This window comes from uncultured Dietzia sp. (assembly GCF_937873725.1).
GTDB lineage: Bacteria > Actinomycetota > Actinomycetes > Mycobacteriales > Mycobacteriaceae > Dietzia.
Genome location: NZ_CALMYY010000071.1, coordinates 1 through 53,546 on the forward strand (window position 1 = coordinate 1; position 53,546 = coordinate 53,546).

Annotated in this window: 53 protein-coding genes, 5 tRNA genes and 1 pseudogene; 39 read left to right on the forward strand and 20 right to left on the reverse strand. The window is 72.1% G+C overall.

Annotated features, from left to right (window positions below):
- The 3 genes from Q0444_RS06970 to Q0444_RS06980 all read right to left on the reverse strand — a co-directional run.
- On the reverse strand, positions 1–578 hold a 578-nt coding region (locus tag Q0444_RS06970; protein ID WP_299022484.1), incomplete at its 3' end, for a trehalose-6-phosphate synthase.
- Between the two features lie 33 nt (positions 579–611).
- On the reverse strand, positions 612–800 hold the full coding sequence (locus tag Q0444_RS06975) for a hypothetical protein (protein WP_299022486.1): 189 nt from the start codon (positions 798–800) through the stop codon (positions 612–614).
- A gap of 102 nt (positions 801–902) precedes the next feature.
- Positions 903–2,285, reverse strand: a complete 1,383-nt coding sequence (locus tag Q0444_RS06980) for a threonine/serine exporter ThrE family protein (RefSeq protein ID WP_291082030.1) — start codon at positions 2,283–2,285, stop codon at positions 903–905.
- Positions 2,286–2,361: 76 nt separating this feature from the next.
- Here Q0444_RS06980 and Q0444_RS06985 point away from each other — a divergent pair.
- Positions 2,362–2,434: transfer RNA gene (locus tag Q0444_RS06985), tRNA-Thr, on the forward strand.
- Positions 2,435–2,469: 35 nt separating this feature from the next.
- Here Q0444_RS06985 and Q0444_RS06990 read toward each other — a convergent pair.
- Positions 2,470–2,742 carry a hypothetical protein gene (locus tag Q0444_RS06990; protein WP_291082032.1) on the reverse strand — a complete coding sequence of 91 codons (273 nt, stop codon included), beginning with the start codon at positions 2,740–2,742 and terminating at the stop codon, positions 2,470–2,472.
- A gap of 99 nt (positions 2,743–2,841) precedes the next feature.
- Between Q0444_RS06990 and Q0444_RS06995 the strand changes: the two genes are divergently transcribed.
- Together Q0444_RS06995 and Q0444_RS07000 are read left to right on the forward strand one after the other, a co-directional pair.
- Positions 2,842–3,219, forward strand: coding sequence for a nuclear transport factor 2 family protein (locus Q0444_RS06995; RefSeq protein ID WP_291082034.1), 378 nt, complete (start codon positions 2,842–2,844; stop codon positions 3,217–3,219).
- 15 nt (positions 3,220–3,234) lie between these two features.
- Positions 3,235–3,627 carry a nuclear transport factor 2 family protein gene (locus Q0444_RS07000; protein WP_291082036.1) on the forward strand — a complete coding sequence of 131 codons (393 nt, stop codon included), beginning with the start codon at positions 3,235–3,237 and terminating at the stop codon, positions 3,625–3,627.
- Positions 3,628–3,657: 30 nt separating this feature from the next.
- On the opposite strand, the gene Q0444_RS07005 is transcribed toward Q0444_RS07000, so the two are convergent.
- The gene (locus tag Q0444_RS07005) at positions 3,658–4,086 is read right to left on the reverse strand and encodes an HIT family protein (RefSeq protein WP_291082038.1); all 429 of its coding nucleotides are present in this window, start codon (positions 4,084–4,086) and stop codon (positions 3,658–3,660) included.
- 127 nt (positions 4,087–4,213) lie between these two features.
- On the opposite strand from Q0444_RS07005, the gene Q0444_RS07010 reads away from it, so the two are divergent.
- Positions 4,214–4,924 carry a TetR/AcrR family transcriptional regulator gene (locus tag Q0444_RS07010; RefSeq protein ID WP_291082040.1) on the forward strand — a complete coding sequence of 237 codons (711 nt, stop codon included), beginning with the start codon at positions 4,214–4,216 and terminating at the stop codon, positions 4,922–4,924.
- 66 nt (positions 4,925–4,990) lie between these two features.
- On the forward strand, positions 4,991–6,247 hold the full coding sequence (gene purD / locus Q0444_RS07015) for a phosphoribosylamine--glycine ligase (RefSeq protein WP_291082042.1): 1,257 nt from the start codon (positions 4,991–4,993) through the stop codon (positions 6,245–6,247).
- 148 nt (positions 6,248–6,395) lie between these two features.
- Here the strand turns inward: purD and idi are convergent, their stop codons facing one another.
- Together idi and Q0444_RS07025 are read right to left on the reverse strand one after the other, a co-directional pair.
- On the reverse strand, positions 6,396–6,971 hold the full coding sequence (gene idi, locus Q0444_RS07020; protein ID WP_291082044.1) for an isopentenyl-diphosphate Delta-isomerase: 576 nt from the start codon (positions 6,969–6,971) through the stop codon (positions 6,396–6,398).
- 58 nt (positions 6,972–7,029) lie between these two features.
- A complete protein-coding gene (locus Q0444_RS07025; RefSeq protein WP_291082046.1) occupies positions 7,030–8,181 on the reverse strand; it encodes an acyl-CoA dehydrogenase family protein in 1,152 nt (383 codons plus the stop codon).
- Positions 8,182–8,322: 141 nt separating this feature from the next.
- On the opposite strand from Q0444_RS07025, the gene Q0444_RS07030 reads away from it, so the two are divergent.
- The 12 genes from Q0444_RS07030 to purQ all read left to right on the forward strand — a co-directional run bounded on the left by Q0444_RS07030 (position 8,323) and on the right by purQ (position 20,963).
- A complete protein-coding gene (locus Q0444_RS07030) occupies positions 8,323–9,960 on the forward strand; it encodes an AMP-binding protein (RefSeq protein ID WP_291082048.1) in 1,638 nt (545 codons plus the stop codon).
- 53 nt (positions 9,961–10,013) lie between these two features.
- Entirely contained in the window at positions 10,014–11,495 is a 1,482-nt protein-coding gene (locus Q0444_RS07035; RefSeq protein WP_291082050.1) for a family 43 glycosylhydrolase, read from the forward strand.
- Positions 11,496–11,542: 47 nt separating this feature from the next.
- Positions 11,543–12,736: a pyridoxal phosphate-dependent aminotransferase gene (locus Q0444_RS07040; protein WP_291082052.1), complete on the forward strand. Its 1,194-nt coding sequence runs from the start codon at positions 11,543–11,545 to the stop codon at positions 12,734–12,736.
- A 9-nt stretch (positions 12,737–12,745) separates the two neighbouring features.
- Complete coding sequence (locus tag Q0444_RS07045) at positions 12,746–12,889, forward strand: hypothetical protein (RefSeq protein ID WP_291082054.1); 144 nt, start codon at positions 12,746–12,748, stop codon at positions 12,887–12,889.
- 22 nt (positions 12,890–12,911) lie between these two features.
- Positions 12,912–14,357: an adenylosuccinate lyase gene (gene purB, locus Q0444_RS07050; protein ID WP_291082056.1), complete on the forward strand. Its 1,446-nt coding sequence runs from the start codon at positions 12,912–12,914 to the stop codon at positions 14,355–14,357.
- A gap of 33 nt (positions 14,358–14,390) precedes the next feature.
- Positions 14,391–15,254: an alpha/beta hydrolase gene (locus Q0444_RS07055; RefSeq protein WP_299022500.1), complete on the forward strand. Its 864-nt coding sequence runs from the start codon at positions 14,391–14,393 to the stop codon at positions 15,252–15,254.
- A 48-nt stretch (positions 15,255–15,302) separates the two neighbouring features.
- Positions 15,303–16,196: a phosphoribosylaminoimidazolesuccinocarboxamide synthase gene (locus Q0444_RS07060; protein ID WP_299022502.1), complete on the forward strand. Its 894-nt coding sequence runs from the start codon at positions 15,303–15,305 to the stop codon at positions 16,194–16,196.
- The gene (locus tag Q0444_RS07065) at positions 16,193–18,394 is read left to right on the forward strand and encodes a S9 family peptidase (protein WP_299022504.1); all 2,202 of its coding nucleotides are present in this window, start codon (positions 16,193–16,195) and stop codon (positions 18,392–18,394) included. Before Q0444_RS07060 ends, Q0444_RS07065 begins: the two co-directional genes overlap by 4 nt.
- Positions 18,395–18,622: 228 nt before the next feature.
- Positions 18,623–19,114, forward strand: coding sequence for a glutathione peroxidase (locus Q0444_RS07070; protein ID WP_299022507.1), 492 nt, complete (start codon positions 18,623–18,625; stop codon positions 19,112–19,114).
- 90 nt (positions 19,115–19,204) lie between these two features.
- Positions 19,205–19,909, forward strand: coding sequence for a DUF2334 domain-containing protein (locus tag Q0444_RS07075; protein ID WP_291084166.1), 705 nt, complete (start codon positions 19,205–19,207; stop codon positions 19,907–19,909).
- 125 nt (positions 19,910–20,034) lie between these two features.
- Entirely contained in the window at positions 20,035–20,289 is a 255-nt protein-coding gene (gene purS / locus Q0444_RS07080) for a phosphoribosylformylglycinamidine synthase subunit PurS (RefSeq protein WP_291084169.1), read from the forward strand.
- Positions 20,286–20,963 (forward strand): phosphoribosylformylglycinamidine synthase subunit PurQ, encoded by a 678-nt coding sequence (gene purQ, locus Q0444_RS07085; RefSeq protein ID WP_299022538.1) that lies wholly within the window; start codon positions 20,286–20,288, stop codon positions 20,961–20,963. The genes purS and purQ overlap by 4 nt, the downstream gene beginning before the upstream one ends.
- Before the next feature lie 82 nt (positions 20,964–21,045).
- Here the strand turns inward: purQ and Q0444_RS07090 are convergent, their stop codons facing one another.
- The 3 genes from Q0444_RS07090 to Q0444_RS07100 all read right to left on the reverse strand — a co-directional run bounded on the left by Q0444_RS07090 (position 21,046) and on the right by Q0444_RS07100 (position 21,873).
- Complete coding sequence (locus Q0444_RS07090; RefSeq protein ID WP_291084175.1) at positions 21,046–21,243, reverse strand: hypothetical protein; 198 nt, start codon at positions 21,241–21,243, stop codon at positions 21,046–21,048.
- A gap of 187 nt (positions 21,244–21,430) precedes the next feature.
- Positions 21,431–21,637 (reverse strand): hypothetical protein, encoded by a 207-nt coding sequence (locus Q0444_RS07095; protein ID WP_299022544.1) that lies wholly within the window; start codon positions 21,635–21,637, stop codon positions 21,431–21,433.
- Between the two features lie 50 nt (positions 21,638–21,687).
- Entirely contained in the window at positions 21,688–21,873 is a 186-nt protein-coding gene (locus tag Q0444_RS07100) for a hypothetical protein (protein ID WP_291084177.1), read from the reverse strand.
- 276 nt (positions 21,874–22,149) lie between these two features.
- Here Q0444_RS07100 and Q0444_RS07105 point away from each other — a divergent pair, with 276 nt between their 5' ends.
- From Q0444_RS07105 to Q0444_RS07115, 3 genes are read left to right on the forward strand one after another with little or no spacing between them, the layout of a single operon-like run.
- Positions 22,150–23,361, forward strand: a complete 1,212-nt coding sequence (locus Q0444_RS07105; RefSeq protein WP_299022547.1) for a trans-acting enoyl reductase family protein — start codon at positions 22,150–22,152, stop codon at positions 23,359–23,361.
- 53 nt (positions 23,362–23,414) lie between these two features.
- Positions 23,415–25,715, forward strand: a complete 2,301-nt coding sequence (gene purL, locus Q0444_RS07110) for a phosphoribosylformylglycinamidine synthase subunit PurL (protein ID WP_299022549.1) — start codon at positions 23,415–23,417, stop codon at positions 25,713–25,715.
- Between the two features lie 41 nt (positions 25,716–25,756).
- Entirely contained in the window at positions 25,757–26,425 is a 669-nt protein-coding gene (locus tag Q0444_RS07115; protein ID WP_291080315.1) for a YoaK family protein, read from the forward strand.
- A 9-nt stretch (positions 26,426–26,434) separates the two neighbouring features.
- Here the strand turns inward: Q0444_RS07115 and Q0444_RS07120 are convergent, their stop codons facing one another.
- On the reverse strand, positions 26,435–27,571 hold the full coding sequence (locus tag Q0444_RS07120; protein ID WP_291080313.1) for a hypothetical protein: 1,137 nt from the start codon (positions 27,569–27,571) through the stop codon (positions 26,435–26,437).
- A 60-nt stretch (positions 27,572–27,631) separates the two neighbouring features.
- Between Q0444_RS07120 and Q0444_RS07125 the strand changes: the two genes are divergently transcribed.
- From Q0444_RS07125 to purM, 4 genes are all read left to right on the forward strand, one after another.
- On the forward strand, positions 27,632–29,134 hold the full coding sequence (locus Q0444_RS07125) for an LssY C-terminal domain-containing protein (protein ID WP_291080311.1): 1,503 nt from the start codon (positions 27,632–27,634) through the stop codon (positions 29,132–29,134).
- Positions 29,131–29,514 carry a sterol carrier family protein gene (locus Q0444_RS07130; protein WP_291080309.1) on the forward strand — a complete coding sequence of 128 codons (384 nt, stop codon included), beginning with the start codon at positions 29,131–29,133 and terminating at the stop codon, positions 29,512–29,514. Before Q0444_RS07125 ends, Q0444_RS07130 begins: the two co-directional genes overlap by 4 nt.
- 140 nt (positions 29,515–29,654) lie before the next feature.
- Entirely contained in the window at positions 29,655–31,304 is a 1,650-nt protein-coding gene (gene purF, locus Q0444_RS07135) for an amidophosphoribosyltransferase (protein WP_299022553.1), read from the forward strand.
- Between the two features lie 39 nt (positions 31,305–31,343).
- Positions 31,344–32,429, forward strand: a complete 1,086-nt coding sequence (purM, locus tag Q0444_RS07140) for a phosphoribosylformylglycinamidine cyclo-ligase (RefSeq protein ID WP_299022555.1) — start codon at positions 31,344–31,346, stop codon at positions 32,427–32,429.
- Positions 32,430–32,508: 79 nt separating this feature from the next.
- Here purM and Q0444_RS07145 read toward each other — a convergent pair whose 3' ends face one another.
- Both Q0444_RS07145 and Q0444_RS07150 read right to left on the reverse strand, forming a co-directional pair.
- On the reverse strand, positions 32,509–32,697 hold the full coding sequence (locus tag Q0444_RS07145; RefSeq protein WP_291080303.1) for a DUF3073 domain-containing protein: 189 nt from the start codon (positions 32,695–32,697) through the stop codon (positions 32,509–32,511).
- A gap of 133 nt (positions 32,698–32,830) precedes the next feature.
- Positions 32,831–33,994, reverse strand: coding sequence for a folate-binding protein YgfZ (locus Q0444_RS07150; protein ID WP_291080301.1), 1,164 nt, complete (start codon positions 33,992–33,994; stop codon positions 32,831–32,833).
- A gap of 38 nt (positions 33,995–34,032) precedes the next feature.
- Here Q0444_RS07150 and Q0444_RS07155 point away from each other — a divergent pair, with 38 nt between their 5' ends.
- The 5 genes from Q0444_RS07155 (at position 34,033) to cydC (ending at position 41,070) form a co-directional block, all read left to right on the forward strand.
- Positions 34,033–34,941, forward strand: coding sequence for an aminodeoxychorismate lyase (locus Q0444_RS07155; RefSeq protein WP_291080299.1), 909 nt, complete (start codon positions 34,033–34,035; stop codon positions 34,939–34,941).
- 166 nt (positions 34,942–35,107) lie between these two features.
- Positions 35,108–36,610, forward strand: a complete 1,503-nt coding sequence (locus Q0444_RS07160) for a cytochrome ubiquinol oxidase subunit I (protein ID WP_291080297.1) — start codon at positions 35,108–35,110, stop codon at positions 36,608–36,610.
- 14 nt (positions 36,611–36,624) lie between these two features.
- Complete coding sequence (gene cydB / locus Q0444_RS07165; protein ID WP_291080295.1) at positions 36,625–37,674, forward strand: cytochrome d ubiquinol oxidase subunit II; 1,050 nt, start codon at positions 36,625–36,627, stop codon at positions 37,672–37,674.
- Between the two features lie 7 nt (positions 37,675–37,681).
- Entirely contained in the window at positions 37,682–39,391 is a 1,710-nt protein-coding gene (gene cydD / locus Q0444_RS07170) for a thiol reductant ABC exporter subunit CydD (protein ID WP_291080293.1), read from the forward strand.
- A complete protein-coding gene (gene cydC, locus Q0444_RS07175; RefSeq protein ID WP_291080291.1) occupies positions 39,388–41,070 on the forward strand; it encodes a thiol reductant ABC exporter subunit CydC in 1,683 nt (560 codons plus the stop codon). Before cydD ends, cydC begins: the two co-directional genes overlap by 4 nt.
- Before the next feature lie 8 nt (positions 41,071–41,078).
- Here cydC and Q0444_RS07180 read toward each other — a convergent pair whose 3' ends face one another.
- The 4 genes from Q0444_RS07180 to Q0444_RS07195 all read right to left on the reverse strand — a co-directional run bounded on the left by Q0444_RS07180 (position 41,079) and on the right by Q0444_RS07195 (position 44,018).
- The gene (locus Q0444_RS07180) at positions 41,079–41,768 is read right to left on the reverse strand and encodes an FABP family protein (protein ID WP_291080289.1); all 690 of its coding nucleotides are present in this window, start codon (positions 41,766–41,768) and stop codon (positions 41,079–41,081) included.
- A 119-nt stretch (positions 41,769–41,887) separates the two neighbouring features.
- Entirely contained in the window at positions 41,888–42,388 is a 501-nt protein-coding gene (locus tag Q0444_RS07185; protein ID WP_291080287.1) for a hypothetical protein, read from the reverse strand.
- A 48-nt stretch (positions 42,389–42,436) separates the two neighbouring features.
- A complete protein-coding gene (locus Q0444_RS07190) occupies positions 42,437–43,267 on the reverse strand; it encodes a sulfurtransferase (protein WP_291080285.1) in 831 nt (276 codons plus the stop codon).
- Positions 43,268–43,277: 10 nt separating this feature from the next.
- The gene (locus Q0444_RS07195; RefSeq protein ID WP_291080283.1) at positions 43,278–44,018 is read right to left on the reverse strand and encodes a DUF2993 domain-containing protein; all 741 of its coding nucleotides are present in this window, start codon (positions 44,016–44,018) and stop codon (positions 43,278–43,280) included.
- Between the two features lie 82 nt (positions 44,019–44,100).
- Here Q0444_RS07195 and Q0444_RS07200 point away from each other — a divergent pair, with 82 nt between their 5' ends.
- From Q0444_RS07200 to pstB, 6 genes are all read left to right on the forward strand, one after another.
- The gene (locus Q0444_RS07200) at positions 44,101–44,790 is read left to right on the forward strand and encodes a response regulator transcription factor (RefSeq protein WP_291080282.1); all 690 of its coding nucleotides are present in this window, start codon (positions 44,101–44,103) and stop codon (positions 44,788–44,790) included.
- A complete protein-coding gene (mshD, locus tag Q0444_RS07205; RefSeq protein ID WP_299022566.1) occupies positions 44,787–45,755 on the forward strand; it encodes a mycothiol synthase in 969 nt (322 codons plus the stop codon). Before Q0444_RS07200 ends, mshD begins: the two co-directional genes overlap by 4 nt.
- A gap of 247 nt (positions 45,756–46,002) precedes the next feature.
- On the forward strand, positions 46,003–47,112 hold the full coding sequence (gene pstS, locus Q0444_RS07210) for a phosphate ABC transporter substrate-binding protein PstS (protein WP_291080278.1): 1,110 nt from the start codon (positions 46,003–46,005) through the stop codon (positions 47,110–47,112).
- 79 nt (positions 47,113–47,191) lie between these two features.
- The gene (gene pstC, locus Q0444_RS07215; RefSeq protein WP_291080276.1) at positions 47,192–48,241 is read left to right on the forward strand and encodes a phosphate ABC transporter permease subunit PstC; all 1,050 of its coding nucleotides are present in this window, start codon (positions 47,192–47,194) and stop codon (positions 48,239–48,241) included.
- Complete coding sequence (pstA, locus tag Q0444_RS07220; RefSeq protein WP_291080275.1) at positions 48,241–49,155, forward strand: phosphate ABC transporter permease PstA; 915 nt, start codon at positions 48,241–48,243, stop codon at positions 49,153–49,155. The genes pstC and pstA overlap by 1 nt, the downstream gene beginning before the upstream one ends.
- 9 nt (positions 49,156–49,164) lie before the next feature.
- Positions 49,165–49,941, forward strand: coding sequence for a phosphate ABC transporter ATP-binding protein PstB (gene pstB, locus Q0444_RS07225; RefSeq protein ID WP_299022570.1), 777 nt, complete (start codon positions 49,165–49,167; stop codon positions 49,939–49,941).
- Between the two features lie 80 nt (positions 49,942–50,021).
- On the opposite strand, the gene phoU is transcribed toward pstB, so the two are convergent.
- The 3 genes from phoU to Q0444_RS07240 all read right to left on the reverse strand — a co-directional run bounded on the left by phoU (position 50,022) and on the right by Q0444_RS07240 (position 52,225).
- Entirely contained in the window at positions 50,022–50,792 is a 771-nt protein-coding gene (gene phoU, locus Q0444_RS07230) for a phosphate signaling complex protein PhoU (RefSeq protein WP_299022572.1), read from the reverse strand.
- 102 nt (positions 50,793–50,894) lie between these two features.
- The gene (dusB, locus tag Q0444_RS07235; protein WP_291085896.1) at positions 50,895–52,073 is read right to left on the reverse strand and encodes a tRNA dihydrouridine synthase DusB; all 1,179 of its coding nucleotides are present in this window, start codon (positions 52,071–52,073) and stop codon (positions 50,895–50,897) included.
- 76 nt (positions 52,074–52,149) lie between these two features.
- A tRNA-Lys gene (locus tag Q0444_RS07240) sits at positions 52,150–52,225 on the reverse strand.
- A 143-nt stretch (positions 52,226–52,368) separates the two neighbouring features.
- On the opposite strand from Q0444_RS07240, the gene Q0444_RS07245 reads away from it, so the two are divergent.
- The 4 genes and pseudogenes from Q0444_RS07245 to Q0444_RS07260 form a co-directional block, all read left to right on the forward strand.
- Positions 52,369–52,441, forward strand: a tRNA-Glu gene (locus tag Q0444_RS07245).
- A gap of 138 nt (positions 52,442–52,579) precedes the next feature.
- Positions 52,580–52,656 (forward strand) — tRNA-Asp (locus Q0444_RS07250).
- Positions 52,657–52,702: 46 nt separating this feature from the next.
- Positions 52,703–52,779, forward strand: a tRNA-Phe gene (locus tag Q0444_RS07255).
- Between the two features lie 82 nt (positions 52,780–52,861).
- Positions 52,862–53,546, forward strand: a pseudogene (locus Q0444_RS07260) (arabinosyltransferase); the annotation flags it as partial.

Sequence of the window (53,546 nt, forward strand, 5' to 3'; positions counted from 1 at the left end):
CCCTCGACCAGCTCGGTCCGCCACGGCAGCTGCATGAACAGCTCGACGGGCGGGAACGGGATGTGGAGGAAGAATCCGATCGTGAGGTCGGGCCGCATCTCCCGCAGCAGGCGGGGGACCAGCAGCAGCTGGTAGTCCTGCACCCAGATGGTGGCGTCGCGCGCGGCGGCCGCGGCGGTGGCCTCGGCGAACCGGGTGTTGATCTCGCGGTAGGCGTTCCACCATTCGCGGTGGTATTCCGGCGGCACCACCACGTCGTGGAACAGCGGCCAGAGCGTCCCGTTGGAGAAGCCCTCGTAGTACAGCTCCACGTCCTCGGCGGACAGGGCGACCGAGTGCAGGCGGATGCCGTCGGCGTCGAACGGCTCGGGGGCGGCGTCGGGGACGCCGGGCCAGCCCACCCACGCGCCGTGGTTGGCCTTGAGGATCGATTCGAGCGCGGTGACCAGGCCCCCGGGGCTGGCCTTCCAGTGCCCGGTCCCGTCCTTGCCGCGGACGAGGTCCACGGGGAGACGATTGGCCACGACGACGAAGTCGGCACCCTCGTCGGGTGGCGCCTGGTCGGTCGTGCCCGTCATCCCGGTCCCCCTGTGCGGTCGCGTGTCGCGCCGCTACTCGTCGTCGGCGGGGTCGTGCTTCTCGGGGCCGATGCCGAGCATCTCGAGGAGCATGAGGCACTCGTCGGCGTCGGCGGCGTACGAGGCCACGATCCGCTGGGCCTGGTACGCGGTCTCGTCGGCGACGGGCTCGAGGTTTACGTCGAGCTCGGGTTCTTTGCTTGCCGCGGCGGCGGATGCCATGTGTGTCCTCCAGTGGTCGGTTTCGGACCAGATCGGCTTCGGACCGGATCGGTATCGGGCGTCGCGCCCGGGTGGGCCGCGGACATCCTGATCCATCCTACGTCACTGGTCGGCGGCGGCGGACCTGCGGAGATTTCGGGTGATCCACTCGCCAAAGACGATGCCGGCGGCCAGCGCGACCGCGATCGCCACCGCCTGGAACATCAGCCCCAGGCCGATGCCGGTCTGGTCGCTGGTGAGCGCCGACAGGCCCCGGTAGACGGAGAGTCCCGGCAGCAGCGGGGTGATCCCGGCGATGGTCACCACGAGCGGCGGAACGGTCGCGATCCGGGCCAGGATGCCACCGACGAGGCCCATCGCGCAGGCCGCCAGCGCGGATCCCACCACCACGCCGAGCCCCGTCGCCGTGACGGCCTGGAAGATGAGCATCCCCACGGCGCCGACGGTCGCGGCGAGCCACGTGGCGCGAACCGTCGCGTAGCTCGCCACCGCGAAGCCGGCCGCCCCCACCCCCGCCGCGAGGACGGTCAGGTAGACGGGCGCGTTGCCGGAGATGGACGGATCGATCGGCGGGGTGGACAGGCCCAGTCGCTCGAACACCGCGAGGGCGATCGTGATGCCGCCGAGGATCCCGCCGGTGAGGATCATCGTCTCCACGCCGCGGCCGGCGGAGGTCACCGGGAAGCCGGTGATGGCGTCCTCGATCGCGCCGACGAGGGTGAGTCCGGCGAGCAGCACGATGATCCCCGCCGCGACGAGCTGGGACGGTTGGATCTCGGTGAACCGGTCGGTCAACGCGACGTACGCGGCCAGCGCCCACCCGGCGGCGATGAACCCGCCGGCCACCTGCTGGAAGAACGTCGGCAGACGATGCAGGTCGAGGTAACGGTTGGTGTACATCAGCGCGAAGGTCGACACCATGGAGAGCAACCCCGCCAGGGGGCTGCCGCCCAGCTGGATGACCACCGCGCAGCCGAGCATCGCCCACCCCAGGACCGCGACCCGGAACGAGTGCGGGTGGGGCGAGGCGATGATCTTCTCCACCTCGACGGTGGCCTGCTCGACGGTCAGCCGACGGCGCACGATGAGGTCGATCAGCCGGGCCACCCGGGTCATCCGGGTCATGTCGACCGTGCGGTAGTCCACGACCCGGATGACGGAGATGGGGGGTCGGCCGCGCCGGCGGTTCACCCCGATGGTCAGCGAGGTGAACGTGACCTCGACCGTGGCGCCCGGCAGGCCGAACGCGGCCGCGACGGACTCCGCCTGGGCGACGGTGTCCGCGGCGCCCTCGCCCGAGGAGAGCAGGATGCCGGCGATCTCCAACGCCAGGTTGAGGACGTCGGTGACGGCGGCGTCGTCGTCGAGGTCGACCGGGGCCATGGGGGACAGCGGCGGCTCGACCGCCAGATCCATCGTGGACTTGCGTACGCCCAGCCACGCCAGGGGGCGGGTGAGCGGTGTCGGCACGTCGCGGTTCTCCACGGTGCACACCGTAGTCACGAGCGCGGCGGGAGGCCCGGTTAGGATGTGAGCCGGACCCCGGCCGCGCCGGGGCCGTGCTGGAGTGGCGCAATTGGTAGCGCACCCGACTTGTAATCGGGCGGTTGAGGGTTCAAGTCCCTTCTCCAGCTCACGTGGGCCGACCGGGGGATGGGACCGGCGCGGCTCAGTCCGAGGAGAGCCGACCGAGCGCCGACCATGCCGCCTCGAGGCGGCCGACCGCCGTCCGCAGCGCGTCCTCCGCGGCCTCGAGGTCCCCGACGGTGGCCGCGAGCGACTCGGAGACCGACCACGGGCTTCCGGCATCCACCCTCAGCGCATCGCCGTCCCAGGTCTCGCAGGCCACGCGGAGGACGGCGAGCTCGTCGGCGAGAGACCGGACCGTTCCCGTCAGTCGGCCGACCCTGGGATAGGCGTCCTGGGGTCGGATCGGTTCCATGGGGCCTCCTTGTCGGCAGGACATGTCAGGGCCGTGGAGTTACCGGTTGTTTTGTATGAGTAAGGTGTTCTCACCGATCGGCGATGTCAAGGAGGCCCTGTGGAAACGGAGAGATCCGACGTGGACATCGCCACGGCGTGGCAGGCGGCGGTGGTCGCGGGCGATGTGGAGGCCGCCATCGCGCTGTCCTCGCCCACGATCGTCTACACCACAGGGGACATCCGGCGGTACGAGGGTCACGATGGAATCCGCGACATCGTCAGTGACCTCGAGAGGCTGTCCGGCTTCCTCACGGTCACCGTCCTGGACACCGTCGAGAAGCCGGGCGTCGTGGCGCTCCGGCGGTTCGAGCAGTACATCCTGCCGGCCGGCAGTGTCGAGATCACGGGCTGCTCCTTCGTCGAGGTGGAGGACGGGGTGGTCACGCGGTGGGCGGACTACAAGAGCATGGGTGTGCTCGATGACCTCGTCGGCTAGGAGAGGGGATCACTGATGAGTGACGCACAGGCGACGGACGGTGCTCCCGGCGAGGTGGCGAGGGCCCTGGTGGAGGCGGTGTTCCGGGACGACCACGCCGCGGCGGTCTCGTTCTGCACCCCGGATCTCGTCCTCCGGATCGAGGGGATCCAGGAGGTCCGGGGGCACGAGGGGTTGCGCCACCTCATGGAGTTCAACGCCGAGGTCTCGACCGACGTCCACGTGACGATCCATCACGTGCTCGGCTCGGGCGACACCGCGGCGCTCAACAGGACGACCTTCCTCACCATCGGCGGGACCCACGTGGCCCTCGAGGTGGGTGCCTTCTTCACGATGCGCGACGGGCTGGTCGCCGAATGGACCGACTATCAGGACATGCGCGCCGTGACGCGCGCCCTGGGGCACTGAGCCCGCGGTCACGGGACCGCCCCGCCGGGGTCACCCCTCGGGGACGAACTGCCCGTAGCCGAGTTCGCGGAGCGACCGACGGAGGGTGTCGGCAGCCGAGTCGAACGCCTCGGAGGGGACGTCGGGATCGGCCAGCGCCAGGTCGAAGCCGGACATGTCGTTGGCGGGGAAGACGTGGATGTGGGTGTGGGGCACCTCGAAGCCGGCGATGAGGTAGCCGGCGCGTGCCGCCCCGAATCCCTCGAGGACGGCCTTGCCCACCGCCTGCGCCACCTCGTTGATCCTGGCCAACAACGCCGGTTCGAGGTCCGTCCAGCGGTCGACCTCCTTGCGCGGGACGACCAGGGTGTGCCCGGCGGCGACGGGGGCGATCGTGAGGAACGCCACCACGTCGGGGTCTTCCCACACGAACCGGCCCGGCAGTTCCCCGGCGATGATCTTGCTGAATACCGTCGACATGCCCGCAGACTACGGGGTCGCGGCCGAGGCTTCCGACGGTTGCGCGCAGAGACGTGTTGTAATGAAGAACGGGCCTCCCGACGGCGTGCGGCACTTGGGCCCCCACGGGAGGCGAAGGAGTAGCAACATGGTCGAGGTATCACTGCCGACGGCTGGGGGCGCGGTGAAGAAGAAGGCCTATCACCACGGGGACCTCCGGAACGCGATCATCCAGGAGGCCACGGCCAGGGCCCGCGCCCTGGGTGAGAAGGCCATCGTCCTGCGGGAGATCGCCCCGGTGATAGGGGTGTCCGCCACCGCCGCCTACCGGCACTTCGCCAGCCGGCAGAAGCTCGTGGAGGAGGTCTCCGCACGCGGTTACCTCGAGATGCGCGAGCGCGTGACGCTGCCGGCGGTATCCGGTTCGGACGCCGACCCCCGCCTCGGCGCGTACCTGGACATGCGGAACGCGGCCATCGCGATGGTGCGGTTCGCGGTCGACGAGCCGGCGTGGGCGCGCATGATGATGGAGACGGTGGGTGAGCCGGGTCCGGTCGCGGCCGCCGTCGAGCAGGTCCAGGATGTGATGCAGGGCCTCGTCAACCGGGGGATCGCCGCCGGGACGTTCAAGCCCGGCGTGGAGGTGAGGGATGAGCGCGTCCTGTGGGCGGGGATCGACGGCCTCGCCTGCCACGCGATGTTCGGGATCGCTCCGATGGACACCCCGGAGGCGGACGACGTCACCGCGCGCACGATCGACCTCTGCCTGACGGACATGCTCACGGAGGAGGGCCTGCGCGCCCGCGACGCGGCGGCCCTGCCGAACCGCGTCGCCACCGCGGTGCCCCGTAGCTCGTAGCCGTCGCCCGGGCGCCACGGCCGGGCCTGGTGGGTCCGGCGGGGCGGCGCGACTAGTCTGGGCACCGTGCGCATTCTCGTGATCGGTTCCGGTGCCCGTGAGCACGCCCTACTCGTCTCCCTCGCCGCGGACCCCGCGGTGACGGAACTCCACGCCGCCCCGGGCAACCCCGGCATGGTCCAGGCCAGGTGTCACGACGCCGCCGTCACCGACCCGGCGGCTGTCACCGAGCTGGCCCGCAAGCTCGCCGTGGACCTCGTGGTGATCGGTCCCGAGGTCCCGCTGGTCGCGGGGGTGGGCGATGCGGTCCGCGCCGCCGGGATCCCGGTCTTCGGCCCCAACGCGGAGGCCGCCCGCATCGAGGGGTCCAAGGCGTTCGCCAAGGACGTCATGGCCGCGGCCGGGGTGCGGACGGCGCGCGCCGAGATCGTGGACTCGCCCGCCGACCTCGACGACGCGCTGGAGCGCTTCGGGCCCACCTGGGTGGTCAAGGACGACGGCCTGGCGGCGGGCAAGGGAGTCGTGGTGACCCCGGACCGGGCGGCCGCGCGCGCCCACGCCCTCGCCTGTCTCGACGACGGGCACCCGGTCCTGCTCGAGTCGTTCCTCGACGGGCCAGAGGTCTCACTGTTCTGCCTGGTCGACGGCGAGACCGTGGTCCCGCTCCTGCCCGCCCAGGACCACAAGCGGGTCGGCGAGGGCGACCGCGGCCCCAACACCGGCGGGATGGGCGCCTACACCCCGCTGCCCTGGCTTCCCGAGGGGATGGTCGAGCGGATCGTCGCCGAGGTGTGTGAGCCGGTCGCCCGCGAGATGGTCGCGCGCGGGTGTGGCTTCTCCGGTCTCCTGTACGCCGGGTTGGCGATCACCACGGAGGGGCCCGAGGTCGTGGAGTTCAACTGCCGTTTCGGTGATCCGGAGACCCAGGCCGTCCTCGCGCTGCTCGAGTCGCCGCTGGGTGAGACGCTCAACGCGGTGGCCACCGGCCACCTGGCCGAGCTCCCGCCGCTGGTGTGGCGCGACGGGGCGGCCGTGACGGTGGTGTTGGCCGCCGAGAACTACCCCTCGTCCCCGCGCCGCGGTGACCTCATCGAGGGCGCCGAGCAGCCGGGGGTGTTCCACGCGGGCACCGCCAGGGACGCCGAGGGGAGACTGGTCTCGGCCGGGGGTCGCGTCCTCTCCGTGGTCGGCACGGGCGCGGATCTCGCGGCCGCACGCGCGGAGGCGTACCGGATCCTGTCCGGCATCGAGCTGGGCGGTGGGCATTTCCGCCGAGACATCGGCCAGGCCGCCGAAGAGGGGCGCATCGCCGTCCCGGGCTGACCGGCACGGGGCTGAGGGGAGCAGGGCTGAGCGGCGCGCACCCGTCCCGGCTTATGCTGCCGGAATGGACCAGAGAGGGCGCGCGACACGGCCGGATCCGGGCAAAGCCCCAGCGTAAGCGGAGGGGCGGAGGGGGGCGGAGGGGGGCTCAACGGGCGTAGAGGTCCATCCGCGGCACCTGCGCGACCAGCCACGGGCTGAACGCGAACGGGGTCGCGTCGACCGCCGTGCGGACGTCCTCCGGCCTGGCCCAGTGGTAGGCGCAGACCTCGTCGGGCCGCGGCGCCAGGTCGGCGCGGATCCGGGCGGTGAACACGGGGCAGATCTCGTTCTCGACGATGCCGGAGTCGTCGACCGCCCGGTAGCGGAAGTCCGGGACCGCGGGCTCGATCGAGTCGACGCGGGTCCCCAGTTCACGCTCGGCCCGCCGCACGATCGCCTCGACCGGGTCCTCGCCCGGCCCGGGGTGCCCGCAGAAGGAGTTGGTCCACACGCCGGCCCAGGTGCGCTTGTCCAGCGCGCGGCGGGTCAGCAAGACCCGGCCCTCGTCGTCGACGACGTGACACGAGAACGCCAGGTGCAGCGGGGTGTCCGTCGTGTGGACGGTCGCCTTGTCCGCGGTTCCGATCGGCCGTCCGTCCTCGTCGAGGAGCACGACGGACTCGGTGGCGGGGGCGAGCCGGGCGGCGGGGTCGGGGTGGGGGGCGGCGTCGGAGGAGGGCATGCCGCCCAGCCTAGGCATTCCGGGCCGGCGCGGCGTCCCGCCGGGGCGGCCCCCGCGGTCACTCGGTCAGGTCGCGCGCGATCACCAGGCGCTGGATCTGGTTGGTGCCCTCGAAGATCTGGGTGATCTTGGCCTCGCGCATGTACCGCTCCACCGGGAACTCCCGCGTGTAGCCCACGCCGCCCAGCACCTGCACCGCGTCGGTCGTGACCTTCATCGCCGCGTCGGTGGCGGTGAGCTTGGCGATCGACGCCTGCCGGGAGTAGGGCCGGCCGGCGTCCTTGCGGCGGGCGGCGTCGAGGTAGGTGGCGCGGGCGGAGGCCACCGCGGCCGCCATGTCCGCGAGCAGGAAGCCCAGGCCCTGGTGGCCGATGATGCTCTTGCCGAACGCCTCCCGGGTGTTGGCGTAGGCCACCGCGTCGTCCAGCGCCCGCTGGGCGATCCCGGTGGCCACGGCCGCGATCCCCAGCCGGCCGGAATCCAGCGCGGAGAACGCGATGCGCAGCCCGTCGCCCTCGGCACCCAGCAGCCGGGTGGCGTCGACGCGCGCGCCCTCGTAGGCGGCGGTCGTGGTGGGGACGCCGTTGAGGCCCATCTTCTCCTCGGGCTTGCCGAAGTGCAGGTGCTCGGTGTCGCGGGGGATGAGCAGGCACGAGATCCCGCGGGACCCCTCGCCGGTCCGGACGAAGGTGTTGTAGACGTCGGCGACGCCGCCGTGGGTGATCCACGACTTGGTCCCGGTGACCACGTACGCGGCACCCGGGCCCTCGCCCTCCCGGACGGCGCGGCAGCGCAGCGCCGCCGCGTCGGAGCCGGCCTGCGGCTCGGAGAGCGAGTACGCGCCGATCTGCTCGCCCGCGAGCATGCCGGGCAGCCACTCGGCCTTCTGCTCGTCCGTGCCGGCGGTCGCCAGCGGGAAGCAGGACAGGCCGTGGACGCTGGTGGCGACGGCGACCGCGGCCCACCGTGCGCCCAGCTCCTCGAGAACCTGCAGGTACACCTCGTACGGCTGGTCTCCGCCGCCGAACTCCTCGGGGTAGGGCAGGCCCAGCAGGCCCACCTCGCCGAGCTGGGCGAAGAGCCCCTCGGGGTAGGTGTGGTTCCGCTCGTGCTCGGCGGCGATCGGCTCGAGCAGCTTGTCCGCCACCGAGCGGGTCATGTCGAGGAGCTCGTACGCCTCGTCGCTGGGGAGCAGTCGGTCCACGGCCATGGGGGTCCTCCGGGGTACGTGCGGAAACAACGGGATATCCCATTAGAGTGCACGCACCCCTCCACGGCCCGCCAGCCCCGCGAGTGGGGGTGCCCGTCGGTGGGTGGTGCGGGCAGGGCCCGTGCACCACAATCGTCAGATATGACCGAGAACACCCCTGCCCCCGGTACGCCCCTGACCCCGGAGCAGCTCCTGGCGATCTACGACGTCCCCGGCGCGAGCGCGGCCGAGTTCCTCTGCGACGGGCACGACCCCGCTGCGGTCGCCTTCACCGTGATCGACGCCGACCTCTCCGGCCGCGACATCACCTACGGCGAGCTGCGCACCGAGAGCGAGAAGGTCGCCGCCGCGCTCGCCGCCCTGGGCGTGACGGAGGGGGACCGCGTCGCCACCCTCATGTCCAAGTCGGCCGACCTGGTCTTCACCCTCATGGGCATCTGGCGCCTGGGGGCCGTGCACATGCCGCTGTTCACCGCGTTCGCGTGGCCAGCCATCGAGATGCGGATCACCGGCGGTGACGCCAAGGTGATCGTCTCCGACGCCGACCAGCGCGGAAAGCTCGAGAACACCTCGGTGCCCGTCGTGGTGGCCGGCCTGGCCGACTGCCCCGAGGCCCGGGAGGGGGACCTCGACCTGGCCACCATCACGGCCGCGCAGGAGCCAGGCCGCCCGGCCGCGGTGACGGGGCCCGACGCGGGCCTGGTCATGCTGTTCACCTCCGGCACGACCGGCACCCCCAAGGGCGTCGTGGTCCCGGTCCGCGCGCTGGCGGCGTTCCACCAGTACATCGAGACCGGCCTGGACGTGCGCGCCGACGACGTGTTCTGGAACGGCGCCGACCCGGGCTGGGCCTACGGCCTGTACTACGGGATCCTCGGGCCGCTGGCCGTCGGGCGCCGCAGCCTGCTGCTGCACGCGCGGTACTCGCCCGAGCTGGCGTTCGCGGTCCTGCAGTTCTTCCACGTCTCCAACTTCGCCGCCGCCCCGACCGTGTACCGGACGATGCGCGCCAAGCGGGACATCGCCCCCGCGGGCGTGAGGCTCCGCCGCGCCTCGGCCGCCGGCGAGCCGCTCACCCCCGAGGTGATCGAGTGGTCGATCGAGCAGTTCGGCGTGGAGGTCCGCGACCAGTACGGCCAGACCGAGCACGGGATGTTCATCATCAACCCGTGGCACGACTCGCTGCGCGAGGACGTCCGCCCGGGCTCCATGGGGGTGCCCCTGCCGGGCTGGTCGTGCACCGTGCTGGCCGCGGACGAGGACGTTCCCGCGCCGGTCGGCGAGCTGGGCCGGGTGGCGATCGACGTCCCCGCCAGCCCGCTCATGTGGTTCGCGGGCTACCACGAGGCGCCGGAGAAGACCGCCGAGAGGTTCAGCCGGGACGGCCGCTGGTACTACACCGGCGACGCCGCCAAGGTCGACGCCGACGGCCACTTCTACTTCTCCAGCCGCGACGACGACGTGATCATCATGTCCGGCTACCGCATCGGGCCGTTCGACGTGGAGTCCGTCCTGGCCAAGCACCCGGACGTGCTCGAGTCGGCGATCATCGGCGTCCCGGACGACCTCGCCGGTGAGGTGCTCGAGGCGTACGTGGTGTTGCGGGACGGCCTGGAGGGGGACGACGACAAGGAGGCCGAGCTCCAGAAGTGGGTCAAGACCGAGTTCGCCGCCCACGCCTTCCCCCGGAAGATCCACTTCGTGCGCGAGCTCCCCAAGACCCCGTCGGGCAAGATCCAGCGCTTCCTGCTCCGCAAGGAGCGCGCCGGACAGAGCTGAGGGCCCGCGACGAGGGCGCCCACGGCGTGCGCCGCGGGGCCTACCCTCGGCGCATGACCCCCGTGACCCCTGCCCGTGTTCTGGGGGCGGCGGCCCTCGTCGTCGTCGTCCCCCTCGCCTCGGCGACCACCGCGGCGGTCCCCGCGGCGGCGAACCCGGTGATCTCCTCGGTCGCCCCCGACCCCTCGGTGCAGCGCGGCGCCGACGGCGCGTTCCACGTCTACGCCTCCTCGGACGACTGGTCCGACGGCGCCGGCTACCGGCTCGTCCCCCACTTCCGGTCCTACGACCTGGTCGACTGGGAGTACGTGGGGGACGCGTTCCCCTCGCGGCCCGCCTGGGCGCCGGCGGGGTCGTTCCTGTGGGCCCCGGACGTGCACGTGATGCCGGACGGCGACGCGGTCATGTACTACACGACCGGCGGTGCGAGGCCGTGCATCGGCCGCGCCACCGCGCCGGGTATCGAGGGGGCGGGCAGTGCGGGGTTGTGGCAGCACGACGCCGCGCCGATCGTGTGCTTCGGCGCGGACGAGCCGTATCAGGATCTGGACCCCATGGACCCGGAGGTCGTGTTCACCGAGGACGGCCCGGTGATGTTCATGGGCAACTTCGAGGGCATCCACGCCGTGGCGATGAACGCCGACGGAACTGCGCTCGAGGGCGAGCCCGTCCTTGTTGCCGGTACAGGTGTAGAGGCGCCGGCGGTGGTCACCCGCGAGGGGCGCACGCACCTGTTCACCAGCGCCGGGCTGTGCTGCAGCGGGGAGGCGTCGCAGTACCGCGTGCTGGGCGGCCGGGCGGAGGACCTGATGGGCCCGTACGAGGACCGGACCGGCCGGGCGCTGGTGGAGCCCGGCGCCGGAGACGTGATCCTGCGGGGCGACGCGGACTGGGTGGGGCCGGGGCACGTCGACGTGGCCACCGACGACGCCGGCCGGGACTGGATGCTCTACCACGCCGCACCGCGGGGGGCCGCCGTGCTCCCGAACGGCGTGCAGCGCCGCTACATGATGCTCGACCGCCTGGACTGGGTGACGGTGCCGGGAACCGAGGGCACCTGGCCGGTGGTCGGCGACGGCACCCCGTCGTCCGCGCGGCCGGCCGACCCCACCGTCGTCCTGCCCGTCCGCCTCACCGCGGCGGGGGAGGCCGCGCTGCGGCCGGGCGACGACGGCGAGGTGCTCGACGCCCCGGTACGGCTCGCCTCCACCGGCGGCGCGTTCGCCGGCGAGCTCCGGGCGGCCGTCACCGGCGCGGACAAGCGCCGCGTCGACCTGCCGATCATCACCGACGACACGCGGGTCCCCTCGGTTCCGGTGGCCGTCGCCGCCGGGGGGACGGCCACCCGCACGCTCACCCTCGGTCCGGCGGCGCCGCTCGCGCCGGGCCGGTACGAGCTGGTGGTCTCCGTCGGCGAGGCGGGCGGGCCCGTGCGGGAGCTCGCGGTGTTCGGTCTCGAGGTGGCCGCGGACGGGTCGCTCACGCTCGGGTCGGGCGCGCTCGGCTCGGCACCGCTCGGATCCCTCGGGGGCTGACCGGGCGGGCGCGGGTCCCCGCGCGCGGGGGCGATACCGTCGGGGGCATGACCGTCCCACGCGAACCGTCCCGCCGCTCGGCCGTCGAGCCGTTCCACGTCATGAGCGTCCTCGCCGCGGCCGCGCGGCGGCGGGAGACCCACGGCGACGTGATCTCGCTGTGCGCCGGGCAGCCGTCGACGCCGGCCCCCGGCCCGGTGCTGGCGGCCGCCCACCACGCGCTGGACACGGAGATCCTCGGGTACACCGAGGCGCTGGGCATCCGGCCGCTGCGGGAGGCGATCGCCGGGTACCACCGCCGCCGGGACGGGGTGGAGGTGACGGCCGACGACGTGGTGGTCACCACCGGGTCCTCGGGCGGCTTCACGGTCCTGTTCCTGGCCGCGTTCGACCCCGGCGACACCGTGGTCATGGCGCGCCCCGGGTACCCCGCCTACCGCAACACCCTCCAGGCGCTCGGCTGCCGCGTGCACGAGATCGCGTGCGGGCCCGAGTCCCGGTACCAGCCGACCGTCGCGCACCTCGAGGCCGTCACCACCCGGCTCGGGCACGCCCCGGCGGGCCTCATCGTGGCCAGCCCCGCCAACCCGACGGGCACGATCATCGACGCGGACGAGCTGGCCGCCCTCGCGCGGTGGTGCGCGGAGAACGGCACCCTGCTGGTCAGCGACGAGATCTACCACGGCGTCACCTACGGCCGGGAGTGCGCGAGCGCGTGGCGCACCGGCCGCGAGTCGGTGGTGATGGGCTCGGTCTCCAAGTACTTCTCCATGACCGGCTGGCGGATCGGCTGGATGCTGCTGCCCGAATACCTGCGCGACCCCGTGGACCGGCTGGTCGGAAACCTCACCATCTGCCCGCCGGCCGACGCGCAGTTCGCGGCCGTCGCGGCGTTCACCGAGGCCTCCGCCGCCGAGCTCGACGGCCACGTGGAGCGGTACGCGCGCAACCGGGACCTCGTCCTGCGCAGGCTCGGGGAGCTGGGGGTGGGGGAGATCGCCCCGCCCGACGGCGCCTTCTACGCGTACTTCGACGTCTCCCGCTGGACCGACGACTCGGTGGGCTGGTGCGCGGAGATCCTCGAGCGGACCGGGGTCGCGCTCACGCCGGGCGTCGACTTCGACACCGTCGACGGGTCCCACACCGTGAGGCTGAGCTTCGCCGGGGGGACCGGGGAGATCGCCGAGGCGATGGACCGGCTGGAGGCGGTGTTGTCCCCCTCGGCGGATCCCAGGGGTTAACGTCGACCCATGAATTCCGTCGAGATCATCACCGGCAGCGTGTACATCACCCGGCCGTGGCTGCTGCTCCAGGCGCCGCTCACGGTGGAGCAGGTCTACCTCAACGCGCGGGAGATCCTCGCCGGGTCCACCGGCGGCTCCATGATCTCCTGACCGGGCTGCGATACTGGGGGGCGTGAACGCCCAGAACCGGACCGCCAAGCCCCGCATCTCCAACGTCCTGGCCTCGCGCTACGCGAGCGCCGACCTGGCCACGCTGTGGTCCGCCGAACACAAGATCGTTCTCGAGCGGCAGCTGTGGATCGCGGTGCTCCGCGCGCAGCGCGACCTGGGGATCGACGTCCCCGGCGGCGTGATCGAGGCCTACGAGGCGGTCCTGGACCGGGTCGACCCGGACTCGATCGCCGAGCGCGAGCGCGTCACCCGGCACGACGTCAAGGCGCGGATCGAGGAGTTCAACGACCTCGCCGGCCACGAGCACATCCACAAGGGCATGACCAGCCGCGACCTCACCGAGAACGTGGAGCAGCTGCAGATCGTCCGCTCCCTCGAGCTGGTCCGCGACCGGGGCGTGGCGGCGGCCCGCCGGTTGGCCGAGCACGCGGTGGCGCAGCGCGACCAGGTGATGGCCGGCCGCAGCCACAACGTCGCGGCCCAGGCCACCACCCTGGGCAAGCGCTTCGCCTCCGCCGCCGACGAGCTGCTGGTGGCGCTCGAGCGGGTGGAGTCCCTGCTGGAGCGGTACCCGCTGCGCGGCATCAAGGGACCCATGGGCACCGCGCAGGACATGCTGGACCTGCTCGACGGCGACGCCGCGCGACTGGCCGAGCTGGAGCGGCGGATCGCCGAGCACCTCGGCTTCTCCCGCACGTTCGACTCCGTCGGGCAGGTGTACCCGCGCTCGCTCGACCACGAGGTGGTCTCCGCGCTGGTCCAGCTGGGCGCCGGCCCGTCCTCGCTCGCCCAGACCATCCGCCTCATGGCCGGGCACGAGCTGGTGACCGAGGGCTTCCAGCCCGGACAGGTCGGCTCGTCGGCCATGCCGCACAAGATGAACACCCGCTCCTGCGAGCGCGTCAACGGCCTGCAGGTCGTGCTCCGCGGCTACGGCTCCATGGCGGCCGAGCTCGCCGGCGCGCAGTGGAACGAGGGCGACGTCTTCTGCTCCGTGGTCCGCCGCGTGGCGCTGCCGGACGCGTTCTTCGCCCTGGACGGCATGTTCGAGACCTTCCTCACCGTGCTCGACGAGTTCGGCGCCTACCCGGCGGTGATCGACAAGGAACTGCAGCGCTACCTGCCGTTCCTCGCCACCACCAAGGTCCTCATGGCCGCGGTGCGCGCCGGGGTCGGCCGCGAGGTGGCCCACGACGCCATCAAGGAGAACGCCGTCGCGGTGGCGCTGGCGATGCGGGAGGAGGGGCGCGAGCCCGACCTCATCGACCGCCTGGCCGCGGACGAGCGACTCCCGCTGGACCGCGCCGCGCTCGAGGAGGCGCTGGCCGACCGCGCCGCGTTCATCGGGGCGGCCGGGGACCAGGTCGACGCCGTGGTGGCGCGCGTCGACGCGCTGGTGGCCCGCCACCCGGCGGCGGCGTCGTACTCGCCCGGCTCGATCCTCTGACCGACCCCGCGGCCGGGGGCTAGTCTTGCGCCCATGCGCGAGACCGTCATCCCCGTCCCCGGCACCTCCGGCCTGCAGGCGACCCTGCACCACGCCGAGGATCCCCGGGCCCTGCTCCTGCTGGTCCACGGCTTCGGCGAGCACTCCGGCCGCTACGGGCGGACCGTCCGGTTCCTGACCGACCGCGGCATCAGCGTGGTCAACTACGACCTCCGCGGGCACGGCACGGCACCCGGGCCGCGGGCCAGGGTCGCGATCGAGACGCACATCCGCGACAACCTGGCGGTCCGCGACGCCGTGCTGGAGTGGTGCAGGTCCCCCGAGGGGGGCGGGGCCGAGTCCCTCCCGCGGCTCCTGATGGGCCATTCGATGGGGGGCCTGATCGCCGGGGAGTCCGCGCTCCGGCGCCCGTGGGATCTGGCGGGCCTGATCCTGTCCTCGCCGGGCCTCGTCGTCGGAGAGGGCACCCCGGCGCCGCTCCGCGCGGCGGCCCCGATCATCGCCCGCCTCCTCCCGTTCCTCCCGGTGGAGAAGCTGGACCCGAACGAGATCTCCCGGGTCCCCGAGTACGTCGAGGACTACACCTCGGACCCCCTCGTCCATCACACGGGCGTCCCCGCCCTGGCCGCGGGCACGATGCTCGCCGGCGGGCTGCGGCTGATCGAGCGGTCCCGGACCCTGCGGTTGCCGACCCTCGTGCTCAACGGGTCGGCCGATTCCATCACCTCGCCCACGGGCGCCCGCCGGTTCGCCCAGGTGGCGGGGTCGGACCACGACCCGCGGCCGGAGGTCACCTACCGGGAGATCGAGGGCGGGAAGCACGAGCTGTTCAACGATCTGTGCGCGGACGAGGCCTACGCGGCGCTCGGGGAGTGGCTCGACGCCCGGTTGGGGTGATCCACCTCGTCCGACGGGTGCCGACCGGGGGCCGACTACGCTGGCCGCATGCGACCTGAGCTCTCCTCCTTCCGCCATCTCGCCGCCGGGAAGGTGCGCGAACTGTACGAGATCGACGGCGACACGCTGCTCATGGTGGCCACCGACAGGATCTCCGCCTACGACCACGTGCTGGACACGCCCATCCCCGACAAGGGCCGCGTGCTCACCGCGATGAGCGCGTATTTCTTCGACGCCCTCGACGTGCCCAACCACCTCGCCGGTCCGCTCGACGACGAGCGGATCCCCGCCGACGTGCTGGGCCGGGCGATGGTGGTGCGCCGGCTCGACATGGTCCCGGCGGAGTGCGTGGCCCGCGGGTACCTCACCGGCTCGGGGATGGTGGAGTACCGCGCGTCCGGGACCGTGTGCGGGATCGAGCTGCCGGGGGGGCTGGTCGAGGCCAGCCGGCTGCCCGAGCCGATCTTCACCCCGGCCACCAAGGCGGCGGTGGGCGACCACGACGAGAACATCTCCTTCGAGCAGCTGGTCGGGCTCGTCGGTGCCGGGCTCGCCGGGCGGCTGCGCGCCGCGACGCTGGACGTGTACTCCCGCGCCGCGGCGATGGCGGCCGCGCGCGGCGTGCTGCTGGCCGACACCAAGTTCGAGTTCGGGCTGGCCGGCGGGGAGCTCATCCTGGCCGACGAGGTGCTCACGCCGGACTCCTCGCGCTACTGGCCGGCGGACACCTACGAGGCCGGCCGCGTCCAACCGAGCTTCGACAAGCAGTTCGTGCGCGACTGGCTGACCGGGCCCGAGTCGGGCTGGGACAGGTCCTCGGACTCGCCGCCGCCCCCGCTGCCCGCCGAGGTGGTGGACGCGACCCGGGCCCGGTACATCGAGGCCTACGAGCGGATCTCCGGGCTGTCGTTCGCGGACTGGATCGGCGGCGGGTCCGCATGAGCGACGCGGTCACACCGGCCCCCGCCCCCCCGTCGGCCGAGCGCCGCCCCCACCGCCGCGAGCACCACGGCCGCGTGCTGGTGGACCACTACGAGTGGCTGCGCGACAAGGACGCCCCGGCGACCCGCGCGTACCTCGAGGCGGAGAACGCCTACACGGACGCCATGACGGCCGAGCTGAAGCCGCTCGAGGACGAGGTGTACGAGGAGATCCGGTCGCGGGTCAAGGAGACCGACATGTCGGTCCCGGTCCGGGCCGGCGGCTGGTGGTACTTCTCCCGCACCTCCGAGGGGCAGTCCTACGCGCGGCACTGCCGGGTCCCGGTGCCGCCCGAGTACGTCGCGGACGCCGACGCCCCGGCCGGCTGGGTGCCGCCGGAGGTCTCGCCCGGGGTCGAGCTGCCCGGGGAGCAGCTGCTGCTGGACGGCAACGCCGAGGCCGAGGGCCACGAGTACTTTGCGCTCGGCGCGTTCTCGGTGAGCCACGACGGCCGCGCTCTGGCCTGGGCCACCGACACCGAGGGCGACGAGCGCTACACGCTGCGCTTCCGGTCCCTGGACCCCGGCTACACCGCGCCGGACGAGGAGATCGCCGGCATCGCCGCCGGGGTGACGTGGTCCCGCGACGGACGCTTCATCTTCTACGTGACGGTCGACGACGCGTGGCGGCCGGACACCGTGTGGCGGCACCGCCTGGGGACCACCCGTGACCACGACGAGACGGTGTTCCACGAGCCCGACGAGTCCTACTGGATCGGGGTGGGCGAGACGCGCAGCGAGAAGTACCTGCAGATAGCGGCGGGGTCCAAGATCACCACCGAGGTCTGGTGCCTGGACTCCGCGGACCCGGAGGGCGAGTTCTGGTGCGTCCGCCCGCGCGAGGAGGGCGTCGAGTACGACGTCGAGCACGCGGTCGTCGGCGGCGAGGACCGCTTCCTCATCACCCACAACGCGGGGTCGCCGAACTCCGCCGTGGTGGAGGCCCCGGTCGGCCCGGTCGACCGCGACTTCCGCGAGCTGACCACGCTGGTGCCGCACCGCGACGACGTCCGGGTGGAGGGCGTCGACGCGTTCGCCCGGGTGCTGGTGCTGGGCTACCGGGAGGAGGCGCTGCCGCGGTTCGCGCTCATGCCCCTGGACCCGGCGTCCACGGCGGGCGCCGCGGCGTACGGGGAGTTCGCCCCGGTGGACTTCGACGAGGAGCTCTTCACGTCCGGGCCGGGGTCCAACCCGGAGTGGAACGCGCCGGTCCTGCGGTTCGGCTTCGGCTCCTTCGTCACCCCCGGCCGCGTGTACTCGCTCGACCTCGAGTCGGGGGAGCGGACCCTGCTGCGGGAGCAGGAGGTGCTCGGCGGCTACGACGCGGGCGGCTACGTGCAGCGCCGCGACTGGGCCACCGCGGAGGACGGCACGCGGGTCCCGATCTCGCTGGTGATGTCGGCCGACACCGCCGCCCGCGTGGACGCGGGGGAGCGGGTCCCGACGCTGCTCTACGGCTACGGTTCCTACGAGTCGAGCATCGACCCGGGCTTCTCCGTGGCCCGGCTCTCGCTCCTCGACCGCGGCATGGTCTACGCCGTGGCGCACGTCCGGGGCGGCGGCGAGATGGGCAGGCTCTGGTACGAGCAGGGTAAGAAGCTGTTCAAGCGGGCGACCTTCACCGACTTCGTCGCCTGCGCCCGGCACCTGGTGGACTCCGGCCTCACGGCGCCGGACCGGCTGGTGGCGGAGGGCGGCAGCGCCGGTGGCCTGCTCATGGGCGCGGTGGCCAACCTCGCCCCCGAGCTGTTCGCCGGGATCCAGGCGGTGGTGCCGTTCGTCGACCCGCTCACCTCGATCCTCATGCCGGAGCTCCCGCTCACGGTGATCGAGTGGGACGAGTGGGGCGACCCGCTGCACTCGGCGGAGGTCTACGACTACATGGCCTCCTACGCCCCCTACGAGAACGTCGAGGCCAAGGACTATCCCGCGATCCTCGCGATCACCTCGCTCAACGACACGAGGGTGCTCTACGTGGAGCCGGCCAAGTGGGTGGCCAAGCTGCGGGAGGTCTCCACCTCGGCCAACTCCGCCGAGCGCCCGGTGCTGCTGCGTTGCGAGATGAGCGCGGGCCACGGCGGGGTGTCCGGGCGGTACGAGCGGTGGCGCCAGACGGCCTTCGAGTACGCGTGGACCGTCCGCACGGCCGGCGCCGGCTGAGCCCCGCCCCACCCCCCGCACCCCGCCCCCTGCCAGGATCCGCTACGCCGATGCGCCATCCGCGACCCGCATGCGGGCAGCGGATGTCGACGGAGGGTAGCGGATTGCGGGGCGGGCTGGGGCGCGGGCGGGCGGGCTGGGGCGCGGGCTGGGGCGCGGGCTGCGGGGCGGGTTGGGGCGCGGTTCGTGGGGCGGGCTGGGGGCGGGCCGCGGGGTAGGCTGGCGCGCATGAGCAGCGTCCACGACATCCCGTTCACCACCATCGATGGCGAGCAGGCCACGCTGGCCGACTACGCGGGCCACGCGGTCCTGGTGGTCAACGTCGCCAGCGAATGCGGACTGACCCCGCAGTACGAGGGGCTCCAGGAGTTGGCGGACGACTACCGGGATCGCGGCTTCTTCGTCCTGGGCTTCCCGTGCAACCAGTTCATGAACCAGGAACCCGGCGACGAGGCGTCGATCAAGGCGTTCACCACCGCCAAGTACGGCATCACGTTCCCGCTCGCGGCCAAGGTCGACGTCAACGGGTCCGGGCGGCACCCGCTCTACGCCGAGCTCACCAAGGTCGCGGACTCCGGCGGCGAGGCCGGGGACGTGCAGTGGAACTTCGAGAAGTTCCTGCTCTCCCCCTCGGGAGAGGTCGTGGGCCGGTTCCGCCCCACGGTGGAGCCGGGAGCCACCGAGCTCGTCGAGGCGATCGAGGACGTCCTCCCGGTCTGACCCGGTGTCGGGCCCGCCCGTTCCGGCCCGGCCATCTGGCGTACACCTCGTCGTCGTCGAACCGACACGACCGGCTGCGACGATTCGCGCATGACCCCCCGCCTCATCGTCTCCGTCTCGGGACTGCGCGACTCCTCGCTCGATGCCGCGATCGACCTGGTCGGCGAGCTCGAGCGCCGGTCCGTCCCCGTCTCGCTGCTGGTCGCGCCGCGCCGCGGTCACGAGTACCGGTTGGCGGAGGACGCGGGCTCGCAGGAGTGGCTCCGGCACCGCCGTCGGCAGGGTGACGCGATCGTGTTGGCCGGGTACGACGACGCCGCCACCAGGCCGCGCCGACCCGAGTTCGCCTCCATCGGCCCCGCGGAGGCGGCCGTCCGGCTGGCCGCCGCGGACCGGCTCATGGCGGACATGGGCCTGCGGACGCGGCTGTTCGCCCCGCCCCGGTGGAACGCCTCGCCGGGGTGCCTCACGGCGCTGCCCGGCGCCGGTTTCCGCGTGTGCGCCTCACTGGAGGGGATCCACGACGTGGTCCGGGGGACCACCGAGCGGGGCCGCGCGCTGTCGATCGGGGAGGGCTTCGTCGCCGACGCCTGGTGGTGCCGGGCGCTCGTCGCCGCGGCCGGGCGCACCGCGGCGGCCGGCGGCCTGGTCCGCCTCAACGTGGCCGCCACGCAGCTCTCGCGCCGCGCACCCCGCTCGGCCCTGCTGGACGCCGTGGACCGGGTGACGGGCGAGCACGGTGCGAGGGTCTCCCGCTACGAGTGGTCGCCGGTCGCGCTGGTCGGCGTGGCCTGAGCGGGGCAGCGGCCCCGGGTGGACGGAGCGTTCGGTGGCCCCGCCGGCTGCGGGTAGGATCGGCCACTGAGTCCCGGCCGGCCCGGGTCCGTCCCGCGCAACCACCCGAACGAGGAGTTCCCACCGTGGCCCGAGTCGTCGTCGAAGTCATGCCCAAGGCCGAGATCCTCGATCCGCAGGGGCAGGCCATCCACCGAGCCCTCGGTCGGCTGGGCCACGCCGGCGTCACCGACGTCCGGCAGGGCAAGCGGTTCGAGCTTGAGGTGGCCGACGGGGTGTCGGAGGCCGAGCTCGAGGAGATCGCGTCTTCGCTGCTGGCCAACACCGTGATCGAGGACTGGACGGTCGTGCGGGTGGACTCCGCCGGGGTGACCGCGTGAGCGCACGGATCGGCGTCATCACGTTCCCCGGCACCCTCGACGACGTCGACGCCGCGCGCGCCGTGACCAAGGCCGGCGCCGAGGCCGTGTCGCTGTGGCACGCCGACGCCGACCTCAGGGGCGTCGACGCCGTGGTGGTGCCCGGCGGCTTCTCCTACGGCGACTACCTGCGCTGCGGCGCGATCGCCTCGATGGCCCCCGTCATGGGCGAGGTCGTCTCCGCCGCGAAGGGCGGGATGCCCGTGCTGGGCATCTGCAACGGCTTCCAGATCCTGTGCGAGGCCGGGTTGCTGCCCGGGGCGCTCGGGCGGAACCGCGACATGCACTTCCTTTGCCGCGACGAGTGGTTGCGGGTGGAGAACACCGGCACCGCGTGGACCTCCCGCTTCGAGGCGGGGGCGGAGATCCTCATCCCGCTCAAATCCGGCGAGGGGCGTTACATGGCCGCCCCGGAGACGATCGAGCAGCTCGAGGGTGAGGGCCGCGTGGTCTTCCGCTACGCCAGCGAGGCGCCCAACGGCTCCACCAACGACATCGCCGGTATCTGCTCGGCGGACGGGCGCGTGGTGGGCCTCATGCCGCACCCCGAGCACGCGATCGAGCCGCTGACCGGGCCGTCCGACGACGGGCTGGGGTTGTTCCTCTCCGCGCTCGACTCGGTGGTCAGGGTCTAGCAGGTCCGGTTGCGGCCGCTGAGGCCAAAGCGAAGGGCCCGCCGGGATCTCCCGGCGGGCCCTTCGGGTGTCAGGGCGTGACTCAGCCGAGCATGCCGTTGGTGCTGCCGAGGTCGGCGCCGATGCCGGCGACCAGGTTGAGCAGCACGCTAGGAAGGGCGAACACGAAACCGACGATGGTGTCGATGGCGGACGAGCCGGTCAGGCCGCCGACCAGGCTGCCGCCGAGCTCCATGCTGAGGGGGAAGGTCTGCTGTGCAATCGAACCGGTGAGGTCCATGGGTGTCTCCTGGGGGTCATCGCCCCGTAGAGGGTGCGCGGGGCGAATGGCGGTGACCCGGATGGTCACGCACACCCCACCATTCTGCACAGGTGGTGAGACGGATGTGCAGATTTGGACCGCGGGTCCCCCATGACGACGCCAGTGACGTGTGGGGCGTCAGGAAGTGCTCCCCACACCCACCGCGTCAGAACTCGACGGGCAATCCCCCCCACGTGCTCCCGATGTCCGCCCCGGCCATCGCGGCCAGGCTTCCGACCAGTGTCGGGAGGGAGAAAAGGGTGCCGATGATCGTGTCGATCGCCGACGACCCGGTGGGTCCGCCGGCCAGGCTGCCCCCGAGCGTCGTGCTCAGCGGGGCGGTGGATTCGTAGATCGAACCGGTGAGGTCCATGGTGGTGACTCCTGTTTCTCTCGCACGTGTGGGTGTGTGGAACGGGGGAATCAGTCGCCGAGGGTGCTGCCGAGGTCGGCGCCGATCCCTGCGATGACGTTGAGCAGGTAGTAGGGAGCCGCGAAGAGGACGAAGACCGCGGTGTCGAGGACGGACGAGCCGATGTCGCCGACGCTCCCTGTCAACTCGAGGCTGAGCGGAGCGGCGGCGTCGATGATGGAACCGGTGAGGTCCATTGGGGTTCCTTTCTGGGTGGACTCCCCGTCATGTCGGGAAGAGCCTCGGACGGACGGTGGTGGTGGTCCTACACGGGCCGTCGGACGTGTGAGAAGCATCTCACCGGGGGCTCAGAAAGTCGATGGCCGCAACCAAGATGTGATAACGGGGCGCGGGGCAATCGGCGGCGTCGCCGCCCCGGGTTCCGGACGCAGACCCGCGGCCCCGTCGTGATCAGGCCGGGGTCGTGATCAGGCAGTGGCCGTGATCAGGCCGTGATGCGGTACAACCGTGGGATGAGCGAAACCAGCAGCCAGCCCGCGTCCGAAGCCGACAAATCCTCCCGACCGTTCGACCTCGTCCTCTACGGCGCGACGGGGTTCACCGGCGGCCTGGTCGCCGACTACCTGCTGCGGACCATGCCGGAGGGCGGGTCGTGGGCCGTCGCGGGGCGGAACCGGACCAAGCTGGACGCGGTCGTCGCGAGGCTCGCGGCGACCGACCCCGGTGTCCCCGCCCCCGGCGTGGTCATCGCCGACACCGAGGATCCCGACACGCTGGCCGCCCTGGCACGGTCCGCGCGCGTGGTCATCACCACCGTCGGGCCCTACCTCGAGTACGGCGAGCCGTTGGTCGCCGCGTGCGCCGAGGCCGGCACCGACTACGTGGACCTCACCGGCGAGCCGGAGTTCGTCGACCGGATGTACCTTGAATACCACGACAAGGCCAGGGCCTCGGGTGCCCGGATCGTCCACGCGTGCGGCTTCGACTCCATCCCCCACGACCTGGGCGTGTTCTACACGATGAAGCAGGTCCCCGAGGGGGTGCCGGTGTCCGTCTACGGGGCCGTCCACGCCGACGCGCAGTTCTCGGGGGGCACGTTCCACTCCGCGATCGGCCAGTTCGCCCGACTCCGCGACGCCGGGCGGGCGGCCAGGCTGCGGCGCGAGAAGCAGGGCAGGCCCCTGGGCCGGCGCATCAGGTCGGTCGCGGGCAAGCCCCACCACGACGGCGTGCTGGGGCGGTGGCTCGTGCCGCTGCCCACCATCGATCCGCAGATCGTGCTGCGCTCGGCCGCCGCGCTCGAGAGCTACGGCCCCGACTTCACCTACTCGCACTACGCCTCCGTGGGCTCGCCCGTCACGGCCACCGCCGGCCTGGTCGGTGTGGGCGCGCTGGCCGTGGGATCGCAGATCGGCCCCATCCGCTCGCAGATCCTCAAGCGGATCGACCGCGGTGCGGGGCCGAGCGAGTCCCGCCGTGCGCGCTCGTCGTTCGACGTCACCTTTGTGGCGCTCGCCGGTGGTCGGCGGGTCGTCACCCGGGTCTCGGGCGGGGACCCGGGGTACACGGAGACGTCCATGATGATCGCCGAGGCGGGGCTGTGCCTGGCCTTCGACGACCTGCCCCGGCTCTCGGGGCAGCTCACCACGGCCGAGGCGATGGGGGATTCACTGCTGGAGCGCGTCGAGCGCGGCGGTCTCACCTTTGAGGTGCTGTCCACCTAGCCCCGCCCGGGAGCGGATTCGCGGGCGGGTGACCGCCGACTAGACTCGGCGCCGTGACCACTCACGTCGACTCCACCACGCACGCCACCGACACCCCCGACCTCGCTCAGCCCTGGGCCGAGCTGGGGCTCAAGGAGGACGAGTACGCCCGCATCCGGGAGATCCTGGGGCGGCGCCCCACGGACGCCGAGCTGGCCATGTACTCGGTCATGTGGTCGGAGCACTGCTCCTACAAGTCGTCCAAGGTGCACCTGCGCTACTTCGGCGAGACCACCACCGAGGAGATGCGCTCGACCATGCTCGCCGGCATCGGCGAGAACGCCGGTGTGGTGGACATCGGCGACGGCTGGGCCGTGACGTTCAAGGTGGAGTCGCACAACCACCCGTCGTACATCGAGCCGTACCAGGGCGCCGCGACCGGGGTCGGCGGGATCGTCCGCGACATCATGGCGATGGGCGCGCGCCCGGTGGCCGTCATGGACCAGCTGCGCTTCGGCCCGGCGGACGCCGACGACACGCACCGCGTGCTCCCCGGCGTCGTGGCCGGCGTGGGCGGGTACGGCAACTGCCTGGGACTGCCCAACCTCGGAGGCGAGACGGTCTTCGACGAGTCCTACGCGGCCAATCCGCTGGTCAACGCGCTGTGCGCGGGGGTGATGCGGGTCGAGGATCTGCACCTGGCGTTCGCCTCCGGCACCGGTAACCGCATCATCCTCTTCGGCGCCCGCACCGGCCTCGACGGCATCGGTGGGGTCTCGGTGCTGGCCTCGGAGACGTTCGAGGAGGACGAGCACGGCGCTCCCGTCAAGCCCCGGAAACTCCCCAGCGTGCAGGTGGGCGATCCGTTCGCGGAGAAGGTGCTCATCGAGTGCTGCCTGGACCTCTACCGCGACAAGCTGGTCGTGGGTATCCAGGATCTGGGTGGGGCCGGTCTCGCGTGCGCGACCTCCGAGCTGGCCGCGGCCGGCGACGGCGGCATGCACATCGTCCTGGACAACGTGCCGCTGCGCGCCGAGGGCATGTCGGCCGCGGAGATCCTGTCGAGTGAGTCGCAGGAGCGCATGTGCGCGGTGGTGGCGCCGGAGAACGTCGACGCCTTCATGGAGGTGTGCCGCCGCTGGGATGTGCTGGCCACGGACATCGGCGAGGTCACCGACGGGGACCACCTCACGATCGAGTTCCGCGGCGAGACCGTGGTCGACGTCCCGCCGCGCACCGTCGCCCTCGACGGCCCGGTGTACGAGCGCTTGGTCGAGCGCCCGGCCGACCAGGACGCGCTCCAGGCCGACACCGCGCGGGCGCTCGCCCGTCCCTCCACCGGCGACGAACTGCGCCGGACCCTGCTCGACATGGTCTCCAGCCCCGCGCTGTGCTCGCGCAAGTTCATCACCGAGCAGTACGACCGCTACGTCCGCGGCAACACGGTCCTCGCGGAGAACGCCGACGGCGGCGTCCTGCGGATCGACGAGGAGTCCGGCCGCGGCATCGCGCTGTCCACCGACGCCTCGGGCCGGTACACCCGGCTCGATCCGTACACGGGGGCCCGCCTCGCCCTGGCCGAGGCGTACCGCAACGTCGCCGTCACCGGCGCCACCCCGGTGGCCGTGACCAACTGCCTCAACTTCGGCTCGCCGGAGGACCCGGGCGTGATGTGGCAGTTCCGCGAGGCCGTCCACGGCCTGGCCGACGGCTGCGCCGAGCTCGGCATCCCCGTCACCGGCGGCAACGTCTCCTTCTACAACCAGACCGGCTCGACGCCGATCCTGCCGACCCCCGTCGTGGGCGTGCTCGGCGTGATCGACGACGTGGCCCGCCGCACCCCGACCGCGTTCGGGGACACCCCGGGGGAGAGCGTCTACCTCCTCGGGGAGACCCGGGAGGAGCTCGACGGGTCGATCTGGGCGCAGGTCGCCCACGGCCACCTCGGGGGCATGCCCCCCACGGTCGACCTGGCCTGGGAGGCCACGCTCGCCCGGATCCTCACGACGTGCTCGAAGGACGGGCTGATCACCGGGGCCCACGACCTGTCCGAGGGCGGGCTCGCGCAGGCGCTCGTCGAGTCGCTGCTGGCCGGCGAGTGCGGCCTCCGCGTGGTGCTGCCCGAGGACGCGGATCCGTTCGTGTGGCTGTTCTCCGAGTCATCGGGCCGGGTGATCGTCTCGGTGCCCCGCGGCGAGGAGATCCGGTTCCAGCAGATGCTCACGGCGCAGGCCATCCCCCACACCCGCGTCGGCGTGACCGACCCCGACTCGGGGACCTTCGAGGTCCAGGGCCGGTTCACCCTGACCACGGACGAGCTCCGCGCCGCGCACGAGGGCACGCTGCCCTCGCTGTTCGGTGTCGACCCGGTCTGAGCCGGGTCGGTCCGAGTCGGCGTCGGTAGACACGCGGCCTGATGCGCGATCTCCGTAGGCGGGAACGGCTCCTCGCGGTGGTGCTGTCGGGCACCGCCGGGTTCGTCGACGCCGTCGGCTTCCTGGTGGTGGGCGGCTACTTCGTCTCGTTCATGAGCGGCAACTCCACGCGCATGGTGGTCGGGCTGGCGGAGGGCGACTACGGGGGCGCGGCCATCGCCGCCGTCGTCCTGGTCTCGTTCTTCCTGGGCGCGGTCGCCGGGGCGCTGGTCACCCGGCGCGGCAACCTCGACGACCGCCCGGCCGTCCTGGGCCTGGTCGCCTTCCTGCTGCTCGCGGGGCTCGCGCTGCACCAGCTCACCGCCGCCACGGTGGTCGGGGTGCCGGTGTCCATGACGGTGGTCGCGGCGTCGATGGGGGCCATGAACTCGGTCTTCCACACCGACGGCGAGGTCTCCCTGGGGGTGACCTACATGACCGGGGCGGTGGTCAAGTCCGCCCACCGCCTGGTGGACGCGCTGGCCGGCGGATCGTGGGCCCCGTATCGTCAGCAGGTCGCGCTGTGGGCCGCGCTCGCCCTGGGCGGTGTCCTGGGTGCGGTCCTCCAGGTGGGCCTCGGGGTGGCCGCGCTGGGGCTCGCGGCGGCCGTCGTGCTCGGCACACTGGTCACGACCGTCTGGCTGCGTCGCGGGGAGTACCGGACGTCCTGACGGCAGGGGTCAGCCTCGTCGTCGTGCCTCGAGGTAGGCCTCGCGCGCGGCGAGGCTCCGGACCACCTGGTCGATCATGGGTCGGACGAACCGCTCCCGGTGCGCGGCGTCCGACGACGCCGACGCGGCCAGGTTGAGGGCGGAGAACGCGGCGAGCGCCAGCGCCACGCGCAGGAGGGTGACGCTGACCGGGACGGTCGCCAGCAGCCCGTCCAGGTCCTCGGTGGGCCGGAGCGTCCAGCGGGTCTCGGTGGCCTCCGGGATGGCGATCCAGCCGAGGAACAGGAAGAACAGGAACACGAAGCCGGCGAACAGCACCACCTGGATCAGCGTGGCCACCACCGGGACCAGCACGATGTTGATCCGCTCGGAGACCCGCAGCTCGTGGTCCGGATACCGGCCCTCGAGCTCGGTGCGGAGGTCGTCCATGGTGGTGATCGCCACGAGCAGCACGGTGAGGGCGCCCATGATGCCCAACACCGCGACCGTGCGCGGCCAGGACAGCGCGACCATCACCTGCCAGATCTCGGCGTTGAAGAACAGGAACAGCACGGCCAGCATGAGGACCGGCAGCACCCGCGCCACCATGTGTCCCATGCCGCCCAGTTCACGCGCCACCCGCCCCGCGGCCCACCGCACCAGCGAGCCCGCGCCGAGGTAGGTGCCCACCAGGACCACCGTGAGGGCGAGGGTGGTGGTGAGGAGTGAGGGGCCGTCCCGGGAGCCGAAGGTGGCGGGCCCGACGACGAGGAGGGCGATCGCCGCGGCGAGGCCGATGAGGGCTCCGTACGCCCGGTGGACACGGGCCACGAGCCGCGCCACCAGCCAACCGCACAGCGGCGCGGCCGCGAACAGGCACAGGGCCACGACCAGTAGGAGCACGATCGGATCGCTCGCGGCGATGAGGTCCCATTCGGGGGAGTCCGGACCGACCCGCTCGAGCAGGGCCACCGCGTAGTCGTTCGACCGGTCGAGGAAGGAGAGCCCGGTCGCGGCCACGGCGAGCCCCGCGCTGACGCCCGCGGAGTGCCGGAGGACCCCGCGCAGCCGGGTGGAGGGGACGATCATCAGGGGCAGACCCAGGGAGCGCAGGTACGCCTCGTGGGCGCGGCGGCTGCTCGCCGGGGTCGGGTCGGGCGTGGGCACGGGGCCATTCTCGCAGCCAACGCCGCCCGGGCGGTCGGGACGGCCGACTATCGTCGACGCATGTCCACCAGTGCGCGAGCGGAGCCGGCCCCCGCGGCGGATCCGACCCTCCCGGCGTCGCCGCCCGTCTACGCCAGTCCCCCCGGCAAGGTGCGGGACGACGACGTCCGGCGACCCCTGCCCGGCCTCGTCGTGGACACCGTCTTCTTCGCGCTGGCCACCCTCGCCGCCGGGTGGCTGGGGTTCCGGCTGCTGGACGAGGTGTGGCGTCACTCCTGGTGGCACTCGTTCCTGCTGGTCCCGTTCTGGGCCCTGGTCGCCTACCTGGTCCTGCCGCGACTGCAGACGCTCCTCACGTCGATCTACGTGCCGGGGTACTTCATCGCCCGGACCCGGACCTCGGACGGGCTCCTGGGGGATCCGGTCAACCTCGCCGTCGACGGCACCGCGCGTCAGATCCACGAGGCCATGACCGCGTGTGGTTGGGTGCTCGCCGACGACATCACGGCCCGGTCCTCGTGGGGCATCATCACGTCCTCGGTGTTCCGGCGGTCGTACCCGTCCGCCCCGGTGAGCCCGCTGCGGTTGTTCGGCCGCCGGCAGTGCCTGGCCTACCAGCAGGAGGTGGAGGGCAACGCCGCGCAGCGGCACCACGTCCGCTTCTGGCGGTGCCCGGACGGCTGGCTCCTGCCCGGCGGCCACCGGGTGCAGTGGCTCGGCGCGGGCACGTACGACCGGTCCGTGGGGCTCTCGCTGTTCACCCTCCAGGTCACCCACAAGATCGACGCGGACATCGACGTCGAGCGCGACTACATCGTTGACTCGATCCGGTACCACGTCCCCGGCGCGGGGGTCCGGGTGCTGGAGAACTTCTCGACCGGTTACCACGCCCGCAACGGCGGCGGCGACGCGATCCGCACCGACGGCGACCTGCCCGTGGTGGACCTGCGAGCAATCCCCGTGTCGGAGGCGGCGGCGGCCGACCTGCCGTTCGGGGTGGTGCGGGCGGCGCGGGGCTATGACGACCCCCAGGCCGAGGGCGGGGTGGCCACGGGGGATGCGGACCGCCCGGCCGACGACGTCGCCCCCGAACCGGGCCACCTCCCGCGCCCGGCCGCCCTCGTGGCGGGGTGCGCCCTCGTCGCGGGCACCGTGCTCGTGCTGCTGGTCATGGCGCTGCGCGACATCGTCGGCTCCCGGAGCATGGAGGAGTTCGCCGGCCTCGACCGGTCCGAGGTGGTTCCGGTGATCCTGCTGCTGGCGGTGTTCATCGGCGCGACCTACGGGGTGATGGGCGTGCTGGCCCTGCTCACGTATCGCGGCTACGCCAAACCGCGCGTGTGGCTGCTGGCGTCGACGGTGGTGAGCATGGTCTCGACCGAGTCCGGCCGGGTCACCACGGACGCCGGGCTGGGGACCGTTCTCGGCGGGTACCTGGTCATGGCGGTCAACGTCCTCATCCTGCTGCTGTTCACGACCCCGGCCACCCGGACGTGGAGCCGCCGGACCGCCCAGGAGCGTCAGCGGGCGCGGCGGGCGCGGCGCCTCGAGGCGCGGGCGTGAGCCGCGTCCCCGACGCGGCGGAGGTCCGTGCGGCCGTCGCGGCGGTGACGTCCTGGCTCGACGACGACGAGGCGCCCACCCCCGGGCGGTCGGCACTGGCGGGGGCGGTCCGGGCGACCACCGGCGTCCTGTCGGCGGAACTGCCGGGTCGCGCGGTGGAGGTCCGCGTGCCCCCCTTCGCGGCCGTCCAGTGCATCGAGGGGCCACGACACACGCGGGGAACCCCTCCCAACGTCGTCGAGACCGACCCGCGGACCTGGCTGCGGCTCGCGACCGGGCGGATGAGCTGGGAGTCCGCGATCGCCGGCGGCAGGGTCCGGGCGTCGGGGACCCGCGCGGCGGAGGTGGCGTCGGGCCTGCCGGTCGTGCGGCCGGGGTGAGCCCCTCGGCGGCGCCCGCGTCGGTGCCCCGGCCCGGCAGGGGGAGTGGGCGGGGACACGGGAGTGGGGTGGCGAGGGCGGGGGAACGTACACTCGGGGAGCACCGCCGGGGTCCGTCCGGGCGGACCGCCGGAGAATCCATGAGGGAGCACCAGCAGGTGGAGAGCACGTCATCACGTCCGGCCACGTCCGGATCCCTCCGCCGCACCGGTGGCCGCGTCAACGTGGGGCTGGGCCTGCCGGACCCGTCCGAGCCCGGCCCTGCCGGCCTGCCGGTCGACGCCGAGCGGATCGGCCCGGTCGAGGAATGCGGCGTCTTCGGCGTCTGGGCCCCGGGCGAGGACGTCGCCAAGCTCACCTACTACGGGCTCTACGCGCTCCAGCACCGCGGGCAGGAGGCCGCCGGGATCTCCGTCGCGGACGGCGAGCAGGTCCTGGTCTACAAGGACCTCGGCCTGGTCAGTCAGGTCTTCGACGAGAAGACGCTGGAGTCGATGAGCGGCCACGTCGCGCTCGGCCACTGCCGCTACTCCACGACCGGCGCCGCCTCCTGGGACAACGCGCAGCCGATGTTCCGCCCGACCCCGGACGGCGGGTCGGTCGTGCTCGGCCACAACGGCAACCTGGTCAACACCAAGGAGCTCAAGCGCCTCGCCACCGATCTGGGGATCCGCGGGTACAGCGAGGACAGCACCCACTCGGACTCCGACATCGTCTCCACCCTCCTCGCCCACGAGGCCGGCGACGGGGGCCTCGAGGAGGCGGCCGCCCGGCTGCTGCCCCGCCTGCGCGGCGCCTACTGCCTGACCTTCTCCGACGAGCACACGCTGTACGCGGCTCGCGACCCGCACGGGGTGCGCCCCCTCGCGCTGGGGCGGCTCGAGCGTGGCTGGGTGGTCTCGTCCGAGACCTCGGCCCTGGACATCGTCGGCGCGTCGTTCGTCCGTGACATCGAGCCCGGCGAGCTCATCGCGATCGATGCCGATGGCGTCCGGTCCCGCAGGTTCGCCGAGGCGACCCCCAAGGCCTGCGTCTTCGAGTACGTGTACCTCGCGCGCCCCGACTCGGTGATCAACCAGCGGCTGGTCAACTCCGCCCGGGTGGAGATCGGCCGGCGGCTCGCCCGGGAGCACCCCGCCGACGGGGACCTGGTGATCCCGGTGCCGGAATCGGGCACCCCGGCGGCCGTCGGCTACGCCCAGGGCTCGGGCATCCCGTTCGCCCAGGGGCTGACCAAGAACGCCTACGTCGGCCGGACCTTCATCCAGCCCAGCCAGACCATCCGCCAGCTGGGTATCCGTCTCAAGCTCAACCCGCTCCGCGAGGTGATCCGGGGTCAGCGGCTCGTGGTGGTGGACGACTCGATCGTCCGGGGCAACACCCAGCGTGCCCTCATCAGGATGCTGCGCGAGGCGGGCGCCCTCGAGGGGCACGTCCGGATCGCGTCCCCGCCGGTGCGGTGGCCGTGCTTCTACGGCATCGACTTCGCCAGCCCCGCCGAGCTCATCGCCAACGGGGTGGACGCGACGGACGGGATGCTCGAGGGGGTGCGCAGGGCGATCGGGGCGGACAGCCTCGGGTACGTCTCGGTGGACGGGATGATCGAGGCGAGCGCGCAGCGTCGGGACGAGTTGTGCGTCGCGTGTTTCGACGGGCACTACCCCATCGCGCTGCCGGATGACTCGTCCATGAGCGCGGCCGTGCGGGCCCTGTCCGCCCAGGTCGACGGAGAGACCGCCGACCGGACCACGGTGACGAACCAGAACGTGGACGCCGTCCGCCGACCCTGACCTGGCGCCCGGCCACGGGCACCGATGAGGAGAACCAAGATGACCGACAACTCACACCTCGGCCCCGGCGCCTCGTACGCCGCCGCCGGCGTCGACATCGACGCGGGCGAGCGCGCCGTGGAGCTGTTCGCGCCGCACGCCAAGCGCGCGACCCGGCCGGAGGTGATGGGCGGTCTCGGAGGGTTCGCCGGGCTCTTCTCCCTGAAGAACACCTACCGTCAACCCCTCCTCGCCTCGTCCACGGACGGCGTCGGCACCAAGATCGCCGTCGCGCAGGCGATGGACGTCCACAACACCGTCGGCATCGACCTCGTGGCGATGGTGGTCGACGACCTGGTGGTGTGCGGAGCCGAGCCGCTGTTCCTCCAGGACTACATCGCGATCGGCAAGGTCGTCCCCGAGCACGTGGCGGGCATCGTCGAGGGCATCGCCGAGGGTTGCGTCCGCGCGGGCTGCGCGCTGCTGGGCGGGGAGACCGCCGAGCACCCCGGCCTCATGGCGCCGGGGGAGTACGACATCTCGGCCACCGGCGTGGGCATCGTCGAGGCCGACGAGGTCCTCCAGGCGGACAACGTCCGCCCCGGTGACGTGATCGTCGGCATGGCCTCCTCGGGCCTGCACTCGAACGGCTACTCGCTGGCCCGCCACGTGCTGCTCGAGCTGGCCCGCCTCCCGCTCGAGGGCCACGTCGAGGAGTTCGGCCGGACCCTCGGCGAGGAGCTGCTCGAGCCCACCCGAATCTATGCCCTCGACTGCCTCAGCCTGATCGCCGAGACCGACGTCCGCGTGTTCAGCCACGTCACCGGTGGCGGGCTGGCGGAGAACCTCGCGCGGGTCATGCCCCGGGGCCTGGTCGCCCGGCTGGACCGCGGCCGGTGGCCCGTGCCCGCCGTCTTCGGCACGATCGCCCACCACGGCCGCGTCGAGCAGGCCGAGATGGAGCGCACGTTCAACATGGGCGTCGGCATGATCGCGGTCCTCCCCGCCGCGGACGTGGACCGCGCGCAGGCCGTCCTCACGGCCCGGCACGTGGACAACTGGGTGATCGGGCACGTGGAGAAGGCCGGCGAGGAGCCCGCCGACGCCCCGCGCGTCGTCCTGGAGGGATCGCACGCCCGGTTCTGAGAGACACCCGATACGCACGTGGGCCGGGCATCCACCGAGGATGCCCGGCCCACGTGCATGGTGCGGCGGGGAGTGCGGGTCAGTACCTGCTGTCGCCCTCGGACCACGGCCCGTAGGGGTCGTCGTCCTCCTCGGCGGTGAGCCGCGTGGTGGGCGCCCCACCGCCCGACAACTCCGCCTGGAGACGTTCTAGGTCCGTCTGCGGAGCGTTGTACTTGAGTTCGCGAGCGACCTTGGTCTGCTTCGCCTTCGCGCGGCCTCGGCCCATTGACCTGACCCCCTCGGAAACGGTGCTGGGCCACCTCGGGGGTGCCCATCAAATGTGAGTATCTGCCTGAGCACAGGATAGCGTGCCCGGCGCGGAATGTCCGCCCGGGTGCCGTGGGTACCGTCTCCGCAGGTCAGGTCTGGCCGCGGAGCCTGCGGATCGCCTCGCGTCCGGCCTGGGGCCCGGAGTCGTCCGGGACGGTGTCGGGATCGACGGCGACGGTGATCCCGTCGACCTCCAGGGGAGCGCCCGAGGCGGCCGCCCGCTTGAGCAGGGCGAGCGCGACGGGACCGTCCTCGTGATGCTGGGCCACCGTGCCCACGCGGCCCACCGTGCGGCCGCCGGACCGGACCTCGGCCCCCGCGGAGGGCAACTCGTCCCCGGCGGATCCGTCCAGGTGGAGCCGGACCAGCACCCGTGGCGACTTGCCGAGGTTGTGCACCCGGGAGACCGTCTCCTGGCCCCGGTAGCAGCCCTTGTCCAGGTGCACCGCCCCTCGCCGGGCCACGTCACCGATCCAGGCCGGAACCTCGTGCGGAATGGTCTTGGCGTCGGTGTCCACGCCCAGGCGGGCGCGGAGCGGGGTGGTCCCGGCCACGCGGAGGGCCTCGAACGCCCACGACCCCGCGGGCCTGGCCCCCGCGGCCACCGCCGCGGCGAACCACGCCGTCAACCCCGGGCGGGGGACCACCAGGTCCACCGAGCCCGCCAGCGGCCACGGCATCCGGCGGGCGATGCCGCCCCCGGGCAGCGCCGCGCTCGAGTAGTCGCCCACGGGGAGCACCACGGTGGTCCCGTCGGGGGCGGTGAGGGAGTCGGGGAGCCCGGAGCCGACGAGCGTGACCACGGCGAGGTCGGCCGTCTCCGGGGCGGCGTCGGCCCAGAAGACCATCCTCGTCAGGAACTGCAGGAGCTCCGGTCCGCGGCCGGGCTCGGTGTCCATGACGAGGGTGCCGTCCACGTCGGAGAGCACGATGTGGTGTTCCACGCGACCGTTGGCGTCGAGGATGAGGGTCTCCCCGCCGCTGCCGTCGGCCAGTTCGGACACGTGCTGGGAGACGAAGCCCTCGAGCCAGGTGAGGCGGTCGCCGCCGCGGATGGTCAGGACGTCGCGGTGGGACCGGTCGACCACGATCACGGACGAGGTGGCCGCGCGCTGCTCACCGAGGGGGTCGCCGTAGTGGAAGGGGACCCCGGCATCGATCGCGGAGTCGGCGGCGTCCACGGCGCCGGGGCGGGTCAGGATCGGACTGGTGTAACCGTTGTCGGTCCTGTCGGGCACGGCTGGGACGTTCACGATCGCGATACTACGTGCGTCGTCGTATGTTGGGGGTCATGGGCAGCGCGGTGGGTGCAGGAGCGGACCGATCCGAGGGGGACCGGGTGGTGGTCCTCGTGGCCGGCGGTCCGGACGGCCCACGCCCGCGCGTGCACCCGTCCGACCAACCCCTGCTGCTCGCCGACGACCTCGCGGCCGTCCGCGGTGACGGGTGTTTCGAGACCCTCCTCGTGGTGGACGGTCGCCCGGCCAAGCCCGAGCGGCACCTCGCCCGCCTGGCCAGGTCGGCGTCGGCGCTCGGGCTCACCGGGCCGACCGCCGAGGAGTGGCGGTCCGCCATCGCGCTCGCCGCACGGGAATGGGGTCGCGGGTCGGAGGCGATGCTGCGGTTGGTCCTGTCCCGGGGTCCGGAGCGCGGCGGCCGGGAGACCGCCTACATCACGGTCGCCCCCGTCGGTCCGCACGCCGTGCGCGCCAGGGCGGAGGGGATCGACGTCACCGCTCTCGGCAGGGGGTTCCCGGCGGACTTCGCGGCCTCGGCGCCGTGGATGCTGCTCGGTTCCAAGACCCTGTCGTACGCGGCCAACATGGCGGCACTGCGCCACGCCGCCGCGCACGGTTTCCACGACGTGGTCTACCTGTCCTCGGAGGGGGAGGTGCTCGAGGGGCCGCGGTCCACCGTCGTCATCGCCCGCGCCGGCGAGTTGGTGAGCCCGCCCGTCGAGGTCGGGATCCTCGAGGGCACCACCCTCGGCGCGCTCGCCGAGGTCGCGGCGAGGGAGGGGGTCCTCGTCCGCCGGGAGCGGCTGCTGATGACGGACCTCATCGCGGCCGACGCCGTGTGGCTGCTCTCCTCGGTCACCCTCGCCGCGCGGGTCCGTCGGATCGACGGCGTCACGCTGGCGGGGGGCGACCCCGGGATCGACGTCGCGGGGATGGTCGACCGCGCGGTCGGTCGCTCCTGACGGGCCTCGGCGCACTGGGGATCTCGGTAGATTCCGCTCATCTCTGCTGGTAGCGGTGGCCCGCGACACACCGCGCCACGTTGAGCGCCGATACCCCTAGGAGTACCGTCCTGCGTGTGGCCGCCCGACAGGACCGTGGTGGCATTCGTGGCAGGAGCGCGGGTTCATGGACGTCCTCGACATCTCCCGATGGCAGTTCGGGATCACCACCGTCTATCACTTCATCTTCGTCCCCCTGACGATCGGCCTGGCGCCGATGGTGGCGATCATGCAGACCGTGTGGGTCGCCACCGGGAAGACCGGGTGGTACCGGGCCACCAAGTTCTTCGGCAAACTCTTCCTCATCAACTTCGCCCTCGGTGTGGTCACCGGCATCGTGCAGGAGTTCCAGTTCGGGATGAACTGGTCGGAGTACTCCCGGTTCGTCGGTGACGTCTTCGGCGCGCCGCTCGCGCTCGAGGGACTGGCGGCCTTCTTCCTCGAGTCGACCTTCCTCGGCCTCTGGATCTTCGGGTGGGGACGGTTGCCCCGGGCGGTCCACCTCGCGTGCATCTGGATGGCCGCGATAGGGGTCAACCTGTCGGCGTACTTCATCATCGCCGCCAACTCCTTCATGCAGCACCCGGTCGGGGCGGTCTACAACCCGGAGACCGGGCGCGCCGAGCTCACCAGCATCTGGGCGCTGCTGACCAACTCGACGGCCCTCGCCGCGGTGCCCCACACCATCGCGGGCGCCTTCCTCACCGCCGGGACCTTCGTCGCCGGCATCGGCATGTGGTGGATGGTCCGGGCCTCCCGGCAGCGGGTCGACCTCCTCGCCGACGGCCAGGACGACGCCGCGGCGGAGAAGGAGACGCAGGCCCGCGACCTCTTCCGGCCGGTCACCCGACTCGCCCTGTGGGTGATGATCGTCTCCGGCGCCGCTCTCATCGTCACCGGTGACATCCAGGGCAAGCTCATGTTCGAGCAGCAGCCCATGAAGATGGCGGCCGCCGAATCGCTGTGCCGCACGGAGACGGATCCCAAGTTCTCCGTCCTCACGGTGGGGACGCACAACAACTGCGACTCGGTCATCCACCTCATCGAGGTCCCCTACGTCCTGCCGTACCTGGCGGAGGGGCGGTTCTCGGGTGTCGAACTCCAGGGCGTCCAGGACCTCCAGTCCCGCTACCAGGAGCAGTTCGGTCCCGGCAACTACGCGCCCAACCTCTTCGTCACCTACTGGAGCTTCCGGGCCATGATCGGGCTCGGGGTCGGTTCCGCCCTGCTCGCGGTGGTCGGGCTGTGGGTCACCCGCCGGAGGGCGCCGATCCCCGACAAGCCCTGGATCGGTGTTCTCGGCCTGGCGGCCATCCCGTTCCCGTTCCTCGCCAACTCCGCGGGCTGGGTGTTCACCGAGATGGGACGTCAGCCGTGGGTCGTCCACCCCAACCCGACCGGTGACCCGGTGATCAGCCTGCTCGTGAGCCAGGGGGTGTCCGACCACCCCGCGTGGCTCGTGATGACCTCGCTCATCGGGTTCACGGTCGTCTACGGCGGCTTGGCGGTCGTGTGGTTCGTCCTCATGCGCCGGTACACGGTCGAGGGGCCGCTCGAGCACGATGCGGAGCCGCACCTCGGTCCGCCCGGTGACGACGACGCCGACCGACCGCTGTCCTTCGCGTACTGACCGGGAGAGAGATCATGGGACTTCAGGAACTCTGGTTCATCCTCATCGCCGTGCTCTTCCTCGGCTACTTCGTCCTCGAGGGGTTCGACTTCGGCGTGGGGATCCTCATGCCCGTCCTGGGGCGCGGCCCCGACACCCCGGAGCGGGACACCCGCCGCCGGGCCGTGCTCAACACGATCGGCCCGGTGTGGGACGGCAACGAGGTGTGGCTGCTGGTGGCCGGTGGCGCGATGTTCGCCGCCTTCCCGGAGTGGTACGCCACCCTCTTCTCCGGCTTCTACCTCCCGCTGTTCCTCATCCTGATCGCCCTGATCTTCCGGGCCGTCGCGATCGAGTTCCGCGGCAAGATCGACGACGTCGCGTGGCGGCGCCGGTGGGACGTCGCGATCGTCGCCGGCTCGGTGGTGCCGTCGTTCCTCTGGGGCGTGGCGTTCGCCAACATCGTCCGGGGCGTGGCGATCGATGCGGACAAGCAGGTCACCAGCACCCTGTTCGACCTCCTCAACCCCTACGCCCTCCTCGGGGGGCTGCTCACCCTCACCGTGTTCACGCTCCACGGTGCGGTGTTCCTCGCGCTCAAGACCTCCGGCGGACTCCGCACCGAGGCGGTCCGGATCGCGCGGATCCTGGCGCCGGTCGGACTCGGGGTCGGCGGCGTCTTCGCGCTGTGGACGCAACTGGCGCACGGGCGACCGTGGACGTGGGGCGCGGTCGCGGTGGCCGCCGCGGCCCTGATCGGCGTCGTCTCAGCGGTCTACGCGGATCGGGAGGGCTGGGCCTTCGCCGGGACCACCGTGGCCATCACCGCGGTCGTCGTGCTCCTGTTCGGATCGCTGTTCCCGGACGTCATGCCCACGACCCTGGCCGACGGCGTCGGCCTCACCATCGAGAACGCGTCGAGCTCGCACTACACCCTGGTCGTGATGACCTGGGCGGCGGCCTTCCTCACCCCGGTGGTCGTGCTCTATCAGGGCTGGACCTACTGGGTGTTCCGCGCGCGGATCTCGGTCGACCAGATCCCGCCGTCGATCGGTCTCCTCCCCGCGCGGCCGGGGAGGAGCTGACCCGGAGGTGGCAACCCCCCTCGACCCGCGCCTCGTCCGCGAGTCCCGACCGGTGCGTCGTCACCTCGCGGTCTCGGTCGCGCTCGCGGTGGTGACGGCGGCGGCGACCGCCGCGTTCGCGGTCCTGCTCGCCCGGGTGCTCGCCGGGGTCATCACCGACCCCTCGTCGAGACCCCTCGGCTCGTGGTCCCGGGAGCTGGCGTTCCTGGCGGTGGCGGCGGCGACCCGGGTGGCCGCGACGTGGGCGCAGCAGCGTCTCGCGCGGGCGGCCGCCGGTGACATCGTCGACGACCTCCGCGGGCGGGTCGCCCGCGCGGTGTCGGGGTGGGATCCGATCGACCGGCGGCGCCGGTCCGCCGAACTCCACACCGTCCTCACCACCGGCCTCGCCGGACTGGTGCCCTACCTCGCCGGCTACGTCCCCGCCCTGGCGACCGCGGTCGTCGTCACCCCCGCCCTGCTCGTGGTGGTGGCGTTCGTCGACCCGCTCTCCGCGGTCGTCATCGCCGTGACCCTCCCGCTCATCCCCGTCTTCATGATCCTCGTGGGGACTCTCACCCGGTCCCGCACGGAGCGCGAGTTGCAGACCATGTCGCGACTGTCCGCCCGGGTGCTCGACCTCATCGCGGGACTGCCCACGCTCGTCGCCCTGGGGCGGGAGCGCGGGCCGGAAGCCCAGGTCGCCGCGGCCGCCCGGGCGCACCGGCGGGCCACCATGGGGGCGCTGCGGATCGCCTTTCTGTCCTCGATGGTCCTCGAACTCCTCGCGACCCTGTGCGTCGCGCTGGTGGCGGTGGGGATCGGGCTGCGCCTGGTGGTGGGGGACATGGAGCTCGCCGCCGGTATCGCCGCCCTGGTGCTGGCGCCGGAGGTGTACCAGCCGCTCCGCACCGTCGGCGCCCGGTTCCACGAGTCCTCGGACGGTGCCCTCGCCGCGGACCGGGCGTTCGAGGTGCTCCACGATGGCGACGACGGCCCCGGCGGGGGCTCCGGCCACGGCGAGGCCGCCGGTACCGCGGGCCTCCACCCCGACGGTCCGGCCCGGATCCAGATCGAGGGGCTGGGGGTGCGGGGGCGCGACGGGCCGCGGCCCGACGGGCTCGACCTGGTGGCGGAACCGGGTCGGCTGACCGTCCTCACGGGCCCGAACGGGTCGGGCAAGTCCACCGCGGTCCTGGCCCTGCTGGGGCTGCTGGCGCCGGCGCGGCTCGAGGCGGGCCGGATCCGCATCGGCGGGATCGACATCGGTGAACTGGATCGCGGCCACTGGTGGTCGCGGGTCGCGTGGCAGCCGCAGCGTCCGACCCTCGTGTCCGGCACGCTGCGCCAGAACGTCGAGCTGTTCGGCGTCGATCCGGGGCGGCTCGACGCCGCGGCACGGCAGACCGGATTCGACGCGGTGCTCGCCGGTCGGGAGGCGGGGTGGGACAGCCCCGTGGGGCACGGGGGTCGGGGGCTCTCGACCGGGGAGGCTCACCGGTTGGCGCTCACCAGGCTGTTCGCGTCGGATGCCGACGTGCTGGTGTCCGACGAACCCACCGCGCACCTGGACGAGGAGACGGCCGGCCGCGTCGTCGACGCCCTGCGCGATCGGGCGCGGTCGGGCGACACCGTCCTGGTCGTCACCCACTCCCCGCTGGTCCTCGCCGCCGCGGACGTGGTGGTGGGACTCACCGCGGCGGGCACTCCCGGTGCGCGGGCCGGGGTGGACACGTGAGTGACCTGCGCTACGTCCTCGACCTGCTCGAGTTGGACCGTCTCCGGGTGCTGCGCGCGGTGTCGCTCGCCGTCCTCACCCTCGCGGTGGCGGCCTCGCTCGCCGCGATCTCCGCGTGGCTCATCACCCGCGCCTGGCAACAGCCCCCGGTGCTGGACCTCACGGTCGCGGTGGTGGCGGTCCGCGCGCTCGGAATCGGCCGGGGCGTCTCCAGGTACCTCGACCGACTCGCCTCCCACGACCTCGCCCTGCGGGGTGCCGCCCGTGCGCGGGAGCGGCTCTACCGTCGGTTGGCGGAGGGGCCGGCCACCCCGGCCCTGCGCACGGGGGACGTGCTCCTCCGCTCCGGCCGTGACCTCGATCTGGTCGCGGACACGGTGGTCCGCGTCCTCATCCCGGCCGCGGTGGCCGCCGTCCTGTCGGTCGGTTCGGTCGCCGCACTCGCGTTCCTGTCGCCCGCGGTGGCGGTGGTCATGGCGGTCTGCGTCGTCCTCGTCGGCGTGGTGGCGCCCGTCCTGGCCGTGCGCGCCGCGACGGGTGCCGAGCGGTCGGTCGCCGCCGCCACCTCCGACCAGGCCGCCACCGCGGTGCTCGTGGTGGACCACGCGGCGGAACTCGCGGTGGGTGGACGCCTGGGGACGGCGGTCCGGGCGATCACGGACGCCGGTGCACGCCGCCGGGAGGCGGAACGGCGTTCGGACGCCGCCTCCGCCCGGGCGGTGGCCGCTGTGCCCGCGGGGATGCTCGTCACGGCGCTGGCGGCCCTGGTGGTGGGCGTCCTCGACTACGGCGGTGGTGCGGCCCACGGGCCCACCTGGATCGGGGTCCTGGTCCTGTTCCCGCTCGCGGCGTTCGAGGCTCTCTCCGCGCTTCCCGCGGCGGCCGAGCACCTCGCGCGGGCGATCCCCGCGGCCGAACGCATCCGGGGGATGGTCGACGAGCCGCCCGGGGGCGGCGGGATCCCGACGGCCGGGGGGAGCGACACGGAGGAGACGGAGAGTGCCGACTCCCCCACGGACGGCGGCGACGACCTCCTCCGGGCGACGGATCTGATCTGGGGGCACGGCGGGCGTCGACTGTCGCCGGTGCCGTTGGACCTGGTCCTGCGCCCCGGCGACAGGGTGGTGGTCCGCGGCCCGTCGGGGTCGGGCAAGAGCACGCTGGCGAGGGTGCTGGCGGGGCTGGAGGCACCGCTGGACGGGCGCGTGCTGGCGGAGGGCGAGGACCTCGCCCTCCTCGACCGGCCCACCTGCCGCCGGAGGGTGGTCTACCTGGCCGAGGACGCCCGGGTGTTCTCCACGACCGTCCGGGACGATCTGCTCGTGGCGCGGGGCGATGCGACCGACCCGGACCTCCTGCTCGCGCTCGACGAGGTCGGTCTGGGCGGATGGGTCGCCAGCCTGCCGGACGGTCTGGACACCGTGCTCGAGGGTGGTGACGACGCGGTCTCCGGCGGTCAGCGGCGACGGATCCTGCTGGCCCGGGCACTGTTGGTCTCCGCGCCGGTCGTCATCCTCGACGAGCCGACCGAGCATCTCGCGGCCGGGGACGCGGGCGCGCTCCTGCGTCGGATCTGCGACAGCGGGCCGAACGGCCTGTTCGGGCCGGAGAGGGCGGTCGTCGTGGTCACCCACGACCGTGCGACCAGGGTGACCGCGACCCGGGAGATCGAACTCTAGGGCCCGACTCAGCCCGCGAGGCGGCGCAGGCGCGCGGACATGTGCGGGACCAGGCCCTTCTCCGGGTGGACGCGCTCCTCCACCCAGCCGAGGTCGCCACCCTCGACGATCCCGTAGATGCGCTTCGCGCCGCCCCGGGCGGGTCCGGTGGGAGAGGACATCACGACGTCCGTGGTCATCTCCCAGGCGGACTGCGAGATCGGCGCGCCGTAGTACATCTCCACGACCCCGGAGGCGTGGGCCACGAGGAACTCGAGCTGGTCGTCCTCGGAGATCCGCCAGAAGCCGGACTCGCGGTAAGCGGCGTCGTCGACGGCACCACCGGAGTCGAACGTCCAGGCGCGGGAGCTCCAGCTCAGGTAGTTCTCGCCGTCGTGCGACACGACGATCTGCTGCCCGAAGCGGTGCTCGCCGCGGTCCTCGGTGTCCGCCTCCCCCTCGCCCTCCCAGACGCCCACGAGGGGGAGCAGGGCGAGCAGTCCCGGGTGCAGGTCCGGCCCGAACCGGAGGTTCGCCGTGTCCCCGGGGACCGGGAGCTCGGAGAACGCCGGGATGTTCCGCTGGGAGGTCTGCGCGGATCGCTCGGCTGCGGCCTCCACGGCGGCGTTCCCGGACCCGCGCACCACGGAGTGGCCGTCTCCCCCCTCGGGGGTGGACGGCGAAGGGTCGCCCGTGCCGGTGGGGTCGCTACCGGTCACGACTCGTCGGTGACCGTGCGGTACACGATGTAGCAGGTGGCCCAGAGGATGGCCAGCGTGCAGAGGACGAGGAGGATCTCGAAGAAGAGCACCATTCCCCAATCCTAACCCCGAGGGCCTCAGCCCAGGGAGATGCGGGCCTCGATCGAGTGGATCAGGCAGTCCTCGGCGGGGACGACGAAGTCCTCGCTCACCCGTGCCTTGAGGCCGACCACGGTGACGAGGGTGAAGTCCGCGTGGACGACGCCCTCGCGTCCGTCGGGGTCGACGGTGAGGACGATGTCGCGGACCTCGCGGATGGTCGAGTACTGCAGGTGGAGGTGGAGGTCCCACTTGAGGTGGTCGCCACTGAACCCCGTCTTGAGGCCGTTCTCGTGGCGCACGCAGTCCGGCGCGAACGGCACGCGGAACGCGGCCGCGGGAAGCGTGATGGCCGTGAGGTACATCCGGACGGCGGCCTCACGCTCCTCGGGGGAGTAGGGGCCGGGGTGGTCCGGGATCTGGGGGGTCGCACCGCGCCGCTGGTCGATGCCCACCATCACGGCGGAGGCCACGGAGGTACCGATTACGACGACGGAGGCCCGCCCGGCGAAGCCGAGCGCACGCGAGAGGAATGACATGGTTCCGAGATTAGCGAGTCGGTCCCGACCGGGGGGCGGGCACACGGTTCATCTCTCGACGGGGACCCCGATCAGCGAGCCGTACTCCACCCAGCTGCCGTCGTAGTTGACCACGTTCGGCCGGTCGAGCAGTTCGTGGAGGACGAACCACGTGTGGCTCGACCGCTCCCCGATCCGGCAGTAGGTCACCACCCGCCGGTCCGGTTCGGTGAGGAACTCCCCGTAGATCGTCCGGAGCTCGGCGTCGGTGCGGAAAGTTCCGTCGCGGGTCACGGCGCGGTTCCAGGGGATGGAGACCGCGCCCGGGATGTGTCCGCGTTGGCGTCCGCCCTCCTGCGGGAGTCCGGGCGGTGCCGCGAGCCGCCCGGTGAACTCGTCGACCGACCGGACGTCCACCAGCGCGTCGCGTCCGAGGCCCGCCAGGACGTCGTCGCGGAACGCGCGGATGGACAGGTCCTGCGGGTCGGCGGCGTAGTCGGTCACGGGCCGGGCGGGGAGGTCGGTCTCGAGCGGCAGCCCGTCGCGCTCCCACCGCATCCGTCCGCCGTCGAGCAGGCGGACGTCGGCGTGCCCGTACAGCCGCAGGTACCAGTACGCGTAGGCGGCAAACCAGTTGTGGTTCCCGCCGTACACCACCACCGTGTGGTCCCGGGTGATGCCCCGCTCGGCCATGAGGTCGCCGAACCTCTCGCGGCCGACGAGGTCACGCGTGTACTCCTGCTGGAGTTCGGTCCGCCAGTCCAGGGCGACGGCGCCCGGGATGTGCCCGGCGGTGTGGTATTCCGTGGCGTCCTCGTCGACCTCGAGGAAGACCACCGAGTCGTCGGCCAGGCGCGATTCGGCCCAGCGGGTGCTGACCAGAACGTCGTCGCGACTCATGCCGGCGAGTCTAGTGGTCCGGCCGGACCAGGGTCCCGAGCGGCGCGGTCCCCGGACCCCCGGTTCCGCTCGCGGTGAGGGTGCCGCCGCGCACCGTGAGCGACTCGACCGTCAGTCCCAGGGGGAGGACATCCGGGGCCAGGGTCAGCGCGGTGCGTCGCATCGCCAGCTCGCCGTCCTGGTCGGGGATGCCCCCGGGGCCCGTGGCCGGTGCCGTGGGCACGAGGTGGGCGCCACGCTCGTCGACGACGAGGTCGACGAACGCCGAGACCCGGGTGTCCGTCCCCCGGAGGGTCCCGGTGACCCTGGCCCGGTGTTCCGTCCCGCCGGCCAGGCTCGGATCATCGGCGGCGCCGATGAGGACGTCCCGCATCCCCAGCGCGGGGCCGAGCGAGTCGCCGGTCATCCGGACGGAGACCGTGACCGACCGGGCGGTCAGGTCCTCGTCGCCGCTCTCGGGCACGTGCAGGTCGGTCACCTCGGCCTCGACGGCCACCGGCCCGAGCCCGGGGCGGTCCACGTCCTCCGCGCGGATCGAGACCGAGGACAGGGTGCCGGGGGCGGCCCAGCGGGTGGTGGGACCGCCGTGGATCAGCACCGACGGGGCCGGCGAACCCTCCACCGCCGGGCGGATCCGGGTGGACAGGTCCGACTCGACCCTCGAGGTGGAGATCGAGTCCACGGTGAACGCGCCGACCGCGACGACCGCCGGGGCGACGATCGCCGCGACGACGCGACTGCGGGTGCTCATGGGGTTCAGGTCTACTCCAATCACGGGATCGTGGGTGTGGGTCGCTAGTATCGTCTGCGCGCCCGAGCGAGGAGGAAGCAAGATGGACGTAGTGCTCCTCACCACGGAAGCAGACCCCGAGGCGGTCGTCCCCGCGCTGTCCCTGCTGCCGCATTCCGTCCGGCCGCTCCCGGCTCTGGCGTCCTCCGTGTCGGACCTGGCCGGCGCCGCCCTCGCCCTGGTCGACGCCCGGACCGACCTCGCCGCGTCGAGGGCACTGTGCCGGCTCATCTCGGCCAGTGCCGACCTCGCCGTCGTCGCGGTCGTCTCGGAGGGCGGGTTGATCGCCGTGAGCGGCGATTGGGGACTCGACGACATCCTGCTGCCCACGACGGGCCCGGCGGAGGTGGACGCGCGCTTCCGGCTGGCCGCGACCCGGCACTCGGCCCAGGGCGAGTCGGACGGCGGCCTGCTCACCGTCGGCGAGCTCGTGATCGACGAGGAGACCTACGTCGCCCGGGTCAAGGGTCGTCCGCTGGACCTGACGTACAAGGAGTTCGAGCTCCTCAAACACCTGTGTCAGCACCCCGGGCGGGTGTTCTCCCGCGCCCAGCTCCTCCAGGAGGTGTGGGGCTACGACTTCTTCGGCGGCACGCGCACGGTCGACGTCCACGTCCGACGGCTGCGCGCGAAGCTGGGACCGGACCACGAGTCCCTGATCGGCACGGTCCGTAACGTCGGGTACAAGGCGGTCCGGCCCACCGACCGCAGGGAGGACGGAGGGGACGCATGACCGTCACCGAGCACGCGGTGGACGAGGAGACGGCCACCCTGATCGAGGCGGTCGCGATTGCCGCGGAACGCGCCGACGGGGTCGCCCCGCTCGGCGAGCAACCCCTCCGTGCGCTGCGCAGTCCTGCCGCGGACGACGTGCGGCACCTCCTGGTCCGCGACGGCGGTGACGGCGGAGACACCCGGATCGTCGGGTACGCCCAGCTCGCGGGCAGGGGCGGGGAGGCGACGGCCGAGCTGGTGGTCGACCCCGGACACCGCCGTCGCGGGGTGGGAACGGACCTCGTCCGAGCGGTGTACCAGCGGGAACCCGGTGCCGCGGTGTGGGCGCACGGCGATCTGCCGGCCGCGCGGGCGCTCGCCGTGGCCGAGGGACTCACGCGGACGCGGGAGCTGCTGAAGATGCGCAGACGTGCGGCATCCGCGCCGCCGCTGCCCGAGGCCCCGCCGCCCGTCGGCGTCGAGACGGGGACGCTCGCGGACGCCGCCTCCGAGGGCGGGTCGAGATGGCCCGGACTGGATGCCCGGGCGGAGTTCCTCCGCGTCAACAACGCCGCGTTCTCGTGGCATCCCGAGCAGGGCGGGTGGACGCCCGACCGGCTGGACGAGCGGCTCGGGGTGGACTGGGTCGACCCGGCCGCGATCTTCCTCGCCGTGGACACCGCCGGTCCCCGGCCCCGGCTGGCCGGCTTCCACTGGACCAAGACGGTCGTCCCCGACCCCGGCCCCGCGGGCAAGGGTGAGGCCGTCGAGGGTGAGGTCTACGTCGTGGCCGTCGACCCGGCGGACCAGGGGCGCGGGCTGGGCGGGTCGCTCACCGCCCTCGGGGTCGCGCATCTCGAGGAGGTCAACGGGGTGGAGTCCGTCGTGCTCTACGTGGAGGGTGACAATGCGGCGGCCATCCGGACCTACGAGAGGCTCGGCTTCACGGTCGAGCTCCGCGATGTGACCTACACCCGCGTGTGACGAATCCGGCATCGCCGGCCGGCTCTGTGTAAGACCCCTGTTCAGGGGGCCGCGGCCGGGTGGGAGTCGGGGCCGGTGGCGTCCTGTTCTGCGAGTTCATCTCTCGTTCACCTCTCCTCGCGGGGCTGTTCATATCAGCGCCTTAGGTTCTGATCCTGTCGGGCCGCGGGTGTCGGCCCGTCCTCGCGACGCAGTCGCCAAGAACGTGACCGGTGGGATGCCCCACCGGACTAACCAAGGAGATTCAGTGGACCTCAAGCGCACCGGTGCCCTTCTCGGGCTCGCCGCTCTCACGACCGTCGGCCTGGCCGCCTGCTCGGACGACAACGCCGGCGGCGGCGACTCGTCGGCCCAGGCCGTGGCCGGTGCGGAATGCGGCGGCAAGGCCAACCTGAAGTCGTCGGGTTCGTCCGCGCAGAACAACGCCATGACCGTCTTCGCCAACTCGTACGCGATGAGCTGCGAGGGCCAGACGCTCGACTACAACTCCAACGGCTCCGGTGCCGGCGTCAAGGAGTTCATCGGCGGCCAGACCGACTTCGGTGGCTCCGACTCCCCGCTCAAGGACGCGGAATACGTCACCGCCGAGGAGCGGTGCGACGGCCCGGCCTGGAACCTCCCGGCCGTCTTCGGCCCGATCGCCGTGGCCTACAACCTCGACGGTGTCGAGCTCACGCTCTCGGGCCCGACCATCGCCAAGATCTTCAACGGTGGGATCACCAACTGGAATGATCCGGCCATCGCGGCGGAGAACAAGGGTGCGGAGCTCCCGGATCAGCGCATCACCGTGATCTTCCGCTCGGACGAGTCGGGTACCACCGACAACTTCCAGAAGTACCTCGACGCCGCGTCGGACGGGGCGTGGACGCAGGAGGCAGGCAAGACCTTCAACGGCGGCGTCGGCGAGGGCGCGAAGGGCAACGAGGGGGTCTCGGCCGCCATCGGCCAGACGCCGGGCACCATCACCTACACCGAGTGGTCGTACGCCAAGAACCAGGACCTCTCCATGGTGAAGATCGTCACCCCGGCCGACGCGGAGGGCGTCGAGCTCACCGCCGAGACCGCCGGCAAGACCATCGATTCGGCCAAGCTGAAGAACGAGGGCACCAACGACCTCGTGATCGACACCTCGTCCTTCTACGTCCCTGAGGCGGCCGGCGCCTACCCGATCATCCTCCCGACCTACGAGATCGTGTGCTCGACGTACAAGGACCCGGAGACCGCCGCCGCGGTGAGGTCGTTCCTCAACGTGGCCGTGTCGGAGGAGGTCCAGGGGCAGCTCGAGGCAGAGGGCTACATCCCGGTCCCCGACGCCTTCCGCGAGAAGCTCACCACCGCCATCTCCGAGATCTCCTGATCCCCGGGGTCGCCGGCCCGCCACCCATCCGGGCGGGCCGGCGACCCGCCCCTCACACCCCCGAGCGACTGAAGGTCTCATGACAGTTCACGAATCCGTCGACCGCGATGCCGACGAGAACGCAGGGAAGTCCGGCATGCCCGCCGGCGCCGGGCCAGTGCCGGGTGCCGACACCGGCGGTGGCGAGGACCTCCGAGAGGCCAGGTCGTCCCAGAAGACGGATGCGCTCTTCCGCGGAGTCACGGTGGCCGCCGGCGGGGTCATCGTCGCCCTCATCGCGCTGATCGGGATCGTCCTGGTGATCCAGGCGACCCCGTCGCTCATGCAGAACAACGTCAACTTCTTCACCTCGTCCGAGTGGAACACCACCGACCCGGACAACATGCGCTTCGGCATCCTCGACCTGCTCAAGGTCACGGTCCTGAGCTCGGTCTTCGCGCTGGTCCTGGCCGTCCCGGTGGCGATCGGCATCGCCACGTTCCTCGTGCAGTACGCTCCGGCCCGGCTGTCGAGGACGCTGTCCGCCCTGATCGACCTGCTCGCCGCGGTGCCGTCGATCATCTACGGCATGTGGGGACTCATCGTCCTCGGGCCGTGGATGGTGCCGTTCGCCACCTGGCTCAACCAGAACCTCAGCTGGATCTTCCTCTTCGCCGACGGCAACGTGTCGATCGGCGGAGGCGGGACGATCTTCACGGCCGGCGTCGTCCTGGCCATCATGATCCTGCCGATCATCACGTCGATGTCGCGTGAGACCATCCGGCAGACCCCGTCCCTCCACCAGGAGGCGGCCCTGGCACTGGGCGCCACCAAGTGGGAGAAGATCCGGATGACGTGCTTCCCCTACGCCAAGTCGGGGATGATCGCGGGGTCGATGCTCGCCCTGGGACGCGCGCTCGGCGAGACGGTCGCGGTGCTCATCATCCTGCGCGCGGCCAGTTCGCCCGGCACGCTCTCGCTGTTCGACGGCGGCTTCACGTTCGCCTCCAAGATCGCCTCGGGCAGCGCGGAGTTCAACCATCCGCTCCCCACGGGCGCGTACATCGCGGCCGGTCTCGTGCTGTTCATCCTCACGTTCCTCGTCAACCTCATCGCGCGCTCCGTGTCCGGTGGAAAGGTCAACGGCTGATGTCCAAGACACCCCCCGACCTGGCCAAGCCGGCCAAGCCGACGGACACGTTCCTCCCGATCTCCGGCGGCCGCAGGGCCAAGGACCGGCTCGCCACCGTGATCTTCACGGTGTGCTTCATGCTCGCCGTCATCCCGCTGGTCGCGCTGCTGTACAAGGTGCTCGTCTCGGGTCTGCCGGCGGTCCTCGACCCCGCGTGGTGGACCAACTCCCTCTTCCTCGTCTCGCCGTCCTCGATGGCGGGAGGTGTGGGCCACGCCATCTACGGCAGCCTCGTGCAGGCGCTCGTCGCCGCCGTCTTCTCGATCCCGCTCGGGGTCGCCGCCGGCATCATGCTGGTGGAGTACCCCGAGTCCCGGCTGGCACGGCCCACGACGTTCATGGTGGACGTCCTGGCGGGTGTCCCCTCCGTCGTGGCCGCAATCTTCATCTTCGGGGTCTGGGTCTCGGTGCTGAAGTTCCAGCTGAGCGCGTTCGCGGTGAGCCTGGCGCTCGTCCTCCTCATGCTGCCGCTCATCGTGCGGTCCACCGAGGAGATGCTCAAGCTGGTCCCCGACGAGCTCCGCGAGGCCTCCTACGCGCTGGGCGTCCCCAAATGGAAGACGATCGTCAGCATCGTGGTCCCCACCGCGCTGTCGGGCATGATCTCCGGCATCTTCCTCGCGACCGCGCGGGTGATGGGGGAGACCGCCCCGGTGCTGATCCTCGTGGGCTACACCGCGAGCTTCAACTTCAACATCTTCCAGAACAACATGGCCTCGCTGCCGTTGCTGATCTACAACCAGCTCTCGAACCCCAACGAGGCCGGCCAGTACCGGATCTGGGGCGCGGCGCTGACCCTCATCATCATCATCGGGCTGGCGAACCTCCTCGCTACGTTCGCTGCCAAGGCGCTCGCGCCGAAGACCAAGTAAGGACCAGAGATGGCCAAGCGACTCGATCTCGAGAATGTCGACATCTTCTACGGTGACTTCCACGCCGTGAAGGAGGTCAACCTCCACGTCCCGCCCCGCTCGGTGACCGCGTTCATCGGCCCGTCCGGCTGCGGGAAGTCCACCGTCCTCCGCTCGCTCAACCGGATGCACGAGGAGATCCCGGGCGCCTACGTCACGGGATCCATCAAGCTCGACGGCGTGGACATCTACGACAAGAAGGTCGACCCCGTCGCCGTCCGTCGGACCATCGGCATGGTGTTCCAGCGGCCCAACCCGTTCCCCACGATGTCCATCAAGGAGAACGTGGTCGCGGGCCTCAAGCTCCAGGGCGTCAAGAACAAGAAGACGCTCGACGAGGTCGCGGAGAAGTCGCTTCGTGGAGCCAACCTCTGGGAAGAGGTCAAGGATAGGCTCGACAAGCCCGGTGGCGGTCTCTCCGGCGGGCAGCAGCAGCGCCTGTGCATCGCCCGGGCGATCGCGATCGAGCCCCAGGTGCTCCTCATGGACGAACCCTGCTCGGCGCTCGACCCGATCTCGACGCTCGCGGTGGAGGATCTCATCGCCGAACTCAAGAGCGAGTTCACCATCGTGATCGTCACCCACAACATGCAGCAGGCGGCGCGCGTGTCCGACCAGACCGCGTTCTTCTCGCTCGAGGCCACCGGCATGCCGGGTCAACTCGTCGAGGTCAACTCCACGGAGAAGATCTTCTCCAACCCGGACAACAAGCAGACCGAGGACTACGTCTCCGGCCGCTTCGGCTGAGCACCTCCGCACGACACGAACACCCCGGTTCCCGCCACGTCGGCGGGAACCGGGGTGTTTGCGTGGGTGCCCGAGCCCCCTCAGTCGGACGAGCCCTGACCGGACGCGTCGCCGGCGACCCGGGCCCTGTACGCCCTGTCGGTCTCGTTGAAGCGGCGGACCAGTTCCTCGGTGGAGGGCGAGGAGTGGTCCGGGTTGTCCTCCGACAGGGTGGCGTACTCGCCGGTGGCCAGGAAGATCACGCGCTGGGCCACCTCCACCGCATGGTCGGCGAACCGCTCGTAGAAGCGGCCGAGGAGCGTGACGTCGACCGCGGCGGCCACTCCCCACTTCCATTCGCGGACGGTGAGCAGGGTGAACAGGTGGCGACGGAGGTCGTCCACGGCGTCGTCCTGGTGGGCCAGGGTGGCGGCCTGCTGGGCGTCGCGGCTGATCATCACCTCGGTGGCCGAACGCCCGAGCGAGATCGCGACGCGACCCATCTCGGCGAAGTAGCCGTTGACGGGCTCGGGCAGGACGCTCTCGGGATGGCGGCGTCGCACGATCTTGGCCACGTGTCCGGCCAGGGTCCCCATCCGGGTGAGATCCTGAACGAGCTGGATGGAGGTGACCACCTGGCGTAGGTCGCGGGCCACGGGAGCCTGGAGCGCCAGCAGGGCGAAACCGCGTTCCTCGTTTTCGGTGGCGAGGCGAGCCATCTCCGTGGAGGACTGGAGGACCTGCTCCGCCGCCACGAGATCGACCTGGAGGAGCGCGTGGGTGGCCAGCTCCATGTCGTCGGTGGCCAGGGCGCACATCCTGGCCATCGAGGTGGCCAGATCCGTCAGTTCTTCAGAGTAGACAAGACGCATGTGATTCAGCGTACGCGCATGTCAACCGCAGTATCGGGCCCGCTGGTGAATGACCGGTGAATACCGGGCGCCCGGGGGCGGGGGCGGATGGTCCGGCGCGGGTCAGCCGCCCGAGTTCTCGGCGTCCGCTCCGTCGAGCGCCACCGCGTCGTCCTCCGGGTCGTCCAGCCAGCCCTCGGGCAGGAGGACCCGGGAAGGCGACCCCTGCCGCCCCCGCGGGCCGTCACCGTCGGCCGGGAAGGGCTCGTCGGCGGGCAGGTCGGAGAGCAGTGACGCGAGGTCGTCGAGGGTGCGGACGGCCGCTAGGCCGACACGCTTGTCGGACCCGGCCGGGAAGCCGCGCAGGTACCAGGCGACGTGCTTGCGGATGTCACGCATGCCCTTGTCCTCGCCGTGGTGTTCGGCGAGGAGCTCGCCGTGCCGATACATGATCCGGGCGACCTCCCCGAGGGTCGGCGGGGTGGGGGCCTCGCGGCCGTCGAGGCGGGCGGCGAGCTCCGAGAAGAGCCAGGGCCGGCCGAGGCAGCCGCGTCCGATCACGACGCCCGCGCAACCGGTCTGCTCGCGCATCCGGACCGCGTCCTCGGCGGAGAAGATGTCGCCGTTACCCAGGACCGGGACGTCGGAGACCGCCCCGACGTGGTCGACGAGCCGGGAGATCTGCGACCAGTCGGCCCGGCCGGAGTACCGCTGGGCGGCGGTCCGGGCGTGGAGCGCGACGGCCTGGGCGCCCTCCTCGGCGGCGATGCGGCCGGCGTCGAGGTGGGTGTGGTGCTCGTCGTCGATGCCGACCCGCATCTTGACGGTCACCGGGATGTCGGTCCCCTCGGTGGCCCGGACCGCCGCCGCGACGATGGACCGGAAGAGTCGACGCTTGTAGGGGATCGCGGAACCCCCGCCTCGACGGGTGACCTTGGGGACGGGGCAGCCGAAGTTGATGTCGATGTGGTCGGCGAGGTCCTCGTCGACGATCATCCTGGCGGCCGCGTACGTGTACTCGGCGTCCACCGTGTAGAGCTGCAGGCTGCGAGGGGATTCGTCGGGCGCGAAGGACGCCATGTGGAGTGTCGCGGGTTGACGCTCGACCAGCGCCCGGGCGGTCACCATCTCGCAGACGTACAGGCCGGACACCGAGCCCTGCTGTTCGCGCTCGATCTCGCGGCACAGCGTCCGGAACGCCACGTTGGTGACCCCCGCCATGGGCGCCAGGACGACGGGAGACGCGAGTGCGAGCGGGCCGATGCGCAGGGCGGGCGCGCCGGTCGTGATGGGGGCGGACATGCCTCGAGTGTCCCAGCGAGGGGCGGGCAGGTCCAATGAGGCGTCCCCGGTACGCGGGTGATCCGGGCGCAACCGATGGTGCCCCCAGTCGGGCTCGAACCGACGACCTGCGGATTAAAAGTCCGTAGCTCTACCAACTGAGCTATAGGGGCGACGATCACACTACCGCCCGCGCGCCGGTCCGCCGATCCAGGCTCGGTACCGGCCGACGCCGAACCCGGGTGGTTTCGACGGTGGGTGGTCGGTGCCCTAAACTCGAACGCGCTGCGGACCGGCGATCCCGGACGTGGCACAGGCCCCCTTCGTTTAGCGGCCTAGGACACCGGCCTTTCACGCCGGCAGCGCGGGTTCGAATCCCGTAGGGGGTACGCAGGAGATGTCCCGGTCACCGTCACTCGGTGGCCGGGACATCCCGCATTTGGGCCCCGGCCGGATGCGGGAGCCGGGCCCCCGATTTGCGTTGGTACGGGGGCGTCGATTACTGTTCTGTCTCGTGCGAAAAGCACGGCCCTGTGGCGCAGTTGGTTAGCGCGCCGCCCTGTCACGGCGGAGGTCGCGGGTTCGAGTCCCGTCAGGGTCGCCAGACAACCGGCGCATTCGGTGTTCACCGGGTGCGCCGGTTGCCTTAGGGCCAGGTAGCTCAGTTGGTACGAGCGTCCGCCTGAAAAGCGGAAGGTCGCCGGTTCGATCCCGGCCCTGGCCACCACGGTAGCGTCGCGCTGGAGGGATCCCCTCCGGCGCGTTCGTCGTTTCGGGGATCGTCGTCCTCTCGTTATAGCGTGGGCTCCATGCCATCGACTGCCGCCGAGGTCCGTGCCGTGCCGGAGAAGTCACGACCAGGCATCCGGTGGGGGATCGTCGCCGCGATCAGTGGACTGGTCGGGATCGTCCTCGCGATCATCGTCCCCCTTCTCCCGGTCACCCAGACCACGTCGACGATCAGCTGGCCCCAGGCCGGGACCCTCGACCCGGTGACGGCCCCGCTCGTGGCCTACTACCCGCTCGACCTCACCGCCGAGGTCCCGTGCTCGGCCGTGCAGAAGCTCCGGGACCGGGGACTGGAGGACGGGGTCCTGGTCTCCACCGCGCCCCGGCAGGCGGGCGAGAACGCGGGCGCCCGCGCGCTCGTGATCTCCGTCGCCGGCCCCGCGGTCGAGGTACGCAGCCGCAACGTCCTCATCGCCTCCGCGCCCGCCGACGCGGTCGCCGCACCGGGGGCCTGCTCGGTCATCCGCGTGGTGGCCGACTCCGGCTCGATCGGCGCGGAGTTCGTCGGCCTCGCGGTGGACGGTCGGGGGGCGGGCGGCCGGATCGACGACGACCTGCGCCCCCAGGTGGTCGGGGTGTTCACGGACCTGCGGGGTGCGGCGCCCGAGGGGATGGCCGTGGACATCACGGTCGACTCCCGCTACACCACCCAGGCGACCGTGCTCAAGCAGGCCGCGATCGTGGCAGGCATCCTCGCGCTGATCG

Bases quoted from the DNA above. Each gene is read 5' to 3' on its own strand.
- Q0444_RS06975 (WP_299022486.1), bottom strand. From the start codon at position 800: ATGGCATCCGCCGCCGCGGCAAGCAAAGAACCCGAGCTCGACGTAAAC.
- Q0444_RS06990 (WP_291082032.1), bottom strand. From the start codon at position 2,742: ATGGAACCGATCCGACCCCAGGACGCCTATCCCAGGGTCGGCCGACTG.
- Q0444_RS07000 (WP_291082036.1), top strand. From the start codon at position 3,235: ATGAGTGACGCACAGGCGACGGACGGTGCTCCCGGCGAGGTGGCGAGG.
- Q0444_RS07005 (WP_291082038.1), bottom strand. From the start codon at position 4,086: ATGTCGACGGTATTCAGCAAGATCATCGCCGGGGAACTGCCGGGCCGG.
- Q0444_RS07010 (WP_291082040.1), top strand. From the start codon at position 4,214: ATGGTCGAGGTATCACTGCCGACGGCTGGGGGCGCGGTGAAGAAGAAG.
- idi (WP_291082044.1), bottom strand. From the start codon at position 6,971: ATGCCCTCCTCCGACGCCGCCCCCCACCCCGACCCCGCCGCCCGGCTC.
- Q0444_RS07025 (WP_291082046.1), bottom strand. From the start codon at position 8,181: ATGGCCGTGGACCGACTGCTCCCCAGCGACGAGGCGTACGAGCTCCTC.
- Q0444_RS07030 (WP_291082048.1), top strand. From the start codon at position 8,323: ATGACCGAGAACACCCCTGCCCCCGGTACGCCCCTGACCCCGGAGCAG.
- Q0444_RS07035 (WP_291082050.1), top strand. From the start codon at position 10,014: ATGACCCCCGTGACCCCTGCCCGTGTTCTGGGGGCGGCGGCCCTCGTC.
- Q0444_RS07040 (WP_291082052.1), top strand. From the start codon at position 11,543: ATGACCGTCCCACGCGAACCGTCCCGCCGCTCGGCCGTCGAGCCGTTC.
- Q0444_RS07045 (WP_291082054.1), top strand. From the start codon at position 12,746: ATGAATTCCGTCGAGATCATCACCGGCAGCGTGTACATCACCCGGCCG.
- Q0444_RS07055 (WP_299022500.1), top strand. From the start codon at position 14,391: ATGCGCGAGACCGTCATCCCCGTCCCCGGCACCTCCGGCCTGCAGGCG.
- Q0444_RS07060 (WP_299022502.1), top strand. From the start codon at position 15,303: ATGCGACCTGAGCTCTCCTCCTTCCGCCATCTCGCCGCCGGGAAGGTG.
- Q0444_RS07065 (WP_299022504.1), top strand. From the start codon at position 16,193: ATGAGCGACGCGGTCACACCGGCCCCCGCCCCCCCGTCGGCCGAGCGC.
- Q0444_RS07070 (WP_299022507.1), top strand. From the start codon at position 18,623: ATGAGCAGCGTCCACGACATCCCGTTCACCACCATCGATGGCGAGCAG.
- Q0444_RS07075 (WP_291084166.1), top strand. From the start codon at position 19,205: ATGACCCCCCGCCTCATCGTCTCCGTCTCGGGACTGCGCGACTCCTCG.
- Q0444_RS07090 (WP_291084175.1), bottom strand. From the start codon at position 21,243: ATGGACCTCACCGGTTCGATTGCACAGCAGACCTTCCCCCTCAGCATG.
- Q0444_RS07095 (WP_299022544.1), bottom strand. From the start codon at position 21,637: ATGGACCTCACCGGTTCGATCTACGAATCCACCGCCCCGCTGAGCACG.
- Q0444_RS07100 (WP_291084177.1), bottom strand. From the start codon at position 21,873: ATGGACCTCACCGGTTCCATCATCGACGCCGCCGCTCCGCTCAGCCTC.
- Q0444_RS07105 (WP_299022547.1), top strand. From the start codon at position 22,150: ATGAGCGAAACCAGCAGCCAGCCCGCGTCCGAAGCCGACAAATCCTCC.
- Q0444_RS07115 (WP_291080315.1), top strand. From the start codon at position 25,757: ATGCGCGATCTCCGTAGGCGGGAACGGCTCCTCGCGGTGGTGCTGTCG.
- Q0444_RS07125 (WP_291080311.1), top strand. From the start codon at position 27,632: ATGTCCACCAGTGCGCGAGCGGAGCCGGCCCCCGCGGCGGATCCGACC.
- purF (WP_299022553.1), top strand. From the start codon at position 29,655: ATGAGGGAGCACCAGCAGGTGGAGAGCACGTCATCACGTCCGGCCACG.
- purM (WP_299022555.1), top strand. From the start codon at position 31,344: ATGACCGACAACTCACACCTCGGCCCCGGCGCCTCGTACGCCGCCGCC.
- Q0444_RS07145 (WP_291080303.1), bottom strand. From the start codon at position 32,697: ATGGGCCGAGGCCGCGCGAAGGCGAAGCAGACCAAGGTCGCTCGCGAA.
- Q0444_RS07155 (WP_291080299.1), top strand. From the start codon at position 34,033: ATGGGCAGCGCGGTGGGTGCAGGAGCGGACCGATCCGAGGGGGACCGG.
- Q0444_RS07160 (WP_291080297.1), top strand. From the start codon at position 35,108: ATGGACGTCCTCGACATCTCCCGATGGCAGTTCGGGATCACCACCGTC.
- cydB (WP_291080295.1), top strand. From the start codon at position 36,625: ATGGGACTTCAGGAACTCTGGTTCATCCTCATCGCCGTGCTCTTCCTC.
- Q0444_RS07185 (WP_291080287.1), bottom strand. From the start codon at position 42,388: ATGTCATTCCTCTCGCGTGCGCTCGGCTTCGCCGGGCGGGCCTCCGTC.
- Q0444_RS07190 (WP_291080285.1), bottom strand. From the start codon at position 43,267: ATGAGTCGCGACGACGTTCTGGTCAGCACCCGCTGGGCCGAATCGCGC.
- Q0444_RS07195 (WP_291080283.1), bottom strand. From the start codon at position 44,018: ATGAGCACCCGCAGTCGCGTCGTCGCGGCGATCGTCGCCCCGGCGGTC.
- Q0444_RS07200 (WP_291080282.1), top strand. From the start codon at position 44,101: ATGGACGTAGTGCTCCTCACCACGGAAGCAGACCCCGAGGCGGTCGTC.
- mshD (WP_299022566.1), top strand. From the start codon at position 44,787: ATGACCGTCACCGAGCACGCGGTGGACGAGGAGACGGCCACCCTGATC.
- pstC (WP_291080276.1), top strand. From the start codon at position 47,192: ATGACAGTTCACGAATCCGTCGACCGCGATGCCGACGAGAACGCAGGG.
- pstA (WP_291080275.1), top strand. From the start codon at position 48,241: ATGTCCAAGACACCCCCCGACCTGGCCAAGCCGGCCAAGCCGACGGAC.
- pstB (WP_299022570.1), top strand. From the start codon at position 49,165: ATGGCCAAGCGACTCGATCTCGAGAATGTCGACATCTTCTACGGTGAC.
- phoU (WP_299022572.1), bottom strand. From the start codon at position 50,792: ATGCGTCTTGTCTACTCTGAAGAACTGACGGATCTGGCCACCTCGATG.
- dusB (WP_291085896.1), bottom strand. From the start codon at position 52,073: ATGTCCGCCCCCATCACGACCGGCGCGCCCGCCCTGCGCATCGGCCCG.